Here is a 56,675-nt window from a genome sequence, read left to right on the forward strand (position 1 = left end):
CCCCGCTGGCAGGCGATGCCGAGGTCGTCGGGACCGTCCGGCGGGACACGGCCGACTGGCTGCCGCCCGTCGTCCCGCCCGTGTTCTACGCGGTCGGCCTGAACTACCCCCGGCACATCGCGCACGCCGCCCGGCTCGGCAATCCGGCCGCCGTCACGCCGGACCGCCCGGAGGTCGGCTACCGCGCCAACAACGCCCTCACCGGCCACCGTTCACCCATCGTGAAGCCGGCCGGGGCCGAGGGACGGTTCGAGGCCGAACCCGAACTGGTCGCCGTCATCGGCCGTACGGTCCGGCACGCCTCCTACGAGGAGGCCCGCGGATCCGTCTTCGGCTGGACCATCGGCAACGACGTCAGCGCCCGCACCTGGCAGCACCAGGACCGCACCCTGTGGCGCAGCAAGAACAGCGACACCTTCAAGCCGATGGGCCCGTGGATCGAGACCGACGTCGACGCCCTGGCGCAGACCACCACCTTGCGGGTCAACGGCGCGGAGCGGGCCTCGTTCCCCACCGGAGACATGGTCTTCGACCCCTTCGACTACATCGTCGAGATCACCCGGCACATCACCATGCGGCCCGGGGACGTGCTGTGGATGGGCGCCGAGTCGACCTGCGCGATCGAGCCCGGGGACACCGTGGAGATCGAGATCAGCGGTATCGGTGTGCTGTCCAACCCCGTTCACCTCGAAGGGAACCACCAGTCATGAGCGCGGAACCCCGCTACATCCACCACGTCAACTTCCCCACCACCGACCCCGACCGCACCGCCGCCTGGTACACGAAGGTCTTCGGCATGAAGCGGATCATGCCCAAGTCCAACACCCGGGTCGTGCTGATGACCCGCGGCAACTTCGACCTGCACTTCACCCCGGTCGAGGAGATGGAGCGCATGGCGCCCTATCACTTCGCCGTCGAGGTCGACGACTGGGACGACTTCCTGGCGCACCTCGGCGAGCTGGGCATCCGGCACACCCGGCCCATCCAACGCCCGGAGAACCAGTCGAAGTTCTGCTACATCCACGACCCCGACCACACCATGATCGAGATCGTGTACCACGCTAAGCGCCCCAGCTGATCACGCGCCCGACCGATCAACCCCGTTGAGGAGCTCCCTCCCATGCCTCTCGCCGACTCCGACGGCACCTCCCTCTACTACGAGCGCCACGGCAGCGGTCCGGCGATCCTGTTCGTGCACGGCAGCGGCGGCCACCACGCCGCCTGGTGGCAGCAGGTCGCCGCGCTGCGCGACGAGTTCACCGTGGTCACCCTCGACCTGCGCGGCTTCGGCAAGTCCGACTCGACCATGGCGGAGTTCGACGGCCAGGACTTTCCCGGTGACGTCGTCGCCGTCCTCGACCAGGAGGACCTGACCGACGTCATGCTGGTGGGGCAGTCCATCGGCTCCGTCGCCGCCCTGCGGGCCGGCCTGCTGCGCCCCGAACGCGTCTCCTGTGTCGTCCTCGGCCACTCGCTGGGCGGCATCAGCCATCCCGAACTGAAGGAACTGGCCGCCGCCGACCGCGCCGAGGCCGTCAGACTCCCCGTCATCGACCGGCTGCTGACCAAGACCTTCCAGCGCGAGCGGGCCGACCTCACCTTCCTGTTCCAGCAGATGGGCACCTTCAACGTCGCCAGGATGCAGGACCTGCGCAACCTCGACACCGACGGCCCCTCCCTGGAGGAGATCGAGGCCTCGGGCGTCCGGGTCGCCTTCCTCGCGGGCGAGAAGGACGCCGTACTGAGCGTCGAGACGGTGACCCGCGCCCACGAACTGCTGGCCGGCTCGCACCTGGAGATCGTCCCGGGCGCCCCGCACTCCATGTACTGGGAGACGCCCCAGGCCTACAACGAGGCCGTCGCCCGTCTGCGCCGCACCCTCACCGCACCGAAGGAAGCAGCATGAGCAGCCTGACCCTGGCCGCCGCCGAGGAGATCATCGAGGCCGCCACCCGGCGGGCCCGGGCCGTGGGAAAGGCGGTGAGCGTCGCCGTCGTGGACGCCGGCGGCTTCCCCATCGCCATCCGCCGCCCCGACGGGGCCCGCCCCCTCACCCCCGACATCGCCCGCGCCAAGGCGTACACAGCGGCCGTCATGCAGCGGCCCGGCGCGATGCTGAAGAAGTGGCAGGAGAGCCAGCCCGTCTTCTTCGCCCAGCTCTCCCAACTCCCCGGCGCGGCCATGCCGATCATGGCCACCGAGGGCAGCGTCACCATCAAGAAGGACGGCGAGATCATCGGCGGCCTCGGCATCGCCGGCGGCACCGCGGACGAGGACCAGACCATCGCCGACGAGGTGCTCGCCTCCCTCGGCTACGAGCTGGAGTTCGCCGCCTGGGGTGTCGCGGGCGGCCCCGCCGGGCCCGGAAAGGACGCGTGACCCATGGCGGACACGTTCAACTACCGCATCGACCACCACGGCAGCCTGGTCCGTCCCGCCGAACTGGTCGCCGCCCGCGCGGCCGGCGACCCGGAGGCCCGGGCGGCCGCCGAGCGGCGGGCGGTCGAGGATGCGGTCGTCCTCCAGCGCAGGCTCCGCTCGACCGTCGTCACCGACGGCGACTTCCCCCGCGAGGACTTCCGCGGCGCCGTCCTCGACGCCGTGACCGGTTTCCGCCGCACCGACGAGGTCGGTCCGGACGGCCTGGTCGGCTGGGTCGCCGAGTCCCTGCCCAAGGCGAACGGCCCGCTGCTCGCCGACTGGGCGGACCGGCTCACCGCGCTGACGGTGATCGCGCCCAAGGTCTCGCTGCCCTCCCCGGCCTACCTCGCCGCGACCACCTACCGCCCCGGCCTCGGGGTGGCCTCCGCACGCGAACTGGGCGAGGCCCTCGCGGAGATCGTCCAGGCGGAGATCGAGCTGCTGGTGTCGAGGGGAGTACGGCTGATCCAGCTCAACAACCCCTTGCTGCTGGGCCAGTTGGCGGTGGAGCCGGCCGACCCCGGGGCTCTGTCCTTCGAGGACGCGCTGGCCGTCGAGGCCCTCGCCGTACGCCTCGACGAACGCCCCGAGGGGGTACGGATCGGGGTTGCCCCCGGCCATGCCGCCCCCGCGGCGGTGGACCGGGCACGCGCCGAGCGGCTGTACGGCGCGGTACCCGCCGACCGCTGGATCCTGCCCCTCGACCAGGGCACCGGGGCCGAGCTGGACCTCGTCAGGGCGCTGCCGGAGGACCGGGACGTCTGCCTGGGCGTGGTCGACGCCACCGTGCCCCAACTCGAGGACATCGACACGGTGATGGCCCGCATCGACGCCGTCGGTGAGTTCAAGGACCTCGAGGACGCGGCCGTGTCGCCGTCCCGGGGCTTCGCCGACGTGGCGAGCCGTCCGCTGCTGACGGCGGAGGAACAGCGCAGGAAGATCGTGCTGGTCGAGACGGTCGCCCGCTACGTCTGGGGCAACGAGTTCTGACGGCGGAGGACCGGGGCCGGGCGACTCGCGCGAGTCGCCCGGCCCCGGTCTCACGGCGCACCGTCCGGTGGCGCCCGTTCCACGGTGTCCCGTCCCGGGACGCCTGTCCCACCGTGCCCGGCCGGGCGGCACCCGCCCCGCGCACCCTGGCGCTACAGCGCCTCGGCGAAGGTGACCGTCCGCTCCGTCAGCAGCGGCCACACGGTCGCCACGATCAGCTTCTCGAAGTGCTCGGCCGCCTTGTGCGCCTCGAACCCGGCCCGGTCGGCGTACCGCTCGTAGAGCAGGAAGCCGCCGGGCTGCCCCTCGACCGCGTGCACCTCGTACCCCTCGTTCGCCGGCTCGGCGCGGGTGTGCTCACGCACCTGGAGCAGCGCGGCGCGGACGGTGCTCTCGTCGGCGGGGGCGCAGCGGTAGTGGGCGACGACGGCGTAGGACATGTCCGGTTCTCCTCGGCGGGTCGGCGAAGGCCGCTGTCAGGCCTGCGGCCCGCCGATTCCAGCATGGATCAGGCCCGCGCCCACCCGCGCGCGGCGCAACCAATGCCTGCTGCCGCGGAGCTGGTGGCACCGCCCTGACGTGGTGTGTTGTCACAGTCCGCACCCTGGCCGACAAAGGAAGTGACCCGACATGCGTACCCTGGAGACCCTCGTGGGCGGGGAGTGGGTGGCGAGCGGCGACTGGATCGACGTCCTCGACCCCGCCGACGTCCGTACCCCCGTCGCCCGTGTCCCGGCCCTCACGGCCAAGGACGTGACCCGTGCCTACGACCACGCCGAGCGCGGGTTCGCGCTCTGGAAGCGCACCAGCCCCTTCGAGCGGGCCCGGATCTTCACCGACGCGGCCCGGCTGATCCGCGAACGGGTCGAGGAGATCGCCGCCGACGTGACGGCGGAGAACGGCAAGACCCTGACGGAGGCGACCGGCGAGACCCTCAAGGCCGCCGACTTCCTGGACTACTACGCCGGTCTCGCCCGCCAGGGCTACGGCACCCTCCTGCACGACGTACGGCCCCGGCACCGCACCCACACCCAGCGTGAGCCGATCGGCGTGATCCTGGTGATCAGCCCGTGGAACGACCCGCTGATCACGCCCGCCCGCAAGCTCGCCCCACTGCTCGCCACCGGCAACGCGGCCGTGTTCAAGCCGGCCACCGACACCCCGCTCTCCGGACTGCACCTCGCCCGCGCCCTGCACGACGCCGGACTGCCCGCGGGCGTGCTGAACGTGGTGACCGGCCGGACCGCCGAGATCGAGGAGGCGCTCCTCGACGACCCGCGGATCGTCGGCATCACCTTCACCGGCTCCAACGCCGTCGGCAACCGCATCCGACGCCGTCTCGCCGACCGCAACGTGCGCTTCCAGGGCGAGTTGGGCGGCAAGAACGCCTCGGTGGTGCTCGCGGACGCCGATCTCCCGGCCGCCGCGAAGGCCGTCGTCGCGGCCTCGTTCGGACAGGCCGGCCAGCGCTGCACGGCCACCAGCCGGGTGATCGTCGAGCGGCCGGTCCACGAGGAGTTCACCCGGCTGCTGATCGCCGAGGTCGAGCGGCTGACGGTCGGCCCGGGCAGCGACCCGGCGACCACGCTGTGCCCGCTGGCCGGCGTCAAGCAGCGCGACGGCGTCCTCGCCGACCTGGCCCGGGCCGTCGAGCAGGGCGCCACGGTCCTCACCGGAGGCGGGGCCGACACCGAGGGCGAGCGCGTCTTCGGCTGCTATGTGCGGCCGACCGTGCTCGGGGACGTCACCCCCGAGATGGCGATCTGGCGCGAGGAGGTCTTCGGGCCGGTCCTCGTCCTGCGCGTGGTCGACGGCTTCGACGCGGCCGTCGAGGCGGTCAACGACTCCGGCTTCGGTCTCGCCGCCGCAGTCTTCACCCGTGACCTGGCCCATGCCCTGCGCTTCGCCGACGAGGCCGAGTGCGGACAGGTCGCGGTCAACTCCACCACCACGGGCTGGGACGTCCATCTGCCCTTCGGCGGATTCCACGACTCCGGTACCGCCTACAAGGAGCAGGGCGAGGAAGTCCTGCGTTTCTCGACGCGCGTCAAGACTGTCGCTGTGCACTTCGGCGGCTGACGATCGGGAGCACTGACAACGAGAGAGAGGAGGTGTGCGATGGCTGACGAGACGATCGGCGTCGTCGGCGCCGGCATCGTGGGTCTGGCCACGGCCCGCGAGATCGCCCTGAGCCGGCCCGGCACCCGGGTGGTGGTCCTCGAGAAGGAGCGGGAGGTCTCGCTCCACCAGACCGGCCACAACTCGGGCGTCGTGCACGCGGGTATCTACTACGCGCCCGGCAGCCTCAAGGCCGAGCTGACGGTACGGGGTGTGGACCTGCTGCGTGCCTACTGCCAGGACCGCGGGCTGCCGTACCGCGAGATCGGCAAACTCGTCGTGGCGGTCCGCGAGGACGAGCTCGGCCGGATGAACGCCCTCTACGACCGGGCCAGGAACAACCATGTGCCCGACCTGCGGAAGGTCTCCCGCGAGGAGATCCGGGAGATCGAGCCGAACGCCGGTGGGGTCGCCGCCCTGTACTCCCCGCGCACCGCGATCACCGACTACCCGGCGATCGCCCGTGCCTTCGCCGACGACGTGATCGGCTCCGGGGGAGAGGTGCGCACGGGCTTCCCCGTCACCGGCATCACGCAGGTGCCCGGCGGCATCGAGGTGGCGTCCGGAGCGGAGCGGGTGCGGGTGGACCGGCTGATCCTGTGCGCGGGGCTGCACTCCGACGCCGTGGCGGGTCTCGCGCAGGACCGGCGCGAACCGCGGATCGTGCCGTTCCGGGGCGAGTACATGCTGCTCAGGCCGGAGAAGAGCGACCTGGTGCGGGGCCTGATCTACCCGGTGCCCGACCCCCGCTACCCGTTCCTGGGCGTCCACTTCACGCCCCGCGTCGACGGTTCGGTGGAGGTCGGCCCCAACGCGGTCCTGGCCCTGGCCAGGGAGGGGTACACCCGCACCCGGATCTCCCCGAGGGACCTGTTCGGGCTCGCCGCCTACCCCGGCGTCTGGAGGATGGCGGCCCAGCACTGGCGCACGGGCGTCAAGGAGTACCGCGGGTCGTTCTCGGCGAAGGCGTTCATGAAGGACGCCGCGCTGTACGTCCCGGGGGTCGGCGTCCAGGACGTCGTGCGCGGCGGGGCGGGCGTGCGGGCCCAGGCCCTGGACCGGGACGGCACCCTGGTGGACGACTTCCGCATCCACCGGGTGGGCCGGGTCACCGCCGTCCGCAACGCGCCCTCGCCGGCCGCCACGGCCTCCATGGCGATCGCCGAGCACATCGTCGAAGCCGTTTTCGACGGCGCTTCCGGCGCCGGCTGAGAAGCCCGGCGGGAAACGGGCCGCCGAAGCGGGCTGCCCCGACCGGTCGCCGGAACGGGTTCCCGGAGCAGGTGCGGAAACCGTTCTCGGCGACCGCTCGCGCAACCTGAAAGTGCCCTGCGAACAGCCCGCTTTCCCGCAACAACAGCTTGCGCTCCCAGGGGCTCCGCAAGGCCTTTCCGGCCCCCTAGCGTTCCCTCCGCAACGCCTCACCACGTGCCCCACCGAGAGAAAGAAGTACGGGACATGTTCGTCGTCGACACGCAGATCCACATCTGGCTGGAAGAGACCCCGGACCGCCCCTGGGTCCCCGGCGCCCGGGAGCGGATCCGCCTCAACGGCCACCGCGAGGACCCCTTCTCGTACGAGGAGGCCCTCGAGCTGATGGACGAGGCCGGCGTGAACCGGGCGCTGATCCTGCCGCCGTCCTGGGAGGGCGACCGCATCGACTACGCCCTGGAAGCCTGCGAGGCGCACCCGGACCGCTTCGGCATCATGGCCCGCATCCCGCAGAACAAGCCCGAAGAGGGCAAGGCCATGCTGAAGGACTTCGCGCAGAACCCGTACATCAAGGGCACGCGACTGACCTTCCACCGGCCGCAGGACCGCAACTGGATGATCGACGGCACCAACGACTGGTACTGGCCGGTCGCCGCCGAGCTCGGCATCCCCACCATGGTGCACGCCCCGATCTGGAAGCGTGAGCTGGGCGAGATCGCCGCCAAGCACCCCGAGCTGAAGATCATCATCGACCACATGGGCATCATGGCCCGCTGTGTCGACGACGCGATCGGCTACTGGGTCGCGGAGACCGCAGACCTCGCCGCCCACCCGAACATCTACGTCAAGGTGTCCGCGCTGCCCGGCTACTCGACGCAGCCGTTCCCGAACAACAACATCCAGAAGTACGTGCGCGAGATGGTCGACAAGATGGGCCCGCAACGCTGCTTCTACGGCACCGACATCACCCGGCTGCTGGGCCACGGCATCACCTACACCGACACCATCGAACAGTTCACCAAGCACTGGGACTTCACGCCCGAGGAGCTGGAGTGGATCATGGGCCGCGGTATCTCCGAGGTCCTGAACTGGCCGATCGAGGGCTGAGGAAGCACGAGAGATGACCGACCCCACCACCGCACCGGGCGCCGACGGCGGAGACGCTCTCGTCACCGCGTTCAACGCCGTCGGCGCCGACTACCTGTTCTGCTCCTCCGGGTCCGAGTGGGCCCCGGTATGGGAGTCCCTCGCCCGGCGCCACCGCGACGGACTGCCCTGCCCGCGGTATCTGGACCTCACCCACGAGACCGTCGCCGTGGGCATGGCCACCGGCTACGGCCTGGTCAGCCGACGGCCGCAGGGTGTGCTGCTGCACGCCGCCCCGGGCCTGCTCCAGGGCTCGATGGCCGTCCACGGGGCGCTGCTCGCCGGCGTCCCGATGGTGGTCAGCTCCTCGGAGTCGACCACCTACGGCGACGGCCCCGGACAGGATCCGGGCGGCCAGTGGTACCGGAACCTGTCCATCGTGGGCGGCCCGCACGGCGTCGCGGGCCCGTTCACCAAGTGGGCCACCGAGGCCGCCAGCGTCCACACCCTGCCCACCATGGTCACCCGGGCCGCCGAACTGGCCTGGCGGGCCCCGGCGGGCCCGGCCTACCTCAACGTCCCGCTGGAGATCCTCCTGGAGGACTGGGACGGCCGCGAGGCCAAGCCCGTCGTGCCGCCGGGCTCCACGCACAGCTCGCCCGACGAGGTCGACCGGGTCGCGCGGCTGATCCGCGAGGCGAGGAACCCGGTCGTCGTCACCGAGACGGCCGGCCGTGAGGCGGGCGGCTTCGAGGCCCTCGTCGCCTTCGCCGAAGCCTGGAACATCCCGGTCGTCGAGCCGGACTCGGCGGTGTGCGGCAACTTCCCGCGCACCCACCCGCTGCACGCGGGCAGCGACATCGGCCCGTGGATGGACGAGGCCGACCTCATCCTCCTCGTCAACTGCCGTGCCCCGTTCTACCCGCCGTCGCGCCGCCCCTCGACGGCACGGATCGTCGTCATCGACGAGGTGCCGCAGCGCCCGCACGTCGTCTACCAGGTGCTCTTCGCGGACCAGTACCTGGAGGGCAACGTCGCCAACACCCTGCGCCAGCTCGCCAAGCGGGCGAAGGACCTCGACGAGACCGCCGTCGCCGTACGGCGCACCGCGCAGGACGAGCGGTACGCCGCCGAGCGGGCCGCCGCCGCCGACGCCGAGACCCGGGCCGAGGCGCGGCAGCAGCGGGAGGGGGTCGACCCGGTGCTGGTCGCCGCCACGCTGCGCGAGGTGCTGGACGGTACGGAAGCGATCGTCGTCGACGAGACCATCACCCACAGCCGCGTCGTCAAGCGGCATCTGCGCACGGCAGGTCCCGACTCGTACTTCTACGTGCAGGGCGGCCTCGGGCAGGGCATCGCGGTCGCGCTCGGCGTGAAACTCGCCGCGCGGGAACGGCCGGTGGTCCTCACCATCGGCGACGGCGCGTTCACCTACAACCCGGTCGTCCCGTCGTACGACGCCAGCAGCTCCTACGAACTCCCGCTGCTCATCGTGGTGTTCAACAACCGTGTCTACAAGTCGATGAACCTCAACCACCGCAGGTTCTATCCCGACGGCGCGGCCGCCGAGACCGGCGAATGGCTCGGCACCGATCTGCACCGGCTGCCCCGACTGGCCGCCTTCGCCGAGCCGTTCGGCATGCACACCGAGACCGTCGACACCGCCCAGGCGCTCGGGCCCGCGCTCGAACGCGCCCTCAAGGCCGTGGAAGAGGGCACCACCGCCGTCGTCGACGTCCTCGTCACCCGCTGAACCAGGAGGCACCACCACCATGTCCACCCCACCCACGAAGATCCTGGTGCCCGCGGACGACCTGCGCGCCTTCTCCGCCGCCCTGCTGGAGAAGGGCGGCCTGAGCGCCGAACACGCCCGCACCACCGCCGACGTGTTCGTCTGGGCCGCGCTGCGCGGCGTCGACTCGCACGGCATCGCCCGCGTCCCCGCCTACCTGGATCTGCTGGAGAAGGGCGTCGCCAACGCCGACGCGCGGATCACGCTCGAGTCCGGCACGCCGGCCGCGGCGGTCCTGGACGCCGACCGGGCACCCGGCCCGGTGGCCCTCAGCGCGGCGGCCGACGAGGCCGTGACCAGGGCCAGGACGACCGGCATCGCCGCGGTGGGCGTCCGCCGCACGGTGCACACCGGCGCGATCGGCTACTACGTGTCGAGGATCGCCGAACAGGGCCTGGTCGGCATCGGCTTCGTCGCCGGGATGCCGAACATGGGTTACACCGGCGTCAAGGGGGCCGCGGTCGCCACCAGCCCGCTCGCCATCGCCGTCCCCACCGACGTGTCGTCGGCGCACGCGCCCCTCCTGCTGGACATGGCGACCGCCACCGTCGCCCTCGGCAGGATCCGGCAGGCGAAGGCGAGCGGCACCCCGCTGCCCGAGGGCGCCGCCGCCACCGAGGACGGCACCCCGACCACCGACCCGGCGAAGGCGGTCATGCCGCTGCCGCTCGGCGGGGCGAAGGGCTCCGGCATGTCCCTCGCCTTCGAGTTGCTGACCAGCGTGCTGGTGGGGGCGCCGATCTTCGCGGAGTTCCACTCGGACGACCCGGCCGGCCGCAAGCACCGTCAGAACGCCCTGCTCATCGCCGTCGACCCGGCCGCGTTCGGGGGCACGGACGCGTTCACGGCGTCCGTGGACGCCACGCTGGACACGCTCAAGGGCCTGCCGGCCGCGGACGGCGCACCGGGCGTGTTCTACCCCGGCGAGCGCAGTGCGGCCGTGGCCGCCGACCGCGCGGAAAAGGGCGTGCCGGTGGCGCCCAAGGTGTGGCGCGACCTGACGGAACGCGCCGGGAAGCTGGGCGTCGCCCTGCCGGAAGCCGCCGGCTAGGGACCGGCGGCCGTCCCGGGCGACGCCCGGGCAGGGGCGGGTGGCCGGGTCGCGCCGGTGCGGCGGCAGACCCCGTCGGCCACCCGCGCGGCGTCCGATGCGGCGGACGCCGCCCTCCCCCCGGTCCCTCGCCCCGACCCAAGCGGCACTCACGGACCCCCGGCCCCCTGCCCCGCACACCGGCCCGCGCCTGCCGGGCCCGCGCCTGCCGGGCCCGCGCACCGGCCCGCATCTCGGCCCACGCACCGGCCCGGGCGCACCGCCCCGCGCCTGCCGGGCCGCGCTCACCGGCCATCGCCCACCGGCCCGCCTCCAGCGGGCCGTTACTCGCGGCGGGCCACTATGCGGTAGGCGTTGGAGACGCGGAGGCGGTGGGAGAGCGGGCGTATCGCGAAGCGGTCGAGCAGGGTGCTCGCGATCAGTGCCGGGATCCCGGCGAGGAGCAGGGCCGCGCGCAGGGTGCGGCGGAGCGTGCCCGGCCGTTCGGGCAGCCATGGGGCGTCGTCGCGGGGCGCCGCGTGGTCCAGCGCGAGCCATACGGCGGCCAGCAGGTCGACCGGGTCGTGCGGCTCGGCGTGCTGCTCCGCCACCACCGTGAAGCCCAGCCGGGTGAGCCGCTCCCGCAGATTGGCCACCGGCACGAAGTGCAGATGCTGCGGCTGGAGCCAGGGCAGCCACCAGCGGCCCAGCAACCGCGCCCAGCGGCTCTCGGGGTCAGGCACCTCGATGAGGAGGTGACCACCGGGGCGGACCGTCTCGTGCGCGGCGCGCAGTTCACGGTCCGGGTCGGTGCTGTGCTCCAGGTAGTGGAACATGCTCACCACGTCGTACCGCCCGGCGAGCCCGGGCGCCAGCTCGGGGAACGCGCCCCGGTAGCCGCGCTCCACCCGGCCCTCGCGCGCGGCGAGTTCGACGCCGTCGGTGAAGTCCAGCCCGTCGAACGTCGTCGCGGGCAGCACCTCCCGCGCGACCGCGCAGAAGTGACCGTGCCCGGTGCCGACGTCCAGCCAGGTCTTCGGCGCCGGATCGTGCGGCAGCATCGACCCGGCCCGCCCCCGGTACATCCCGGTCCGGCCCCCGAAGGTGTCCCCGAGCTTCTTCTCACCGAGCCCGTCGTAGAAGTCCCGGTAGTAGAACTCCAGGCCCTCGGCGCTCAGCCGCGGGTTCTGGAAGATGTGCCCGCAGCCCCCGCAGCGGTCCAGGACGAAGCGGCCCGGCTTGTGCTGGAGCAGATCGGTGGTGCGCAGCCGGGTGGTCAGCTCCGCCGCGCCGCACCACGGGCAGGTGGTGCGGCGCGGCTCGAAGAACCGGTCCAGGCCCGCGGCGATGTCCGCCCGGTACGCGGGGCGCGCCGCTGCGATGCGCTCGGCCTGCGGTCTGCTCTCTTCGCTCATCCGAACTCCCCGGCCAGGTCCTCGAGATGGGCCGCGGCGGCGGACGGGCCGCCCGCGGCGCGGAACGCCGTACCGATCCTCGCGGCGGCGGCGCGGTGGCCGGGTCCGTCCAGCACGGCGTCGACCGCCGCGCCCAGCTGCCGCGGGGTGACCCGGCCGAACCGCACCCGCACCCCGGCGCCCGCGTCGGTGACCTGTCCGGCCACCACCGGCTGGTCGTCGCGGATCGGGGCCACGACCAGGGGAACCCCGTGCCAGAGGGCCTCGCACACGCTGTTGTGCCCGGCATGGCAGACCACCGCGCCGGATCCCCCCGCCAGCCTCTCCAGCAGGGCGAGTTGCGGCACCGACGGCAGGACCAGTACGTCCTTGTCGTGCCCCGGTGACCCCAGGGTGCCGCCCGGGTCGACGAGCACGCCCTGGACCCGGTCGGCCCGCTCCCGCAGCACCTCCCGGCAGACCCCGAGGAACCGTCCGCCGACATCGGTGTTCGCGGTGCCGAGCGTGACCAGCACGGTCGCCCGGCCGGCGTCCAGCCACTCCCAGGGGAAGCCGGCGGTGGACGGCCGGGCCGTGACCGACGGGCCCACCCAGCGGACCCCGGCGTGTCCGCCGCCCGCCAACTCCGGGGTGCTGAAGGCCAGGACGAGATGCGGCGAGAAGCGCGGGTCGGCGTCACCGGCCGGGTCGCCGATCGCGGCCCGCAGCCCGGCCAGCCGCCGGTCCAGCCACTCCCTGACCTTGGGCAGCCCGGCGAGCGGGTCGGTGAACTCGGCCGAGGTGGTGGCCGAGGTCGCCCACGGCAGGCCCAGCCGCTCCGCGACCAGCGCCCCGGCGAAGGCCTGCTGGTCGGCGACGACGACGTCCGGCCGGAACTCCTCGACGGCCGCCCGCACACCCGGCGCCATCGCCTCGGCGAGCGGCAGCAGGTACCACTCCCACAGGAACTTCAGCGCCTCCGGCCCGCGCAGGTCCGCGGGCCGCTCACCGGGCGGCGCCCCGCCGCAGGCGAACACCGGCCCGGCGCCGGGGCCCGTGAGCCTGCCGACCAGCTCCGGATCGGGGCACACCCAGGCCACCCCGTGGCCCCGTGCGGTGAGTTCGGCGGCGACACCGACGGACGGGTTGAGGTGACCCACCAACGGCGGTACGACGAACAGGAACCGGCTCACCCCGCCGCCTCCGCGGCCACCCGTCCGGCCTCCTCGACGAGGGACAGGATGTGCCCGCCGACCGTCCCGGAGGCCTCCACGAGGACCGAGTGCTCGTGCCCCGGGATCACCACCGTGCGGCAGTCCGGCAGCACCGACCGGAGCCAGGGCGCGAGCGCGGCCAGGTCGGAGTCGGCGCCGTACAGCCCGAGCACAGGACAGCGCACCGCGGCGAGCTGTCCCTCCGTCAGCACCCGGCTGGCCGGGATGTCCCGCCCGAGGGACGTCTCCCGCGCGAGCCGGGCCGCGCCCCTGGCCAGCCGGGCGGTGTTGCGGCCGCGGTGCGCGGTGATCCAGGCGATCGCGTCGGGCTCGTTGTGGGCGAGTTGGTTCACGACCCGGTCCAGGATCCCGCCGAGCTTCACCGCCCAGGCGGCGGTGGCCGGTTCGGACTCGACGAGGCTCACGCTCGCCGCCCGCCCGGGGTGCCGGGCCGCGTAGCCGAACGCGACCGTGCCGCCGTAGGAGTTGCCGACCAGATGCACCGGACCGGTCACCGCCAGCCTGTCCAGCAGCGCCTCCAGGTCGTCGATGTTGTCGTCCAGCGTGTAGCCCCCGGCCGGGCGCCCGCTGCGGCCGTGACCGCGCAGGTCGTACATGACGACGTCGAGGCCCGCGGCCGCGAACGCCGGGGCGACGGTGAAGTAGTAGCTGGCCAGGCTGTCGGTGAGCAGACCGTGCACCAGCACCACGGTGGCGGTGGCCGGTCGGCCCTGCCGGGGGCCGATCCGCTGTACGTGCAACCGGACGGAACCGGTGTCGACCATCGTCATGGCTCAGCTCGCCTCCGCGGCCTGCAGACTCGTCACGACGTACTCGACGAGCCGTCCGACGGTCAGCCCGATGATCTCGTCGAACTCCATGTCGGCCAGGAACTCCGCGAAGTTGACGCGCTCGCCGTACCGCTCCTGGAGCAGCCCGGCCAAGGTGACCAGGTCGATGCTCTCCAGCTCCAGGTCGCGGTTGAAGGTGGTCGCCATGCCGATCTCGACGTCGTCGAGGCCGTACTCGTCCCGGAGGAGCCGGGTGAGCATGCCGGTGAGATCGGCCAGCACGGACCACTCGTCGGCGGTGACGGGGGTGCGGGGGGTGGGGGGTGTCATCGGGCGTCGTACTCCTCAGCGGTCGGGTGGCCGGTCGTCCAGGCCACCACGTACGAACGGTCGGGCAGCCGGGGCGGGTTGGCGGCCGGCGCGCAGTACACGGTGTGAGCGCGCTCCAGGCGGCCGGCGACGGTCAGCCGGTCGCCGGCCGGGGCCGCGTCGAGCACCGTGAAGTCCCGCGGCCTGCCGTCGAATCCGGTGCCCTCCGCCTTGGCGACGGCCTCCTTCGCCGTCCAGAAGCGGGTGAACCACAGGGCCTCGGAGTCCGCGGCGCCCGCCGACAGGCGGCGCAGCAGCCGCAGCTCGTCCTCGGCCAGGGCGGCCGCGAAGGTCTGCGGGGTGCGGTCGGTCACCTCCTCGATGTCGATGCCCGGGCCGGGGCCCGGCGTGTGCGGCCGGACGATAGCGACGGCCGCCTCCGCGCAGTGCGCCAGCGAGACGTCCAGCGCGGGCAGCACACGGCCGTGCACGCCCGTGACGAGGGGCCGCCCGGCCTCGTCGTTGCGCACCCTCAGCTCGGCCGGGAAGACCGGGCCCTCGCCCTGGTCCCACAGCCACTGCCGTACCGCGTCCTTCACCGCGATCCGGCCCAGCAGCCACTGCCGGCGCCCGCGCGGCGCGTGCTCCGCGTACTGCGAACGCTCCGCGCAGCCCAGGGAGTTGCGCATGATGAGCTCGCGGGAGGCCAGGTCCGGCCACCGCTCGTGCAGCAGCTGCCAGCCGCCCGGACGGGTCTCGGACAGCGTGTGGCGGTCCGGGAAGCGCTCCACCGGCCGGGTCTTCGGGTCGTTGTCGAACCGGCGGTCCTGCCAGCCGTACAGCTCCGCCCGCACCGTGCCCCCGGCCGTCAGCTGGACGTCGGCCTCCAGGAAGGCGTCGGTGAGCGAGGTGATCCGCACCAGACAGCCCACCTCGGTCCCCGGCGCCGGATGCGGTCCGTGGAAGCGCATCTCCCGCATCCCCACCGGGAACACCACGGTCCGCTCGGTACGGGTCGCCATGATCCAGTAGCCGAGGATCTGGCCGACGTTGTCCAGCAGCGCGCCGGGTGCGGGCGGGGTGGTGATCACCCCGCGGATGTGCCGGTCGCCGATCGCGGTGAGTTCGGTGACGCCCTGGAACGCCGGGCCGTGGAACATCCAGCGTTCGTCGTAGAGCTGGGCGGCGGTGTGGTCCGGGGTGCGTTCGGCGCCGGGGCCGGTGGGCCAGGGGGCGGGCGGCGGCGGGTGGGCGGCGGCCAGTTCGACGGTGGCGCGGGCCCGGGGGCCGAAGGAGACGGCCAGCCGGCCCGGGCCCTCAGGTGTCACGGTCACCGGCACGTCGACGGCCGGGGTGGCGGTCAGCCATTCCTCGAACCGGGCGCCGTGCACGGCGACCGGCACCGTGCCCGGAGCCGCCTCCCGGGACGCGTCCACCGCCGCGTCCAGGATGTGCCGCACGATCGTCGTCGCGGGGACGACCGGCCACCGGTCGGCGACCTCGGGCCAGCCGGGCCGCTGCGGGAAGAAGCAGTGGTCCAGCAGGTAGGGCATGGTGTCGGGGGAGACATGGACGCTGGTGTGCCACGGGCCGGTGCGCGGCGCGGTCGCGGGCGCGCCGGCCCTCGCGGTCAGCAGCGCGGTCGCGGTGTCCGCCGTCTCGTGCAGCAGGGCGGACAGTTCGGCGGCCATCGGCGAACCCTCGGCGAGCGCGTCCAGCGGTGACGGCCCGCCAGGGCCTGCCGCGCGGGCGGGGGCGCGCAGCTCGGCCCGCAGCGCGGTCAGCCGCTGCGGCGCGAGGGACACCAGGGCGCCGCCCAGATCCAGCCGAACCGGCGGCCGTGCCGCCGCCCGCGGGGCCGCGGCCGTACCCCGGGAGGGCGCGGGCGTGAGGGCGGGCGCCACGGCGGCTCCCGCCGTCCACAGGGCGGTGGCCACCCGGCGGAGCTGGGCGAGGCCCGTGCGGTGGGGCGAGTTGGCGGCGACCACGAGGTGGTCCCGGGTGCCCAGGGTGTCCCCGACGAGCGAGCCGAGCCGGCCCGGGCCGACCTGGACGTACACCCGGTGTCCGGCCGCGTGCAGCGCCTCGGTCAGCTGCCGGAAACGGACGGGTTCCAGCAGATGGCGGACGAACAGGGACCGTATCCCCGCCTCGTCCCCGGGGAAGGGCGCGGCGGTCGTCCCGGACCAGACGGGGGTGTGCGGCGGACACAGCCGGAACCGGTCGGCGGCCTCCTTGATCGGGCCGAGGTGCGGTTCCAGCATCGGTGTGTGGAAGCCCGACCGGAACGGCAGCACCTGACCGAGGACGCCGCGGGCGCGGAAGGCCCGGACGAACTCCTCCACCGCCGCCTCGGGACCGCAGACCATCGACTGGCCGGGCGCGTTGTCGTGGGAGAGCACCAGGCCCGCCGCGGCCCCGCCCCCGTCCCGCAGGGCGGCCAGGACCCGTTCGGCGGACGCGCCGATCGCACCGAAGGCCAGCCCCGCGACCGACACCGTGTCCGGGTCGAAGTCCGCCATGAACGCGTCGACCTCGTCCCCGGAGTACAGCCCGGCCGTCGCCATCGCCGTCCACTCGCCCACGCTGTGCCCGGCGACCGCGTCGGGCACGATCCCGCAGCGCCGCAGCGCGGCGTCGAGCAGCCGGCCGACGGCGACCACCCCGAAACCGTGCCGGCCCACGTCACCGGTCCCGTCCCCGGCGACCGGCGGGGCGGGCAGGCCGAAGTGGGCGGCCACGTCGTCGACCCGCGGAGCGAAGTCGCCCTCCAGACCGGGGAACAGGAACGCGGTCCCGCCCCCGCCGGCGCCCAGCAGGGGACCGGGCCGGAACCAGACGTCACCACGGCCGTGCCAGGCACGCTCCTTGGCGACCGCGCGGCGGGCCAGCGCGAGCCGCTTCGCGGTCGGGTCGACGATGCCGAGACGGGCCGGTCCCGCGTCCGGGTGCGGATGCGAGGGGGCGAGCCCGGCGGCCCGTACGGTGTCGTCGGCGGCGTCCAGGAGGGCGGCGAGGCGCGCGGGCGAACCGGCGGCGAGCAGCAGCACCCGCTCGGGTTCGGTGACCGCCACGACCGGACGGGACGGCGCGCCCGCGCGTGACCCGTGGGCTCCCGGGGCCTCCTCCAGCACCACGTGCGCGTTGATCCCGCCGAACCCGAAGGCGTTCACGGCGGCCCGGCGCACGGGCTGCCGTTCGGTGCTCTCCCAGTCGGCGGCCTTCTCCAGGGTGCGGAACCGGGTGCGGGCCAGGGCGGGGTGCGGGTCGTCGCAGTGCAGCGTCGGGAGCAGTGTGCCGTGGTGGAGGGCGAGCGCGGCCTTGACCATGCCCGCCACCCCGGCGGCGGGCATGGTGTGCCCGATCATCGACTTGACCGAACCGAGCACGGCTTCACCGTCGCCGGGGCCGAACACCTCCGCGAGAGTGGCCAGTTCGGCCTCGTCGCCCGCCGGGGTGGCGGTGCCGTGCGCCTCCAGCAGACCGAGCGAACCGGGCTCGGCCGGGTCGAGCCCGGCGGCCCGCCACGCCTGCCGGACGGCCTGTGCCTGACCGCCCGGATCGGGGTTGACGAGCCCGGCGGCCCGGCCGTCACTGGCGACCCCGGTGCCCCTGATCACCGCGTAGATGCGGTCGCCGTCGCGCTCGGCGTCGGCCAGCCGCTTCAGGACGACGACGCCGGTGCCCTCGCCGATCAGGATGCCGTCGGCGTCCCGGTGGAAGGGACGGCTGCGCTGGCTGGGGGAGAGCGCGCGGAGCTGGGAGAAGACGCTCCACAGCGTGATGTCGTGGCAGTGGTGGACGCCTCCCGCGAGCATCAGGTCGCAGCGCCCTGAGCCGAGTTCGCCCACCGCCTGGTCCACGGCGACCAGCGAGGACGCGCAGGCCGCGTCCACGGTGTACGCGGGACCGCGCAGGTCCAGCCGGTTGGCGATCCGGGAGGCGGCGAGGTTGGGCACCAGGCCGATCGCCGACTCGGGGCTGTCCGGACCGAGCCGCTCGGTGAACGCCGCACGCACCCGGCCCAGTTGGTCGGCGTTCAGGTCGGGCAGCAACTCGCCCAGTGTGCGCACCAGTTGCCCGGCCGTCCGGACCCGCTGGTCGAGCCGGACCAGCCCGGGACCGAGGTAGCCGCCCCGGCCGAGGACGACACCGACCCGCCCTCGGTCGGGCAGGCGGTCCGGGCCGCCCGCGTCGTCCAGCGCGGCCGAGGCCACATGCAGCGCGATCAGCTGGTCCGGCTCGGTCCCGGCCACCGAGTGGGGCATGATCCCGAACCGGGTCACCTCCACCTCCGCCAGCGCGTCCACGAACCCGCCCCGGCGCGCGTACACCCGGTCCGCGACGGCCGGTCCGGACGCGGTGCCGGGCCGGTAGAACTCGGCGTCCCAGCGCCCCTCGGGCACCTCGCCGATCGCGTCCACGCCGTCCCGCAGGTTCCGCCAGTACGCGTCCAGGTCACCGGCGCCCGGCAGCAGGACCGCCATGCCGACGACGGCGACGGGCCGCTGACGTGCCGCCACGGTGGCCGTCACCAGCCCGGGGCGGTGTGGACGACGGCCGTGGCGGACTCCTCGCCCCAGGCCAGCTCCCGCAGCAGCGCCGCCGTCCCCTCCTCGGGATCGATCAGCCGGATGCCGCGCCGGGCGTACTCCCGGGCCAGCTCCACCCCCACCATGCCGGCGTGGCCGGCCGCGGGCGCCCACGGCCCCCAGTGCACGGTCAGCGCGCGGTGCCCGGTGCGGGCGGCGAAGGCGGCGCCGAGGGTCTCCAGCGCGTCGTTGGCGGCCGCGTAGTCCACCTGGCCCCGGTTGCCCAGGACGGCCGACACCGAGCCGAACAGCACGGTGAACACCGGTGCGGCGGAGAGCTCCTCCAGCGCGGTGAGCAGGGCGTCCGCGCCGGTCGCCTTGGTGCCGTAGACCCGCTGGAAGGACTCGGCGGTCTTCTCCGCGACGAGCCGGTCCTCGATCACCCCGGCCGCGTGCACCACGCCGTCCAGCCGGCCGTGCTCGGCGTGGATCTCCTTCACCGCCTGGAGCACCGCCCCGGGGTCCCGGAAGTCGACGCAGCGGTAGCGGGCCCGGCTGCCGAGCGCCGTGAGTTCGGCGAGCGTGGCGGCGATCTCCCGCTGGGCCAGCAGGAGTTCGGCGGCCCGGTTGATCTCCGCGGGCGTCGCCCCGCCGCGCGCGGCGAGCGCGGCCCGCAGCTCCGCCGGGGTGCGGGCGGCCGCGGTGTCCGGGGCCTCGGGGCCGTCCGGGGCGGGGGTCCGGCCGAGCAGCTCCAGCCGGCAACGGGCGGCACGGGCGAGCGCGGCGGCGCACTGCGCGGTGATACCCCGTCCCCCGCCCGCGAGCAGCACCACCGAGTCCCGGTCCAGGCCGAGCGCGGCCGCCTCGGCGGCGCCGTCCCCGGCCGGTCCGGCGCCGGTGCTGCCGAGCGCGCCGAGCGGCGCCTCCACCAGCTCGAAACCGTGCCGGCCGGCCGCCGTCCGCCACACCACCGGGGTGCGGTCCGGCGCGACGGCCTCCGCGACCACGGCGTCCGCGACGGCGGACGGCGAGGCGTCCCAGAGGTCCACGACCCGGGCGATCAGTTCCGGATACTCGCGGGCCACCGTCCGGAACAGACCGCGCAGTCCGGCGGTCCTGGCGTCGGGTGTCCCGCCGTCGGCGGACCGTACGGCCAGCAGCCGGCGCGGGCCGCGCGCCAGGGCCGCCTTCAGGACGGGAAACGCGTCCGGCAGGACGGCGCTGTCGTCGGGGCGGTCGAGGGCGCCGAGGTACAGCACGCCGTCCACCGGCCCGTCCGCCTCGGTCAGGAGGTGGTCCCGGGCCCGTACGGTGACCTCGGCGCCGTGGGACGCCAGCCGGGCGGCCACCTCGGGGGCCTCGCCCAGGAGGGTCCAGCGGGTGCCGGAGAGCGTGGTGGAGGGGGCGGCGGAAGCGTCGGTCCCGGCGTCGAGCAGGACCGGCCGCAGCACATGCCGCCGGGGCGGCTCGCCGGTCACCTCCCGCGCGGCCCGCACGGACGCCCCGGGCTGCGCGGCCCCCACCGTCGCGTCGGGCCCGGCGGTGGGAGCCGGGATCGGAGCGGGCTCGGTGGTGGCGGCGGGCTCGGTGATGGCGGCGGGCGGGGCGGGCGGGGTGGCCGACGATCCTCCCAGCCGGGCGGTCAGCCAGTCGGTGACCGCTGCGGCCGTACGCGCCTTCGCCAGTTCCTCCAGTTCGTCGTCGTCCATCGACGTGAGGTCCGCGCCGGCGCCGGAGCCCAGGCGCGCGGCCAGCTCGCCCGCGATCTCGGCCCGCTTGATGGAGTCGATGCTGAGGTCGGCCTCCAGGTCGAGGTCGGGCTCGATCATGTCGACGGGGTAGCCGGTGCGCTCACTGATGATCTCCAGGACGACCTGCCCCACGTCGACGGGCCCGGTCGCCCGCGACGCGCCGGGAGCCTCGGCGGGCTCCGCCGTGACGGCGGCCACCACCGGTTGCTCCGCGGGGAGTCGGGGCACCGCCGGGATCACCTGCGGCACCGCCGCCACGGGCGGAGCGGGCGATGCGCCGGGGGCGGCTCCGAAGTAGGTGAGCAGGACGTCCCGTTGGGCGGCGATCATCTCCCGGCTGGTGCGCAGGAACTCGGAGACGAGCGCGTCCCGGTCGGACGGGCTGCCGTGCGGGGGGTTCGTCGCCACAGTCGGCACAGTCCTCTCGAATGGTTCCACGACGCGTCGGGCCGGTGCGAGCGCACCGGGAAGGAGGGCGCCCGCGGCCGTGCGGACCAGCTGTCCGTCGACCGTCCAGCCGGGCCGCTTCGGGACGGGGGTCCGTACCGCGTCGACCGCGTCCCGGCCGCGCAGCAGCCACCCGGCACGCACCGGCAGGCCCGCGACGGCGAGTTGGGCCAGCGCGTCGAGCCAGTCGCCCAGACCACCGCCCGGGCGTGGCTCGCAGGCCACCGCGCGGTGCGGACGGTCACCGAGGATCTGCCCGACCAGCCGGGTCAGCACCGACCCGGGACCGGCCTCGACGAAGACCCGCGCGCCCGCCGCGTACATCGCCTCGATCTGCTCGGTGAAGGCGACCGGCGCGCCGATCTGGGCGGCGAGCCCGTCCCGTACCCCGTCCGCGTCGGCGGGGTAGGGCGCGGCCGTGCGGTTGGACCACACGGGGAACTCGGGCGCGTGCACCGGGCGGGCCGCGAGCGCCTCGGCGAACCGGTCGGCGGCACCGGCGACCAGCGGGCTGTGGAAGGCGCAGGCCACGGGGATCCGCTTGGCCCCGAGCCCGGCCCCGCGCAGCAGACGGACGGTCTCGGCGACGGCGTCCGAGGGTCCCGAGAGCACCGTCTGCTCGGGCGAGTTGCGGTTGGCGACGACCACGGAACCCGGCGCCCCCACCGCCGTGAGAACCCGCGCCACCTTCTCGGCCCCGGCCGAGACGGCCGCCATGGACCCGGGATCGGCACCCGCGGACGCGGGATCGGCACCGGCGGACGCGGCGGCCCCGGTGGAGTCGGCCGCGTCGGCCGTCGCGGCTCCCGCGCCCCCGGTCGGTCCCGCCGCACCTGCCGCCTCGAGGATCGCCGCCGCCCGTTCCGCGCTCAGGTCCAGCAGGGTCTCGGGGCTCAGCGCGCCGGCCGCGCAGAGGGCGACCAGCTCGCCGTAGCTGTGTCCGGCGGCCATGTCCGGCCGCACGCCGGCCGCGGTGAGCACGGCGTGCGCGGCGAGCCCGGCGACGCCGAGGGCGGGCTGCGCCACCCGGGTGTCGGTCAGCGCGGCCTGCTGACGGTCGCGTACCGCGTCGTCGAAGGCGGCCGGCGGGTACAGGGCGTCGGCGTGGGCGCGGCCGAGCTCCAGGTAGGGCCGCAGCTCGGGAAAGGTGACGAACAGGTCGGCGAGCATGCCGGTGCGCTGGCTGCCCTGGCCGGGAAAGAGGAACGCGGTCTTGGAGTCCCCGGGGCCGTCCTGCGGGACCTCCGGTCCGGCCCGGTGGATCCCGCGCGCCGGATCCTGCGCGGCCGGATCGGCCGACACCCGCCGCAACTTGCCGACCAGGTCGTCCACGTCCGTCGCGACGACCGCGACCTGCGCCGGATCACCGCTCGCGTCCGACCGCCGCGCGGCGCCGAGGGCCAGGTCCCGCAACCGCCAGGGCCGGCCCTCGGCCTCCGCGGCCGCGAGGAGTTCGTCCACCGCACGGCCGGCCGCGGCGGCGTCCCGGCCACGGAAGACGAACAGTTCGGCCGGCCAGGCGTCGGTGCCCCGCACCGGCGGCACACCGCGGGCGTGGGCGCGCAGCACCACATGGAAGTTGGTGCCGCCGAAGCCGAACGCGCTGACCCCGGCGACGCGTTCCCCGGCGGGCGCCGCCCAGGGCCGGGCCCGTGCGTGGAAGGCGAAGGGGCTGCTCGCCGGGTCCCAGGCCGCGTTGGGGGCCTCGACGTGCAGCGTGGGCGGCCGCACGCCCGTGTGCAGGGCCAGCAGTGTCTTGATCAGTCCCGCGAGTCCGGCGGCGCACTTGGTGTGCCCGATCTGCGACTTCACCGAGCCGATCGCACAGCCGCCCGGTGCCGCCCCGGCCTCGGTGAACACCTCGCTGAGGATGCGCAGTTCGGTGCGGTCGCCGACCACCGTCCCGGTGCCGTGCGCCTCCACGAGCCCGACCTCGGCCGGGGACACGCCCGCGTTGCGGTAGGCCCGTTCCAGGGCCGAGCGCTGACCCTCGGGCCTGGGGGCCGTCAGACCGAGCGAGCGGCCGTCGCTGGAGGAGCCGAGGCCCTTGATCACGCCGTAGATCCGGTCCCCGTCGCGCTCGGCGTCCGCCAGCCGTTTGAGGACGACGCAGGCCACGCCCTCGCCGAGCGCGATGCCGTCCGCCGAACCGTCGAAGGCGCGGGAGCGGCCGGTCGGGGACAGGGCGTGCACGGAGGAGAAGAGGACGTAGTCGTTGATGCCGTTGTGCAGGTCGGCGCCGCCGCAGAGCACCACGTCCGAGGTGCCGCCGACGAGTTCCTTGCAGGCGACGTCCACCGCCGCCAGCGAGGAGGCGCAGGCCGCGTCGACGGTGTAGTTGGCGCCGCCGAGGTCGAGCCGGTTGGCGATCCGCCCGGAGATGACGTTGGCGAGCATGCCGGGGAAGGAGTCCTCGGTGAGCCGCGGGAGCTGGTCGTCCAGTCCCGCCGGGACGCTGCCGTAGTACGAGGGGAGCACCGCCCTCAGCGTCGCCGCGTTCGACAGGTCGCTGCCGGCCTCCGCGCCGAACACCACCGAGGTGCGGGAGCGGTCGAACTCCCGCTCCCCCTCGCCGTATCCGGCGTCCTCCAGGGCCCGCCGGGCCGCCTCCAGGGACAGCAGCTGGACCGGCTCGACGCTGCCCAGCGAGGTGGGCGGGATGCCGTACCGCAGCGGGTCGAAGGGGATGCGGGGCAGGAAGCCGCCCCATTTCGAGGGCGTCGACCCGCCGTGGTGCACGGCCGGGTCCCAGCGGTCGGCCGGCACCTCGCCGACCGCGTCCACGCCCCCGACCACGTTCGCCCAGAAGGTGGGCAGGTCGGGCGCCTGCGGGAACATGCACGCCATGCCGACGACGGCGATGTCGAGCGGGGCCGGGGCGACCGGTTCCGGGACCTTGTCCTCCTGGCTCAACTCGGCCGCGCGCAGGGCGAGATGCTCGATCGCACCGGTCGTCACCGACGCGTGCAGCGCCGCGATCGTGGTGGTCGCCGAGCGCAGCACCGCCACCTCCCCGGCCATGAACATCCCCTCGGCGAGCTGGCGTTGCTCGTCGACGGGAGTGAGGGAGCCGTCGGTGTCCCGGGTCACGCCCTTGCTCGCGAGGCGCAGCCGGCCGACGTTGAGCCGTTCCAGGGCCTCCCAGATGTGCCGGTCCCCCGCACCCTCGGCCCGCAGCCGGGCCTCCTCGTCGCGGTAGCCGGCGGCGAACGGGCTCGGCACACAGCGGGTGGCGTGTCCCGGAGCCGACTCCAGGAGCGTGGTGCGCTCGGCGGCCATGACCTGCCGCTGGAAGAGCGGCCGGATGGCGCCGCGGGACACGGCCTCCTCGGTGAACAGGTACGCGGTGCCCATCAGCACGCCGACGGCCGCTCCGCGCGCGGTCAGCGGCGCGGCGAGGGCGGCGACCATCGCCGCCGACCGCTCGTCGTGCACTCCACCCGCGAAGAACACCTCCACGTCCTCGGCCCCGTGCACCGCCGACCAGTCCTCCAGGACGGCGAGTTGGCCCTCCCACAGCGGGAAGCTGCCACGCGGTCCGACGTGCCCGCCGCACTCCGAGCCCTCGAACACGAACCGGCGCGCCCCGGCCTCCAGGAACTGCCGCAGCAGCCCCGGCGACGGCACGTGCAGGAAGGTCCGGATGCCGTCCCGCTCCAGCGCCCGCGCCTGGGACGGCCGGCCGCCCGCGATGATCGCGTGCGTCGGCCGCAGCTCCCGTACCGCCTCCAGCTGCGCCGCGCGCACGTCCTCCGGTGCGAAGCCGAGCACGCCCACGCCCCAGGGCCGGCCGGCCACCGCGTCCCGGGTCTCGGCGAGCATCGTCCGGGCCCGCGCGCCGTCCGCCAACGCCAGGGCGAGGAAGGGCAGCGCGCCCTCGGCCGCCACCGCCGCGGCGAACGCGGGCCCGTCGCTCACCCTGGTCATCGGCCCCTGGGCGAGCGGGAGCCGGGTGCCCAGCGCCCGGCTCATGGGCGACCCGGCCCCGAGCGCCCGCACGGCCGTGTCGTCGCGCACGGCGTCCAGGACCGCGTCCCGCAGCGCCCGCAGGGTCCTGCGCACATCACCCCGGCGCTCGGCGAACCGCGCGGCGAGGAAGCCGTCCTGGCCCACCGGGAGCAGCCGGCCTCGGGGATCCCGTGCGCCCAGCAGCGCCGCCACCGTGTGCGGCTCCGCGCCCTCCACGAGCCGCGGGGCGTCCGGGCCCCGCCGCGGCAGGACCCGGTGGCCGGCCAGGACCACGGTCTCCGAGCCGTCCAGGGTGCGTAGTTGCGCGGCGGCGGGTTCGGGCAGCGCCGACTCGGCGAGCAGCGCGAGCTGGCTGTCCAGGACGACGCCCGCCGCGCCGCCGGCCACCGCGGCGGCGGCCGTGCGCGGGCCGATGCCGCCGCACGCCCACACCGGCGCGCTCACCTCGGGTGCGGCGAGGAGCTGCTGGAGCAGGACGAAGGTGCTCAGTTCGCCGATCCGGCCGCCGCTCTCGGCGCCGCGGGCGATCAGGCCGTGCGCCCCGGCGCGTAACGCGTCCCGCGCGCCCGCCAGGTCGGTGACCTCGACCAGCACGCGATAGCGCGCGGCGAGACCGGCGACGGACCAGGGCGTCTCGTCGCCCGCCGGGACCTTCGCGGTCCCGAGCGCCTCGGTGGTGAGGACGACGGTGTGCGGGCCGTCGGGCCCCAGCTCGGCAGGGGCGAGCCGGCAGTGTGGGCCGACCCGGACCCCGAAGCCGCCCGGCGCGTCGCGGCGCAGCCGGGACAGGGCCTCGCGGGCTCTTCGGTCACCGGATCCCAGGTCGAGGACGCCGAGCCCGCCGGCCCGGTCGATCGCCAGGGCGAGCCCGGCATCGGGTTCGCCGAAGGGAGTGATGCCGATGATCATGTCCTCGGAACGCACAGCAGACGTCATGATTCTCCGAATCAAGGGTGAGACTGCACGGTGGGGGGTTCGGGACAGCAATGGCGGCTCACCGGATTCCCGCGGGCAGAGATCCACCGCGGAACGCCGTTCTCTAGCGCGTGCTCGAAACGCGTTGAAAGGTAGTGCGGTTGTTACTCACTGGTCAACGTTCGAACGATCGGCCGGTAAACAGCCGCAGCGATTCGGTCAGTCGCGCGTGACGGGCCAGGGCGTAGGAAATCGGATGAATTCCTTTCGGTTCCGGCCCGGTTCACCCTCCACTCACACCCCGGAAACACGGCCGACCGCAGGAAATGGGTTCCTCTGGACCGCTTGTCCGAATCGCCACACGCATTCCCGGCGTCGGCCGGACGGCGGGGAAAATTCTGTGTGTCGGTCCTGGAGTGACGGGAAAGGTTTGTGCTTCCGACGGTGCGGGAGTCGTCCTGTGAGACGGTCTTGACGCCCGGGCGGCCGCCCGCGAAGACTGGCACGACCGCGGAGTCGAGCCGGTCCTCGGGAGGTCGTCGACCGGCTTGACTGCGTGGTCCTTCTCCTCCCGCAGGGGAGGCCGGGGCCGCTACACGCTGTAGCCCCCGTCCACGCCCAGGGCCTGCCCCGTGATGAAGCCGGCCCGGTCCGAGGCGAGGAAGGACACCGCCTCCGCGATGTCCGCCGCCTCCCCGAACCGGCGCAGCGGGATGTTCCGCCGGGTGACCGCGAGCGCCCCCTCGTCCAGTTCGCCCGACTCGATCAGCCGGCCCGCGATGCCGTCCGTGAGCATGCCGGGCGCGACACAGTTGACGCGGACCCCGTAGCGCCCCTCCTCGGCGGCCAGCGCGCGGGCGACCGCCTCGACCGCTCCCTTCGCCCCCGAGGACAGTCCGTCGCGCACCGGGAAGCGCCGGGTGGCGACGGTGGTGACCGCCACGATGCTGCCCCGGCTCCGGCGCAGGACGGGCAGCGCGGGATGCGCCAGATTGAAGAACGCCACCGCGTCCGCCTCGAGTTGGGCCCGGTACTCGCCCGGTGTCACCCGGCTCAGATGCCGCATCGGCACATGCGGACCGGCCGCGTACACGAGCGTGTGGATGCTTCCGTACGCCTCGGCCGTCGCGGTCACGGCCCGGGCCGTCGCCGCCTCGTCGGTCAGGTCCAGCCGGAGCGGTACGAGTCCCGCCGTGCCGTCGGCGAGCGCCTCGGCCGCCTCCCGCCGGGCCCGGTAGGTGAACACCACCGCGCTGCCGCGTGCCGCCAGTGTCCGTACGACCGCCGCGCCGATGCCGCCCGTTCCGCCCGCGACGAACGCCACCCCCCGCCGGCCGGAGAAGTCCTCCATGTCCCACCGTCCTCCCTGCCCCGGCGCCGTGGCGCCCCGGCCCGGCCGCACCGTCCCGGCCATGACGACGACACCTTCCTCGGGTACTCCAGCATGTAGCCGCATCCGCCGAAGAGTTGAAGACGTCTCGGTGCCCAGGATCCTGGCGGTGGCGGTGGCGGTGGCGGTGGCGGTGGCGGTGGCGGTGGCCCCGGCGCCGGGGCCGGGTCCGGTCCCGTGGCAGGGTGGCGGGGCGGCGGGACGGTCGGCGACGGGTCCGGGGGGAGGGGGCCCGGGGAGGGGGCCGGGGGAGCGAGCCGGGGAGCCGGAAGGCGCACGGGCGGGCGGAGCGGCGGAGACCTGCGGTGCCGAGGGCCGTTCGGGTCCGGAGGGACGGCGGCCGGAGTGTTGCCCCCGTCGCCGGTGTGAAGATCAGCCCATAGTGCCCATATGACCCGTACCCGTACGGCGCTGCTGTGCGCCGCCGCCCTCCTCGCCTCCACCGTCCAGACGGCGGCCGCGGCCACGGCCGACCCCGGTCACCACGACCGGGCCTGCGCCGCCACCCGGAACCCGCAGGGCCGGGCGCGCCAGGTCCTCGACCTCGTCCGCAAGGCCCGCGAGGAACTCGATCTCAAGGCCGCCCTGGTCAAGGTCACGATCGACGGGCACGAACTCGTCACCGGCGCGGTCGGCGAGTCCATGACCGACGTGCCCGCGACGCCCGCCATGCACTTCCGGACCGGCTCGGTCGGCATCGCCTTCATGGGCACCGTGCTGCTCCAACTCGTCGAGGAGGGCAAGGCGAAGCTCGACGACCCGGTCTCCCGCTGGCTGCCCGACCTGCCGCACGGCGACAGGATCACCCTGCGGATGCTCGGCGACTCGACCTCGGGCCTGCACGACTACGTCACCGACCCGGTCTTCCTGAAGAAGCTCTACGCCGACCCCTGGCAGCACTGGACCCCCGAGGAGGTCGTCGGGATCTCCCTCAGTCACCCCCTCTGGTACGAGCCGGGCACCAACTGGAGCTACTCGCACGCCAACTTCGTCCTCCTCGGGCGCGCCTTGGAGAAGATCTCCGGCACCCCCCTGGAACACCTCCTGCGGCAGCGTGTCATCAAGCCGCTCGACCTGCGCAACACCCGCAGCAACGACACCGCGGTCATCCCGCGGCCGGTGCTGCACGCGTACGACGAGGAGCGCGGCACCTACGAGGAGTCCACCTACTTCAACCCCTCCTGGACCACCGCGCCCGGGGCCGTCCTGACCCAGGACATCTGTGACCTGGCCCGCTCCGGACAGGGGATCGGCTCGGGTGAACTGCTCTCCAAGCGCTCCTTCCGCACCCAGCTGAACCCGGGCACGGTCGGTCTCGGACACGCCACGGCCACCTGTCCCGCCACGGTCTGCCTGCCGATGACCGAGGACTTCCACTTCGGTGTCGGCGTGGTCGTGGTGAACGGCTGGGTGGTGCAGAACCCGTCCTTCTTCGGCTACGCGGCCGTGATGGCGTACGAGCCGCACAAGCGGCTGTCCATCGCGGTGTCCACCACCGTGGGCGAGGACGCCCCGGCCGGCAACAACTCCCAGACGATCACCGAGCGGATCGCGAAGCTGCTCGACCCGGAGCACCCGCTGGCCCGCTGACCCGCCCGGTCACCGCCCGGCGCGCACCCCGTCCAGCGCGATGGCCAGGACGCGGTCGCGCTGGGCGTCGTCGGTGAAGGCCGTCGCGGTGATCCCGGCGACCAGGCGCAGCAGATCGCCGAACTCCATGTCGGTCCGGGCCGCCCCGGCCCGCTGGGCCCGCTCGAACAGCGGGCCGCCCGCCGCGTACAGCGAGTCACGGCAGGCCTGGAAGATCTCCGACTCGCCCTCCAGAGCCTCGCGCACCGCCCGCTTGGTGACCATGTAGCCGGCGAACCGTTCGAGCCAGGCGGTGACCGCCTCCCACGGGTCCAGGCCGGCGAACTCCACGGCCGACCGGCACAGCGCGTTGACCTCGTCCGCGTACACGCTCTCGAACAGTGACCGGCGCGTCGGGAAGTTCCGGTACAGCGTGCCGATGCCGACGCCCGCGCGCCGGGCGATGTCCTCCAGCGACGCCTCGGAGCCGTGCTCGGCGAAGGCCTCGCGCGCGGCGGTCAGCAGCGCGTCGTAGTTGCGGGCCGCGTCCTTACGGGCGGGGCGCTGGGCCGCGACGATCTCGCTGATGGGGAACTGCTGAGCCGGCACTGCTGCCTCCTGGGCGGGACTCGGTTGAACCGGAGGGGTACCTCCGCTACAGTGGAGGGGTGCCTCCACTTTAGCAGTCCGAGGCGTCTTCTCCTCTTTCCGGGTCTTTCCGAGAGGCTTGTCATGCCCCGCAAGTCCACCCGCCTCACCTTCGCGGTCCTCGCGACCGGTGCCGGCGTGTTCTCCATGCTCCAGTCGCTGATAGCGCCGGCCCTGCCGACCGTGCAGCACGCGCTGCACACCTCGCAGTCCACCGCGACCTGGGTGATGACCGCGTATCTGCTGTCCGCGTCCGTCTTCACGCCGATCCTCGGCCGGGTCGGCGACCTGATCGGCAAGAAGCGCACCCTCGTCGGGGTCCTGCTCGCCGTCCTGGCCGGCTGTCTGCTCGCCGCGCTCGCGCCGAACATCGGCGTCCTGATCCTCGCCCGGGTCGTCCAGGGCGTCGGCGGCGCCCTGTTCCCGCTCTCCTTCGGCATCATCAGGGACGAGTTCGACCCGTCCCGGGTGCCCGGCAGCATCAGCAACCTGTCCGCCGTGATCGCCGCAGGCGGTGGCGTCGGCATGGTCGCCGCCGGACCGATCGTCTCCGCGCTCGACTACCGCTGGCTGTTCTGGATCCCCGTCGCCATCGTCGCGGCCGCCACGCTGATCGCGCTGCGCTATGTGCCCGAGTCGCCCCACCGGGCGGCGGGCAGGGTCAGCTGGCTCGGGGCCGTGCTGCTGTCCGGCTGGCTGGTCGCCCTGCTGCTGCCGCTCAGCCAGGCCTCCGGCTGGGGCTGGGGCTCCGCCCGGGTGATCGGCCTGTTCGCCCTGGCCGTGGCGCTGTTCGCGCTGTGGCTGTTCACCGAGGCCCGCTCCCGCAGCCCGCTGATCGACCTGCGCATCATGCGGCTCCCGGCCGTCTGGACCACCAACCTCGCCGCCCTGCTGTTCGGCGCGGGCATGTACGCCATCTGGTCCTTCCTGCCCGGGTTCGTCCAGACCCCGGCCACGGCCGGGTACGGCTTCGGCGCGAGCGTCACCGCCTCCGGGCTCCTCATGCTGCCGATGCTGCTCGCGATGTTCGTCTCCGGTGTGCTCAGCGGCCGTCTCGAGCCCCGCGTGGGAGCCAAGGCGCTGCTCACGGCCGGTGCCGCGCTCGGTTCCCTCGCCCTGGGCTTCCTCGCCCTCTGGCACGACGAGCAGTGGCAGGTCGCTTTCGTGGCAGGCGTGTTCGGCCTCGGTATCGGCCTGGCCTTCGCCTCCATGGCCAACCTGATCGTCGGCAGCGTGCCCCCCGGGCAGACCGGCGCCGCCACCGGGATGAACGCCAACATCCGCACCATCGGCGGATCCATCGGGGCCGCCGTCACCAGTGTCCTGGTCACCGGCCGCCTCCAGCCGTCGGGCCTGCCCCACGAGTCCGGCTACACCCACGGATTCACCCTGCTCGCGGTGCTCTGCCTCGGCGCCGCCCTCGCCGCTCTGCTGGTCCCGGTCCGCCGCGCGAGCCGGCTGCCGCAGACGGCCGCCCACCAGGCGCCGACCGCCGCCCCCACCCCCGTACGGTAGGCTCTGTCCGCGCGTTCCCGCAGCTCACCGCCGCGGCAACGCCTCGGGACGTGGCGCAGCTTGGTAGCGCACTTGACTGGGGGTCAAGGGGTCGCAGGTTCAAATCCTGTCGTCCCGACTGCACGGAACCGGCAGGGCCGGAGGCCGTACCCGACGTCCGGGTACGGCCTCCGGCCCTGCTGTTCGCTGTCGGCCTCAGGACGCGAGGATCCTGCGCTTCTGCTCCTCGAACTCGGTCTCGGTGAGGACGCCCTGGGCCTTCAGCTCACCGAGTTGCTTCAACTGGTCGATCTTGCTGCTCATGTCGGCCGGCTGGGTGGGCGGGGGAGCGGCGGCCGGCGCCGGCGGTGCGGCCTGCTGATAGTCCTGCTGGGCCCAGCGCCCCTGCTGGCGGCGCGACACGCGGTTCGACACGGCGGTCGCGGTACCGGCCACTACGGCTGTGCGGGCGACCCCGCGGAGGAGACCTGGCACGGCGGTTTCCTTTCTCGCACCGGATACGTCCATTGGACCACCGTCGGATTTCTCTCGCATGTCGGTCGGACCCCGCGCTGAACTGCGTGAATATCGGTGTTCTGCCGGTTCGTGCTTCCCGTGGCAAGCTGAAATCCGGGCGATCGAACGGCCATCCGGCCGTGCCGAGATGCCTGTGCGAGATGTCTGTGCGAGACGCCTTGCGAGACGTCCGTGCGAGATCTATGTGGGAGGAGTCCCAGATGACCGCTACCGGTGTGCACCACGGACACGGAAGGGCGAGCGGCGGCGGAGCGTGGGTGACCGGCTGGACCGGCTTCGCCGGGGTCATGATGATTTTCGGCGGCCTGATGGCGATATTCCAGGGAATCGCCGCCATCGCCGAGGACGACGTCTTCGTCGTGACCCGCAATTACGCGTACAACTTCAACCTGACGAGCTGGGGCTGGATCCATCTCGTCCTCGGCGTTCTGGTCGCGCTCGCGGGCGCCGCTCTCTTCGGTGGCGCGGTGTGGGCGCGGGTCGTCGGTATCGCCGTCGCCGGTCTGTCGATGATCGCCAACTTCATGTGGCTGCCGTACCAGCCGGTCTGGGCCATCGTGATCATCGCCGTGGACGCCTTCGTCATCTGGGCGCTGTGCGTCGGAACGGGCCGGGAACCCCGCGCCGACTAGCCCCTTCGCGGCCCGTCCGGCCACCACTCCCGCCGGCCGCCCCGCGACCGGCGCCCCGACCCGGCGCACCCGTGCGACCGGCCCACCCATGCGACCGGCCCGCCTTGCGGCCGCGCCGTCCGACCGGCCCGCGCCTTCCGCGCGGGTCGGTCGGCGGTATTGGGCCGTTCGGCGTGGACGGGCACCCCGGGCGGCTGACAGGGGACGTGCCGCCGTGCCGTACCGGTCCCCGCGTGTTTTCGTTGTCGGGCGGATTCCTCTGCATATCCGCCGAATGTCCGCGCCGGTACGCACAGGGAGAGTCGAGTGGAAACCAGCGCCAGCGGCAGTGACGGTCACCGGCCTCTCGCCCCGCCGCTCCTCACCGGGCAGAAGGCGTTGGTGACGGGCGCGAATTCCGGCATCGGAAAGGCCACGGCGATCGGCCTGGGGCGGGCGGGCGCCGATGTGGTCGTGAACTACGTGGCGGGGCGGGAAGCCGCGCAGGACGTGGTGCGCGAGATCGAGGGATTCGGCGTCCGCGCCTACGCGCACGAGGCCGATGTGTCGCAGGAGGACCAGGTCGCCGACATGGTCTCCCGCATGGTCGAGGAGTTCGGGACCATCGACGTGATGGTCGCCAACGCGGGCCTCCAGCGCGACGCCCCCGTCACCGACATGACCATGGACCAGTGGCGCAAGGTACTGGACGTGAACCTGACCGGGCAGTTCCTGTGCGCACGCGAAGCCACCAAGGAGTTCCTGCGGCGCGGGGTCGTCCCGGAGGTCTCCCGGTCCGCCGGGAAGATCATCTGCATGAGTTCGGTCCACCAGATCATCCCCTGGGCGGGCCATGTGAACTACGCGTCGTCCAAGGGCGGGGTGCAGATGCTCATGGAGACCCTCGCGCAGGAACTCGCGCCGCACCGGATCCGGGTCAACGCCGTCGCCCCGGGCGCGATCCGCACGCCCATCAACCGCGACGCCTGGGACACCCCCGAGGCCGAGGCCGACCTGCTCCGGCTCATCCCCTACGACCGCGTCGGCGACCCGGACGACATCGCGAACGTGGTGGCCGCGCTGGCCTCCGACCTCTTCGACTACGTGGTGGGGACCACGCTCTACGTCGACGGCGGCATGACGCTGTTCCCCGGCTTCGCCACGGGCGGCTGAGACCCCGCACGGCTGAGCCCCCCACCCCCTCGAGCCATCCGGGACGAGCCACCGAGGACGATGTGAACAGCGCGATCGACCATCTGCTGGCGGACGCCCCCGCCCAACTGCTGCCGGCCCGGGAACTGATGGCCTTCACCCTGGCCTCCCACATCCTGCTCGTGCCCTTCGGCGTGGCCCTGCCCGCCATCACCCTCCTGATGCACTACCGCGGCCTGCGCAAGGGCGACGCCGTCGCGCTGCTGCTCGCACGGCGCTGGTCGGCGGTCATGGCCGTCCAGTTCGCCATCGGCATCGTGACCGGCACCGTCCTCTCCTTCGAACTGGGCCTGCTGTGGCCCGGGATGATGGGCCGGTGGGGCGATGTCTTCGGCCTCGGCTTCGGCGTCGAGGCCTGGGCGTTCTTCCTCGAGGCGATCCTCATCGCCCTCTACCTGTACGGCTGGCGCCGGCTCAGGCCGTGGACGCACTTCTGGCTCGGACTGCCGCTGCCGCTGGCCGCCCTGATGGGGGCCTTCGGCATCGTGGCCGCCAACTCCTGGATGAACACCCCGCGCGGCTTCACCCTCGACGCCTCCGGCAGCCCCGTGGACGTCGACGTGCGCAGGGCGATCTTCACGCCGATGTTCGGCCCGGAGTACTGGCACTTCGTGACCGGAGTGGTGCTGACCGCCGGCTACGTCGTCGCCGGGGTGTACGCGGTCGGCTGGCTGCGCGGCCGCCGGGACCGCTACCACCGGCTCGGCTTCACCGTGCCGTTCTCCGTCGCCGCGATCCTGACCCCCGTGCAGTTCGTGCTCGGTGACTCGATCGCGCGGTCCGTCTTCCACGAGCAGCCGGTGAAGTTCGCGGCCACCGAGATCGTCTGGAAGACCGACACCCATGTGCCGGAGTACGTCTTCGGGCGGCTGCATCCCGACGGGACGATCTCCGGCGGGATCAGGATCCCCCAACTGGACTCGATCCTCGCCGGTTTCAGCCCGGACACCAAGGTGACGGGCCTGTCCTCGGTCCCGGCGGGCGACCGCCCGACGGCGACCCAGGCGACCATCGCGCACTGGGCGTTCGACATCATGGTGACCATCGGCAGCCTGCTCGTCCTGCTCGCCCTCTGGTACGGCTGGTGCTGGCTCCGCCGCCGTGACCTGCCGAGGTCACCGTGGTTCTTCCGGTGCGCGGCGGTGGCCGGCGGCGCCTGTCTGCTGACCGTGGAGTGCGGCTGGATCACCACCGAGGTGGGCCGGCAGCCCTGGATCGTCTACCAGAACATGCGGGTCGCGGAGGCCGTGACGGACACCCGGGCCTCGACCCTGTGGACGATGCTCGGCATCGTGGTGGTCCTCTACGTCCTGGTGTTCGCCGCGTTCCTGACCGTCCTGCGGAGGATGAGCGCACGGTGGCGGCTCGCCGACGAGAGCGCTCCGACGGCGGCCGGCACCGCGGACGCAGCGGCCGCCGGGGACGTCGAGGGCGACACCCCCTACGGGCCCCGGCCGTTGTCCCCGACCGGCGGCGGGGACGGGGGACCGGCATGACCGAGGACGTCGTCGCCTGGGTGCTGCTGGCCGTGGTGGCCGCCTACGCCTGTGCCGGCGGCACGGACTACGGCGCCGGGTTCTGGGACCTGCTCGCCGGCGGCACCGAGCGGGGCAAGCGCCCCAGGTGGCTCATCGACCACGCCATGGCACCGGTGTGGGAGACCAACAACGTCTGGCTCATCTTCATCCTGGTCATCATGTGGACCGGCTTCCCGGTCCTGTTCCAGACGGTCTTCACGGCCATGTGGCTGCCGCTGGCGCTGGCGGCCGTGGGACTCGTCCTGCGCGGCGCCGGGTTCGCCCTGCGCAAGCCCACCCAGCGCCTCGCCGGACGCAGGGTCTACGGCGCCGCCTTCGCCGTCTCCTCGCTGCTGACGCCCTTCTTCCTCGGAGCGGCCGTCGGCGGGCTGGCCACGGGCCGGGTGGCTCCCGGCACGAAGGCGTCGGCCGACGCCTGGTCCAACGGCACCTCCGTGATCGCCGGGCTGCTGACCGTCGCCGCGACCGCCTTCCTCGGGGCGGTGTTCCTGACCGCCGACGCCCGCCGCTTCGACGCCGCCGACCTGGTCGGGTACTTCCGGCTGCGGGCCTGGTGCAGCCTGGGCGCCCTCGCCGTCCTGGCGGTCGTCGGCCTCGCCGTGACCGGCGACGACGCGCGCTACGTCCACGACCGGCTGACCGGCGGGATCGGTCTCACCCTCGTCCTGCTCGCGGTCGTCGGCGCGCTGGCCACCGCCGGGCTGCTGTACCGCACCGCCACGGGCTGGGCGAGGATCACCGCCGTCGGCAGCGTGGCCCTCGTCGTCGTGGCATGGGGGCTGGCCCAGCGGCCCTACCTCATCCCCACCTCGCTGACCGTCTCCGAGGCGGCCGGCGCGACGACGACACTGCGCTGGCTGCTGCTGGTCACGGCCATCGCCGTGGTGCTCGTCGGGCCGCCCCTCGTCCTGCTCTACCGGCTCGACACCGCCGGGGCCCTCCAGCCCCTCGCCGAGGCGGACCTGCGGCGGACGGCGGCCGGCCGGGAGCCCGAGAACACGTGACCGGTGGCGGGGAGACGGCCCCCGGAGAGCCGGTCCCGGTGGCCGGGCAGGGGCCGGCGGTCGTGCTGGTCCTCGGCGTGTCCGGTTCCGGGAAGACCACCGTCGGCACGGCGGTCGCCGAGCGGCTCGGCGTGACGTTCGTCGACGGCGACGACTTCCACAGCGCCGCGAACATCGCCAAGATGACCGCCGGCCACGCGCTGGACGACGCGGACCGCGCGCCCTGGCTGCGTGCCGTCGCCGACCGCATCCGGCACTCCGCCGAGGCCGGGGAGGGGCTGGTCGTCGCCTGCTCGGCCCTCAGACGGGCCTACCGCGACGCACTCCGTCCGGCCGCGGCAGGCAGGCTCTGGTGCCTCTTCCTCGCCCTGGACCGGGACACCGCACGGGACCGGGTGTCCCGGCGCACCGGTCACTTCATGCCCGCCCGGCTGGTCGACTCGCAGTTCGCGACGCTGGAGCCGCTGGCGCCGGACGAGCCGGGCCTGACCCTGGACGCCACGGCCGACCTTCCGGCCGCTCTGGCCCGGGTCCCGGCCGCCGTCGCCGCCTTCGAGCGGTCGACCGGCCGCTGACGGGCCGAGCGGTCCCCTGGCCGCCGACGGACCGACCCGTTCATTGGTCGCCGACGGACCGACCCGTTCATTGGTCGCCGACGGACCGACCCGTTCACCGGCCGCTGACGGGCCGAGCGGTCCCCTGGCCGCCGACGGACCGACCCGTTCACCGGCCGCTGACGGGCCGAGCGGTTCACCGGCCGCCGACGGGTCAGGCGCTCAGGAGTACCGCGATGTCTCCCGGCCGCGGCGCCGGACCGGCGGTACGGGTGACGGGAAGGAGCCGCCCGTCTCCCCGCACCAGGAACAGCAGCCGGTGTCCGGCCGGAACGCCGCCGTCGAGGCGGTACGTCACGACCCGTGCGCCCCCGGCGTGACGGCGCGCCAGTTCAGGGCCGGTCAGGTCCGGATCGAAGAGCACCTCGCCGCCCCCGTAGGGCGTGATGACGCCCTGGCTCCCGGCGGGCGGCCGCAGCCGGTGGACCGTGCCCTCGACGCTGCCCTCTAGGTGGGTGGCCGCCAGGGCGTTGAAGTCGTCCTCGCCGGTGAGGAGCAGGACCCCGGTGAGGCCCTCGAGTTCGGCGCCCTCGCCGGTGGCCGCGGCGAACAGCTCCCCGGGGGCGAGTTCGATCCCGGCCGCCCTGATGCTGTCCCGCTCCGTCTCGCGCCCCGCCCACATCACCACGTCCAGCCCGGCCGACCGCAGGGCCCGCCCCAGATCGACCACCCATGGATCGCCGCCCACGAGCAACGGCCGGGACCGCGCCGAGCGCACCACACCCAGCCGCCGGGCCACCGGTGCCGCGCTCAGTCCGTACAGGGTGACGGTGGCGACGATCACCACGAACGTGGCCGGCAGGATCTTCGCGGCGCCGCCGACGCCCTGCTCGACCAGCGTGGCCGAGAACGTCGAGGCGGTGGCCGCGGCCACGATCCCGCGCGGCGCCATCCAGCCGAGAAAACCGCGTTCCCCCGCCTTCAGATCGGTTCCCCATGCCGACACGGCCGCCACCAGGGGCCGGGCCACCAGCACCAGGAACGCCGCGAGCCCCAGCGCCGGCAGCAGCACGCCCCGCAGGGACTGGGGGCTGACCGTGGCCGAGATGGAGATGAACAGCAGCCCGATGACCAGATTCACCAGCGTCTCGAAGAACGGTCGCCGGGCGGCGGCGCCCCCACCGGGCAGGTTCGCCACCGCCAGCCCCATCAGGACGGCGGCGATGAGCCCCGTGTCGTCCCGGACGACATCGCAGGCGGCGGCCACCCCGACCACCGCGGCGAGCTGCACCGTGGTGGCGAGCACCTCCCCGAGCCGCAGTGTGCGCAGCGCCACGGTCAGCACGGCCGCTCCGACGAGGCCTCCCGCCACCCCGACCGCCGTGCTGACGGCGAAGGCACCGACCCTGCTGCCGAAACCGTCGGGCCCGCCGGCCGTGACGGTGTGGAAGACCAGCGCGCCGAGGATGCCGCCCACGGGGTCGATCAGCGACCCCTCCCAGACCAGGATCCGCCGCAGTCGCTCCGTGGGGCGGACGAAGGCGAGCAGCGGGCCGACGACCGTGGGCCCGGACACGACGAGGATCGCCCCGAGCATGACCGCCGCGCCGTGTGACATGCCGAGCAGCGGCATGGCCACCAACGCCGCCGACGCGCCGGTGAACAGCGCGCCGAACCAGATCAGCCGCACCACGACCCGGCGCGTGTGGGCCCGGAAACTCCGCAGGTCCAGACCGAGTCCGGCGTCGTAGAGGATCACCGCGACGGCCAGCGAGACCAGCGGGGAGAAGGTGCTGCCGAGGAGCCGCTCGGGGTCGATGTCGTCGGTCAGCGCGCCCGCGGTGAATCCGACGGGCAGCAGCACGATCAGTGCGGGGACGCGCAGCCGGTAGGCCAGTACCTGGGAGCCGACAGCCAGCACGACGATCAGGCCGAGGCCCAGGAACACCTGGTCTTCTGTCACCGCGGCCGCATCGCTACGTCGTCGGCGGCCGCACGTCGTCCGTCTCGTCCAGCGCCGCCAGCACGGCCGGTACCGGGATCCGACCGGAGGCGACCAGCTGCGCGCCGCCGCGGCGCAGGGAGGTGGCGAAGGGCGCGGCCCACAGGTTCTCGTAGACGAGGATCGCCGCGGAGTTGCCGGGGCTCAGCGCGCTGCCGGCCTCCTCGATGTCGTCCTGGCCCAGCAGGCCGGAGGAGGCACCCTCGAAGACGGCCAGGTCCAGCACGCCGTCGCCGGTGAGGTCGGCGATCTCCAGGCCGACCACGGAGCCGTCCGCCTCCTTGCGGACGAACAGCAGATCGAGGATGCGCACGACGCCGCGGTCCACCAGGTCGACCAGCAGCGGAAAGCCCTCGCCGGTCATGCGGCTGCCGGGAAACTCCACGACGATGTAGTCGATCGGTCCCATTTCGACGAAATCTTCGCTCACGGCTTCACCCCTGGGTGGTCATGGCATTCGGCATCGCCCTGTCCTCGGGTCTCATTGCAGCATCGGACGGTGGCGGCCGCACTTCGGTGCGCCGCTCACCCGCGCCGCTCCCGCCCGGTCCGTCCGCGGGCCCGGCGACCCGGCGTGCGCGGGCCCGGGTCCTGCCGGAGGGTGAGGGCATGGGGACGACCGGCGAGCTGAGCGAGGCCGACTTCCGGCGCCTGTACCGGCGTCTGCGCGACACGTCCCCCGGCGGCACCGCCCGCCGGGGCGCCCTGGACACGATCACCGCGGACCACGTGCGCGCCGCCGTACGCGAGGTGCGGTCGGGGCGCACGGTGTCGCTCGCCGCCCCCGTGAACACCCGCACCGGGCCCGACGACGCCGAACCGGCCGAACACCGGCTCACCGCCCCCGCCGGCGGCCGACCCCGGCCGAGCGGCCTGGAGTTCGCCCGGGACCGCTTCGCGATGAACGTCCACGGCGATGTGGACAGCCACCTCGACGCCCTGTGCCACGTCGTCTACGACGGCACCCTGCACGGCGGTGTCCCGGCGGGTGAGGTGCTGTCGCCGGAGGGGGCGGCCGCCCTGTCCGTCGACCTCGCCCGCGACGGCATCGTCGGACGCGGCGTCCTCCTCGACATCCCCCGGCTGCACGGCGTGCGCTGGCTCGAACCCGGCGCGCGGGTGGGGGCCGACGAACTCGCCGCCGCCGAGGCCCGGCAGGGGGTCCGGGTCGGCCGCGGCGACATCCTGTTCGTACGGGTCGGCCACCGCCTGCGCCGCGAGGAACTCGGCCCCTGGGACGTGGCCGGCGCACGTGCCGGGCTCCATCCGACGGCAATGGAGTTCCTGGCCGAGCGGGAGGTGGCCGTCCTCGGCGGTGACGGCAACAACGACAGTGCGCCCAGCGCCGTCCGGGAGGTCGCGTTCCCGGTCCATGTGCTGGGCATCCACGGCATGGGTCTGCACCTGCTGGACTATCTGCGCTTCGAGGACCTCGTGCCGGTCTGCGCGGCGGAGGGCCGCTGGTCGTTCCTCTGTGTCGTCGCCCCGCTCCGGTTGCCCGCGGCCACCGGCTCTCCCGTCAACCCGCTGGCGATCCTGTGACACCGGCCGACCGGCCGACCGCTCGCGCCCAGGTAGGGGGCGGCGCCGTGTCCCGGCGCCCCGGTTCACCCGGCCGGCCCGACTCGCCGGGGCCATCGCCCGGAGATACGTTGGTGATCGGGCCGGGCGGCCCTTCCCCCGGCAGGACCGGCACAGGCTCCGAGGACGGTGTCCGGCATGACCGACGCGCAGTACTACGACGTCATCATCATCGGGACCGGTGCGGGCGGTGGCACCCTCGCCCATCGGCTGGCACCCACCGGCAAACGGATTCTCCTGCTGGAACGCGGCGGCTATCTCCCCCGTGAACGGGACAACTGGGACTCCACCGCGGTCTTCGTCAAGGGGAAGTACCGTGCACCGGAGTTCTGGTACGACAAGGACGGGAAGGAGTTCCCGCCCGAGGTCAACTACTACGTCGGAGGCAACACCAAGTTCTACGGCGCCGCGCTGTTCCGGCTGCGTCCCGAGGACTTCGGCGAACTCCGCCACCACGACGGCGTGTCCCCGGCCTGGCCGCTGAGCTACGAGGAACTCGAGCCCTACTACACGCGGGCCGAACACCTCTATCTCGTCCACGGCCGGCACGGCGAGGACCCCACCGAGGGCCCCACCAGCGCCCCGTACGCCCACCCGCCGGTCCGGCACGAGCCGCGTATCCAGCGGCTCAGCGACGACCTGGAGAAGCAGGGGCTGCATCCCTTCCACCTGCCGATCGGGGTGAACCTCACCCAGGACGACCGGGGCCGGGCCACCCACACCAGCGCCTGCATCCGCTGCGACCGCGTCGACGGATTCCCCTGTCCGGTCGGGGCCAAGTCCGACGCGCAGGTCATCTGTGTCGACCCGGCGCTCGAACACGCCAACGTCGAGATGGTCACCCACGCGGACGTACGGCGGCTGGAGACGGACGCGACCGGCCGCAGTGTCACCTCGGTCGTCGCCAGGGTGGGGGAGCCGGGCGACGGGGAGGCCGCGACCGTGGAGTTCCGCGCCGACATCGTGGTGGTCGCCTGTGGCGCCGTCAACTCCGCCGTCCTGCTCCTGCGTTCGGCCAACGACCGGCATCCGCGGGGCCTGGCCAACAGCTCGGACGTGGTGGGCCGGTACTACATGCGGCACAACAACCTGGCCCTGATGGCGGTGTCCAGGGAACCGAACGACACGAAGTTCCAGAAGACCCTGGCGCTGCACGACTGGTACCTGGGGTCCGACGACTGGGACTACCCCCTCGGCGGCATCCAGATGCTCGGCAAGTCGGACGCCGCGCAGATCCACGGCGAAGCGCCCCGCTGGGCCGGGGCGGTGGCCCCCGACATGCCGTTCGAGGTGCTCGCCCATCACGCGGTCGACTTCTGGCTGTGCGGCGAGGACCTGCCCGCCCCCGGCAACCGCGTCACCCTGGACCGGGACGGCGGCATCCACCTGGCCCTCGACGAGAAGAACAACGTCGCCGGACTGAACCGCCTGCGGCACCGGCTCCAGGGCATGCTCGGGAAGCTGGGCATGGAGGAACACCACCTCCTGTCGCACAGCATCTATCTGCACAAGGGCATGCCCATCGGCGCCACGGCGCACCAGGCGGGCACGGTCCGCTTCGGCGACGACCCCGCCGCCTCCGCTCTCGACGTCCACTGCAAGGCCCACGACCTGGACAATCTCTACGTCGTCGACACGAGCTTCTTCCCGAGCATCGGGGCGGTCAACCCGTCCCTGACGGCCATCGCCAACGCGCTGCGCGTCGGCGACCACCTCGCGGAGCGGCTGACCTGACACCGGCCGGTCCGGCCGGTGTCAGGTCAGTTCGGCCAGTTCTGCCGCCGACGGGGGTCTCGCGGTGGGCGGCACGGCGGCCGGCCGTCACCGGAACTCGTGGACCACCACGATCTCGCCGACGACATGGGCGTTGAACTCGTCCAGCTCCTCGGCCGGCACCCACAGTTCGAGGATCGTCCGGCCGCCCGCCTGCCGGACGGGGTACCTGCGCAGGAACGCGGAATCGACCTCGAACCGGGTGACGTAGCCGACGCCGTCGTGCTTGACGTTCCAGTCCCGCGCGATCCTGATGGCGTAGTCCTCGTCGAGGACCGGGTAGAAGATCGGCTGCTCGGGCAGCCGGGGCGGCCAGGCGCGGCTGCCGAGCGCACGCACCAGCTCCAGCTCCACGGGGCCGGTGGGGCGCCACAGGGTCGTGGTGGCTCGGGGGTGTCGCCTGGTCATGGATGCGCTCTCCGGGTACGGGGACCGCCGTCGCGGTCGGTTGCGGGCACCGACGCTATCGGCGGGACCGCGGCGCCGGCCACGGACTTTCGGGCCGCGTCCGCCGCCCTCGCACCCATTCCCGCCGCGTCCCTCCCCGGCCCCCGGGCCCCCCGGGACGTCCGCCGCGCCCCGCACGCGGACGTCCGTCAGGGCTCCCGTCGTCCGGCGCGAGCGACGACCTCGGTGAGGTAGCAGCGCAGCATCGCCTTCGCCTCGTCGAGCAGGTCGGTGTCGCCCCCCGGCGCCCGCCGGAAGGCCTCCTGGGCGAGGGCGTCGGCGGCGAGGATCGCGGCGTGGCAGGCCCTCGCGAGTGCCGCGTCGTCCGGGGCGACGCCCAGCGCGAGCAGCACCCGGCGGGTCCCGTCGGCCATGCGCCGCTTGTGCTCACGGTCCGCGGCCCGGGTCCGCTCGGTCAGCCCGCTGCCGAACCACAGGGCACGGAAGCCGTGTTCGGTGCGGTAGACGCCGGCGAACGTGTCGATGAGCACGCCCACCGGATCCTCCCACCGCTCCCGCGCCGCGGTGCCGGCCAGCTCGTCCATGACCTCTTCGAGACGGGCGAAGTAGCCCGCGGCGAGGGCGTCGATGATCGCGTCACGGTCGGGGAGGTACTGGTACAGCGAGCCGACCGACACCTTCGCCTCGGCCGCGACCCGCGTCGTGGTGAGCGCCTCGACGCCCTCGCCGACCAGGATGCGCTCGGCGGCCTCCAGCAGCAGGGCCAGCCGTGCCCTGCTGCGCGCCTGCCGCGGCGTGCGGCGCAGGGGGGTGCCGCCGTCGGGACCCGTGGTCGCGTGGACCAAGGAACTGCCTCCAAACCTGAACGTGACTTTGTTTCATGTTTACGCTACCTTCGCGCCCATGACCGCCTCAAGCTCGGCGCTGGGCCAGGAGCGGGCCGCCATCGCGGACGCGTGCCGGCGCCTGGGGGCCGAAGGCCTCCTCATCGGCACGGCCGGCAACGTGAGCGTACGCGTCGAGGACCGGGTCGCGATCACCGCGACCGGAGCGGTCCTCGCCGAACTCACCCCGGACCAGGTGACCGTGGTCGACCTCGCGGGTGAGGTCGTGGCGGGCGGCCTGCGGCCGACCTCGGAACTGGAGCTGCACCTCGGCGTCTACCGTCGCTACGGAAGCGGCGCGGTCGTCCACACCCATGCCCCGATGGCCACCGCGGTGTCCTGCGTGCTCGACGAACTGCCGTGCGTCCACTACCAGTTGCTCGCCCTCGGCGGCACGGTACGGGTCGCCCCCTACGCCACCTTCGGCACTCCCGAGCTGGCCGAGTCCGTGCTGACCGCGCTCGCCGGGCGCAGCGCCGCCCTGCTGGCGAACCACGGTGCGCTCACCCATGGGACGACCCTCGACAAGGCCGTCGAGAACGCCCTGCTCCTCGAATGGGCCTGCGGCGTCTACCAGCGCGCCGCCGCCATGGGCCGGCCCCGCGCTCTCGACGAACAGCAGCAACTCGCCGTGATCGAGGCGGCGATCGCCCGCGACTACGGCACCACCCACCCCGTGACACCCGCACAGGAACAGAGCCGATGACATCGCGCAAGCCGATGGAGCCGCGGAAGCCGATGAAGGGGGAAAGCCGATGAAGGTCTTCACCATGGGCGTGCACGTCCTGGACGTACTGGTGCGGCCGGTCCAGGAGATACCCGAGGGCCAGGGCGCGACGCTGGTCGACGACATCCGGATGACCGCCGCCGGGACCGCGGGCGGCACCGCCCTCACCCTCGCCAAGCTGGGCGCGCGGGTGCGCAGTGCCGGTGCCATCGGCTCCGACCCGACCGGCGATCTGCTCGTCCGGCTGCTGGAACGGGCGGGCATCGACACCGAGTTCCTCGCCCGCCGCACGGACACCGCCACCTCGGCGAGCGTGCTGCCGATCCGGCCCAACGGCGACCGCCCCTCACTGCACCTGCTGGGCGCCAACATCACCTACGGCCTCGACGACGTCCCCTGGGACGCCCTCGCCGAGGCCGAACATCTGCACCTGGGCGGCCCGGAGCTGATCGGCGTGGAGACCGCCACCCGCATCCTGTCGTTCGCCAGGGAACACGGCGTCGTCACCTCCGTGGACCTGCTCGCCCCCGGTGTGCTCGGCGGCTTCGAGCAGATCGAGGCGGCCCTGCCGTACATCGACCATCTGCTGCCCAACGAGGACCAGGTCCTCGGCTTCACCGGCGAGAGCGACCTGCTGACGGGTGCCCGCAAGCTTCTCGGCGCCGGCGCCGGGGTCGTCGCGGTCACGCGCGGCGGCGACGGCGCGCTCGTGGTGACCGCGGACGGCGCGGAACCGGTGCCCGCCTTCGTGGTCGACGTCGTCGACACCACCGGCTGCGGCGACGCGTTCTCGGCCGGCTATCTGCGGGGCGTGAGCCTGGGCCGTACGCCGGGTGACGCCGCCGTCCTCGGCAGCGCCGCCGCGGCCCTCGTGGCGCAGGGCCTCGGCAGCGACCACGGCGACTTCGACCTCGCGGCCGCCGACGCCTTCGCCGCGACGGCCAGGTCCCGCACCTGAGCGGAGGTCTCCCCGGCCGACCGGCCCGAGAGGCCGGCGGACCTCGCTTCCATGTTCACCCCACGGGTGATACGCCACGGGCACACGCGCGCGCCCGCGGGTACGGGCGCCGCCGACGGCGAAGGGGACTGGGCGATGAGTGAGGCTTCGGACACCGCGCTGCTGCTCGTGCGGGGCGTGCTCGGCGCGGTGATGCTGGCGCACGGCTGGAACCACTGGCGCGGCGGGGGCGGCATCTCCGGCACCGCCGACTGGTTCGGCGGGCTCGGACTCACCCGCCCGAGACTCCAGGCATGGCTCAGTGTCCTCACCGAACTCGGCGCCGGTGTACTGCTGCTGGCGGGCTTCCTCACCTCGCTGGCCTGCGCGGCGGTGCTGTCGGTGATGCTGGTGGCGGGCCTGCTCGCCCATCGCCGCAACGGCTTCTTCGTGTTCAAGGAGGGCTACGAGTACGTTCTCGTCCTGGGCGTCCTCGTGGTGGCGCTGGGGGCCTGGGGGCCGGGGGAGTACGCGGTGGACGAGGCCGCGGACATCGCGGTGACCGGCTGGACGGGCGCCGGTGTGGTGCTCGGGGTGGGCGTCGTCGCGACGGCCGGTCTGCTGGCCGTGTTCTGGCGCCCCGGGAGGGAGAGCTGAGGCGCTCGTCCCCGCACCGCACACCCGTCCCGGCACGCTCCGGGGTCACGTCGGTACTCACCTGGTGGACGCCCTCTTGACGGGGGCCCGGGGCGGATCGACACTCGATCCGGGAATCCTAGTGAACGGGTAGGGAAACGATGGGGCGACGGGAGCCGGCCACCGGCCGAGCGAGCCGCACGGTGTGGTCGTCACCTCTTCTCACCTCCCGCCGTCACATCGACCTGAAGCGCGTGTGCAGCGCCATCAGGTCCCAGGACTGAGCCGGGCCCCCGACCCGCGCCGAACCGCACCGGCGGTGTCCCACGGACGCGGCCGCACCCGGCACGCGCGGACGAGGTCCGCACCGCCCTCTTCGACGTCGCATCCGCCGCGCGCACGTCCCGTGTGCGTCCCGCCCCCGGGGAGAGTCATGTCCGTCACACCACTGGCCGCCCACCTGTCCACCCGCCCCGCCCCCGCCTTCCGGGGCCGCATCGGCCGCGACGCGCGCAGCGGCCACTACGCGGTGCCGCGCCGCTACCGCCTGCACCTGGACGCGGCCGACCCCGACTGTCTGCGCATCGCCGTCACCCACAGCCTGCTCGGCCTGGACAGGGCCTGCCCCGTCACGTTCCTGCCCCCGGTCCCGGACTGCCCCGACGGCGGCCACTCCGCGCTGCGTCCGCTGTACGACGCCAGCGCGCACCGGTACACCGGCCCCGCCCTGGCGCCGGTGCTCAGCGACGACTGGTCGGGCCGCATCGTCAGCAGCCACGGCCCCGACATCGCCCGCGACCTCGCCCGGCACTTCGGCGGCGGCCGGCCCGCCCTCTACCCGTGCGGCGCGGAGTCGCAGATCGAGGCCGTCGAGCGGATGTGCGCCCAGGGCATCGAGGAGGCCGCCCAGCGTGCCGGAGCGGCCGACGCCGAGCCGGCGGAGCGCACCGCAGCCCTCGAGACGCTGCTCGGCACGCTCGGGGTGCTGGAGCGGGGGCTCGGTGCCCACGAGTACCTGATCAGCGATCAGATCACGGCGGCGGACGTCGAGTTGTGGGTCGCACTGGTCCAACTCGACACCGTGCACCGCCATCACCTCGACGCGGCGGCCGTGCACCGCATCGCCGAGCATCCCGCGCTGTGGGCCTACGCCCGTCGCCTCGCCGCCCGTCCGGCCTTCGGCGCCCACCTCGACCTGGACGCCATCGCCCGTCGCCACCACGCCCGTTGCCAGGGCCTGGAGGCCGCGGGCGCCGCTGTCCAGATCCTGGACTGGGAGACCCACACGGCGGACTGTGCGACCGTCCGACCGCAGGTCAACCGGCCCTGACCCCGGTCCACCCATCGGACCACCGTTGACATTCGTTCGGACGACTGCCTAACTTACGGCCCAGAACGGTCATGAGCGTCAGCGACAAGCCCTGGCTGGCTGACCGGCAACCCTCGCTCCGCGGTGGGGTGCCCCAGGTGACGACCGGACCGACGTTTCGGCAATGACGTATCGGTAAGCGCGAGGGCCCCGCGGGGGCCGGAACAGAGACGGTGACGGACATGTACGCAGCTCTTCGGACGGCGACCCGCCGCCCCGCGGGCTGCGTACGGCCGTACCTCGACATCCTCGTCGCCAACCGCGCCGTCGACCTCCTGCGTGTGAACAGCGCACTGTGTACCGCACCGGGCCGCGCCCGCTGTCGGGGCTGAACGAACCCCTCACCCCGCAGTACCGCCTCCGCGTTCCTGACGAACACCGCCCGAGCGGTGTGCCGTTGTCCGCCCCACCCCGGTCTCCCGTACGCATCCGTGTGCCATGTCCTGTCCGCGCAGCGGTTCCCGCCGCCCCGCCGGAGCACGTCAGGCCACGCACGCCGTCCGCCGTGACCCGGGGTGTCCGACTCCCGCCGGAGCCCCTCATGAGTGAACCCCCAGGTGCCGTGACCCTCGTCGCGGACGCACCCGCCCTAGACGTCCCGCCCGAGAAGCTCACCGCTCAGCGCGTCCAGCCGCTGCGCAGGCCCGGCCGCTGGATCGCCACCGCCGTGGTCCTGGTCCTGGTGGCGCAGTTCACCCACGGGCTGATCTCCAACCCCTTCTACCAGTGGGACCGCTTCGGCTACTGGTTCCTGCGGCCGGTGATCCTCGACGGACTGCTGATCACCCTCGAAGTCGCCGCCTGGAGCGCGGTGTTGGGCCTGCTCGGCGGCATCCTGCTCGCCGTCGCCCGGCTCTCGAAGAGCCCGGTGCTGCGCGCGGTGAGCTGGACCTACGTATGGGCACTGCGCTCCATCCCGCTGATCGTGGTGCTGCTCTTCCTCTACAACTTCAGCGCCCTGTACCAGACCCTGAGCGTGGGCGTCCCGTTCGGTCCGGCGTTCTTCCGCTTCGACGAGTCCCGGCTGGCCACCGACATGGTGATCGCCGTCATCGGCCTCAGCCTCAACGAGGCGGCCTACGCCGCCGAAGTGGTCCGCGGCGGCATCCTCTCCGTCGACCAGGGCCAGCACGAGGCGGCCGCCGCGCTCGGCCTGCCCAAGCGCTACCAGTTCTGGAAGATCGTCTTCCCGCAGGCCCTGCGGTCGATCACGCCGAACTACGTCAACCAGCTGATCGGCCTGGTGAAGTCCACCTCGCTGGTGTTCTACGTGTCGCTGCTCGACCTGTTCGGCACCGCGCAGACCATGGGGGCCACCTACCCCGGCGACATCGTGCCGCTGCTGCTGGTCGTCACCGTCTGGTACCTGATCCTGACCAGCCTCGTCTCGGTCGTCCAGTTCTACGTCGAGCGGTACTACGCCCGGGGCGCCACGCGTTCCCTGCCGCCGACGCCGCTCCAGAAACTGCGGACCGGTCTCACCGACCTGCGGGCCCGCATCCGCCGGGAGGCCGCCGTATGACCACCGAGTCCGTACAGAGCGCCGGCACCGCCGACACCGCCGCGATCGTGCCCGCCGCCGTCGAGGTGCACGACGTGCACAAGTGGTACGGCGCGCACCGGGTCCTGGACGGGGTGAGCCTCACCGTGCGGCCCGGCGAGGTCACCGTGATCCTCGGCCCGTCCGGCTCCGGCAAGTCCACCCTGCTGCGGGTCATCAACCACCTGGAGAAGCCCGAGATCGGCTACGTCAGCGTCAACGGCGAGCCGATCGGCGTCCGCCGGCACGGCGACCGGCTGCGCGAGCTGAGCGAACGGGCCATCCTGACCCAGCGCGGCCGGATCGGCTTCGTCTTCCAGAACTTCAACCTCTTCCCGCACCTGACCGTGCTGGACAACGTCGCCGCCGCGCCCGTCGCCACCGGCAGACTCGCCAAGCCCGCCGCGCTGGAACTGGCCCGCGAACTCCTGGACCGGGTGGGCCTCGCCGACAAGGCCGGCGCCTACCCCCGGCAGCTGTCCGGCGGCCAGCAGCAGCGCGTCGCCATCGCCCGCGCCCTCGCGCTGCGTCCCGGCGTCATCCTCTTCGACGAACCCACCTCGGCCCTCGACCCCGAGCTCGTCGGCGAGGTGCTCGCCGTCATCAAGGACCTGGCGACCAGCGGCACCACGCTCGTCATCGTCACCCACGAGGTCGGCTTCGCCCGTGAGGTCGCCGACCGGGTCGTCTTCATCGACGGCGGGAAGATCGTCGAACAGGGCCCGCCCGGCGAGGTCCTGGACTCACCGCGGCACGAGCGCACGCGGGACTTCCTCAGCAAGGTGCTCTGACACCGAAGCGCCCACACGACTTCCCCCCACCCCCCCCACGCCACCCCCCCACGCCACACCCCCCCACGCCACACCCTCACCACCCCCTGAATCCCGAAGGAACGGCCATGCCTGCCCACTTCACCCGACGCAGCCTGATCCGCGGCATCACCGCGGCGACCGCGGTCGCCACTCTCGCCACCGGGCTCGCCGCCTGCGGTGGTGACAGCGAGGCCGCCACCACGACCGACAGCGCCGCCGCCGGCAGCGTGACGATCGGCCGGGTGTCCAACGGCGCCGCCGAGGAGACCGCCCTGAAGGTCTCCGAGGTCAAGTCCATCAGCGCCGAACTGCCCGCCGCGATCCGCAAGAGCGGCACGCTGAACATCGGGATCGGCGCCCTGCCCTCCGGCTTCGCCCCGCTGGCGTACGTCGGCGACGACCAGAAGACCCTCACGGGTGCCGAGCCCGACCTCGGCCGCCTGGTGGCCGCGGTCCTCGGCCTGAAGCCGGAGACGAAGAACTTCACCTGGGAGAACCTCTTCGTCGGCATCGACAGCGGCAAGGTCGACATCGGCTTCTCGAACATCACCGACACCGAGGAGCGCAAGAAGAAGTACGAGTTCGCCTCCTACCGCCAGGACAACCTCGGCTGGGAGGTCAAGAAGTCCAGCAAGTGGAACTTCGACGGCAACTACGAGAACCTCGCCGGACTGACCGTCAGCGTCGGATCGGGCACCAACCAGGAGAAGATCCTCCTGGAGTGGAAGAAGAAGCTGGAGTCCGAGGGCAAGAAGCTCACCGTCAAGTACTACCCGGACCGCAACGGCATCTACCTGGCGCTCGCCGGTGGCAAGATCGACGCGTACTTCGGCCCCAACCCCGGCATCGCCTACAACGTCTCCCAGACCGCGGGCACCGCCAACGCCACCCGCAACGCGGGCACCTTCTCCGGTGCCGGTGAGACGCTCCAGGGGCTGATCGCCGCCACCGCCAAGAAGGACAGCGGCCTCGCCGAGCCGGTCGCGGACGCGATCAACCACCTCATCGAGACCGGGGTGTACGCCAAGTGGCTGGCGGCCTACAACCTCTCCAACGAGGCCGTCGCCAAGTCCGAGATCAACCCGCCCGGACTTCCCCTGGACAACTCCTGATCCATCGTCACCACCGGTGTGACCCGCGCGGATTGAATCCGGCGCGACCGGCGCGACCGGCATGAAAGGCACGACCGGCGCGACCGGCATGACAGGCCCGACAGGAAGGGACTCCGCCTCCGTGACCACCCCGATCGACCTCCGCGGAGGCGGAGTACCGACCGTCACCCACCCGCACCCCCTCGACAACGCCGTCTGGGCCGCGCTCGACGGTCCGCACGCCCACCTCGCCGACCGCGTCGGACGCGCCGCCCGCTACCCGGCCGACATCTACGACTTCGCCGCCCTCGCCGACCCCGGGGACCCCGCGGCCTGGGCCGACCTGCTCACCCTCGTCGGCCCCGGAACGACCGTACGGGTCAAGCCCGTTCGACAGGTTCCCGACGGCTGGGAGCTCGTCGGCGGGGGAGAGGGCGTCCAGCTCGCCGCCACCGAGGCGTTCCGCACCGCACCCGACCCCGAGGCCGTACGCCTCGGCCCCGACGACGTGCCGGAGATCCTCGACCTGGTCGCCCGCACCCGCCCCGGTCCCTTCCTCCGGCGGACCATCGCCCTCGGCACCTACCTCGGCATCCGCCGCCGGGGCCGCCTGGTCGCGATGGCGGGCGAACGGCTGCGACCGCCCGGCTGGACCGAGATCAGCGCCGTCTGCACCGACCCCGACCAGCGCGGCCAGGGCCTTGCCACCCGGCTGATCCGAGCGGTGGGCGCCGGCATCCGCGAGCGCGGCGACACCCCGTTCCTGCACGCCGCCGCGCACAACGCCCCCGCGATCCGCCTGTACGAGTCCCTCGGCTTCACCCTGCGCCGCCGCTCGACCATCGTCTCGGTGCGCACACCGGGAACATCCGTCGAGGCCGGGGCGTTCTGAGTCATGACGAGATGTGTGAGGCGCCGTCCGGCGCCCGGAAAGAGGGAGGTACGGACGTGATCCACGTACGCCACGCCGTGCACCTCCACTCCCGGCCCCACATCGACCTTCAGCGCGTGGCCGGCGCGCTCTGTTGCTCCTGACCCTCCCCCAGCCGTCGGCCGGGGGGGGACCCCCGTCGCGCCGCGCCCGCACCCCGCCGTGTGCCCGCGCAGGCCCCGCGCGTGGGCCGGCGCATCCGTACGGACCTCCAGGAAGGCACCCTCTTGTCCGCGAGCCCCTCCTCCCCGCTGCACCTCGCCGTCGCTCTGGACGGCACCGGCTGGCATCCCGCCTCCTGGCGTGAGCCCGTCGCCCGACCCCGTGAGCTGTTCACCGCCGGATACTGGGCCGACCTGGTCGCCGAGGCCGAGCGCGGACTGCTCGACTTCGTGACGATCGAGGACGGCCTCGGCCCGCAGTCCTCCCACTTCCTCGACCCGGACGACCGCACCGACCAGGTGCGCGGCCGGCTCGACGCGGTCCTCGTCGCCTCCCGCGTCGCCCCGCTCACCCACCACATAGGCCTGGTGCCGACCGTGGTGGCCACGCACACCGAGCCGTTCCACCTCTCCAAGGCGATCGCCACCCTCGACTACGTGAGCACCGGCCGCGCCGGACTGCGTGTGCAGGTCACCGCCCGCCCCAGCGAGGCCGCCCACTTCGGCCGGCGCACGATCCCCCGGATCGAGGACTACCACGCCCCCGCCACCCAGGAGCTGGTGACCGAGCTGTTCGACGAGGCCGCCGACTACGTCGAGGTCGTGCGCCGCCTCTGGGACAGCTGGGAGGACGACGCGGAGATCCGGGACGTGGCGACGGGCCGTTTCGTCGACCGCGACAAGCTCCACTACATCGACTTCGAGGGCCGCCACTTCAGCGTCAAGGGGCCCTCCATCACCCCGCGCCCGCCGCAGGGCCAGCCCCTGGTCACCGCCCTCGCCCACGACACCGTCCCCTACCGCCTGCTGGCCCGCTCCACCGACGTCGGATACGTCACCCCGCACGACACCGGCCAGGCCCGTGCGATCATCGCCGAGGTCCGCGCCGAACAGGAGCGGGCCGGACGGGCCGCCGAGCCGCTGCATCTCTTCGCGGACCTGGTGGTCTTCCTGGACGACGAACCGGCCGAGGCCGCCGCCCGGCGCGACCGCCTCGACGCCCTGGCCGGCGAGGAGTACCGCAGCGACGCCCGCGTCTTCGCCGGCTCGCCCGCCCAACTCGCCGATCTGCTCCAGGACTTCCAGGCGTCCGGGCTGACCGGGTTCCGGCTGCGCCCCGCCGTCGCCGGCCACGACCTGCCCGCCATCACCCGCGGCCTCGTCCCCGAACTCCAGCGCCGCGGCGCCTTCCGCCGCGCCTACGAGGCCGACACCCTGCGCGGGCTGCTCGGCCTGCCCCGCCCCGCCAACCGCTACGCCGCCGTCTGAGCGGGAGGGAGACCCCACCATGAGCAAGCCCCAGAAGCAGATACACCTCGCCGCGCACTTCCCCGGCGTCAACAACACCACCGTGTGGAGCGACCCGCGGGCCGGCAGCCATATCGAGTTCAGCTCCTTCGCCCACTTCGCGCGGACCGCCGAACGCGCGAAGTTCGACTTCCTCTTCCTCGCCGAGGGGCTGCGCCTGCGCGAACAGGGCGGCAAGATCTACGACCTGGACGTGGTCGGCCGTCCCGACACCTTCACGATCCTCGCCGCCCTCGCCGCCGTCACCGAGCGACTCGGGCTGACCGGCACCATCAACTCCACCTTCAACGAGCCCTACGAGGTGGCCCGCCAGTTCGCCAGCCTCGACCACCTCTCCGACGGCCGCTCCGCGTGGAACGTCGTCACCTCCTGGGACGCCTTCACCGGCGAGAACTTCCGCCGTGGCGGCTACCTCCCGCAGGAGGAGCGCTACGCGCGCGCCAAGGAGTTCCTCGCCACCACCGGCGAGCTCTTCGACTCCTGGCAGGGCGACGAGATCGTCGCCGACCGGAGCACCGGCACCTTCCTCCAGGACGCCAAGGCCGGTGCCTTCGTCCACGAGGGCCGCCAGTTCGACATCCAGGGCCGGTTCAACGTCCCGCGCAGTCCCCAGGGCCGTCCGGTGATCTTCCAGGCCGGGGACTCCGACGAGGGCCGTGAGTTCGCGGCCTCGTCCGCCGACGCGATCTTCAGCCGGTACGCGGCCCTCGAATCCGGCCAGGCCTTCTACACCGACGTCAAGTCACGCCTCGCCAAGTACGGCCGACGCGCCGACCAGCTGCTGATCCTGCCGGCCGCGAGCTTCGTCCTGGGCGACACCGACGCCGAGGCCGCGGAGATCGCCAAGGAGGTGCGCCGCAGCCAGGTCAGCGGCGCCACCGCCCTCAAGCACCTGGAGTTCGTCTGGAACCGGGACCTGTCCGGCTACGACCCGGAAGGCCCCCTGCCCGACATCGACCCCGATCTCGGCGAGAACCACATCGCGCGCGGCCGCGCCCAGGTCCGCATGTACCGCGACCCGCTGGCCACGGCCCGCGAGTGGCGCGCGCTCGCGGAGGCCAACAACTGGTCGATCCGGGACCTGGTCATCGAGACCGGCAACCGGCAGAACTTCATCGGCTCCCCCGAGACCGTCGCCAACACGATCAACGAGTACGTGCAGGCCGACGCCGCCGACGGCTTCATCCTCGTCCCGCACATCACCCCCGGCGGCCTCGACGCGTTCGCCGACCAGGTCGTCCCGCTCCTTCAGGAACAGGGCGTCTTCCGCACCGAGTACGAGGGCACCACCCTCAGGGACCACCTCGGCCTCGCCCACCCGGACGAGACGGGCGGCACCGAGCGGGTCGCCTCGTGAAGTTCCTCGCCATCACCCTGATCGTGCACCGACCGGACCCGGTCACCGGCGTCCTCAAGCCGACCCGGGACCGCTTCCGCGAGGTGCTCGACAACGCCCTGCTCGCCGAGGAACTCGGCTTCGACGGCTTCGGCGTGGGGGAGCGGCACGAGCGGCCGTTCATCTCCTCCTCGCCACCGGTCGTGCTCAGCCACATCGCCGCCCTCACCCGCCGGATCCGCCTCTTCACCGCGGTGACGACGCTCAGCCTCCTCGACCCGGTCCGCGCCTACGAGGACTACGCCACCCTCGACCACCTCTCGGACGGCCGCCTGGAGCTGATCATCGGCAAGGGCAACGGCGCCGCCCAGCGCGAGCTGTTCCGGGTCACGCCCGACGACCAGTGGGAGCGCAACGCCGAGAGCTACGAGGTGTTCCGACAGATCTGGCGCCGGGACAAGGTCACCGCGGCCACCCGTTTCCGGCCGGAGCTGACGGACGCGGAGGTCTGGCCCCGGCCGTACCAGCGGCCCGTCCGGGTCTGGCACGGCAGCGCCACCAGCAAGGAGTCCGTCGACCTGGCCGCCCGCTACGGCGACCCGTTGTTCTCGGCGAACGTCACCCACCCCGTCGAGCCCTATGCCGAGCTGGTCCGGTACTACCGGGAGCGCTGGGAGCACTACGGTCACGACCCGGGCGCCCTGGCGGTGGGCGCCGGTTCGGCGGGACTGTACGTGGCGCGCACCTCCCAGGAGGCCGTCGAGGTCTACCGGCCGGTCTTCGAGAGCACGCTCGCGTTCCAGAGACAGGCCGGGCTGCCCGTCGTCTTCGAGACGCTGGAGGACTTCGTCGAACGCAGCTCCGCCCTGGTCGGCAGCCCGCAGCAGGTCATCGACAAGGTGCACCGCTACCACGAGCGGTTCGGCCACACCGTGCTGCACGTGCAGGCCGACGCGAGCGGCCTCACCGAGACCCGGCACCGCGACTCGCTGGAGCTGTTCCAGTCGGAGGTGGCGTCCGTGCTGCGCAAGGACCTGCCGGACCCCCCGTTCGCCTGGGGACCGGTGCTTCCCGCACCCGCTGCCTCCGAGGAGCCGGCCCATGTCTGACATCCCCCTCGGCGTGCTCGACCTGGTCCCGGTCTCCTCGGGTTCCACGGCCGCCGACGCCCTGCGCAACTCCATCGATCTGGCCCGGCACACCGAACGCCTCGGCTACGCCCGCTACTGGTTCGCCGAACACCATCTCAACCCCGGTGTCGCGGGCACCTCCCCGGCCGTCGTCCTGGCCCTGACCGCGGCCGCCACCTCCACCATCCGGCTGGGCTCCGGCGCCGTACAGCTCGGACACCGCACCGCCCTGTCCACGGTGGAGGAGTTCGGTCTGATCGACGCGCTGCACCCCGGCCGTCTCGACCTGGGCCTCGGGCGCTCGGGCGGGCGTCCGTCGGGGAACCGGACGGGCCCGCCGCCCACGACCGCCCCGGTCGTCGACGGCCGTGCCCCGAACGGTCTGCTGATCCCGCGCCCCTTCTCCTTCGAACGCCTCCTCGGCTCACCGCGGATCGCCCTCCAGCGCGGACTCCTCCTGCTGCCGGGCGCCACCTCGCAGGACTACGCCGAGCAGATCGACGACGTCCTTGCTCTGCTGGCCGGTACCTACCGCTCCCCGGAGGGCGTCGAGGCACATGTCGTGCCGGGCGAGGGCGCCGCCGTCGACGTGTGGATCCTGGGCAGCAGCGGCGGCCAGAGCGCCGAGGTCGCGGGCGCCCGGGGCCTGCGCTTCGCCGCGAACTACCACGTCAGCCCGGCGACCGTGCTGGAGGCGGTGGCCGGCTACCGCGCCGCCTTCAAGCCCTCCGCCTCCCTCGACGCGCCCTATGTCAGCGTCTCCGCCGACGTCGTCGTCGCCGAGGACGACGCCCGTGCCCGCGAACTCGCCACCGGCTACGGACCGTGGGTGCGCAGCATCCGCACCGCCGAGGGCGCGATCCCGTTCCCGACCCCGGACGAAGCACGCGCCCACGTCTGGACCGACGAGGACCGGGCGCTCGTCCAGGACCGGATCGACACCCAGTTCGTCGGTTCCCCGGCCCGCGTCGCCGACCACCTCGAACAGCTCCAGGAGGCCACCGGGGCCGACGAGCTGCTCGTCACCACCATCACCCACGACCACACGGACCGCGTCCGCTCCTACGAACTCCTCGCCGAGGAGTGGCGCCGCAGAGGCCACACCGGCCGGGTGAACTGACCCAGCGAAGTCTCCCCGGCGGACCACCCGTCCGAGCTCGCCCCGGCGCGGCCGACCCCACGGCCGCGCCGACGGCGGCGCCTCCGTCGCCTACCGCCGGGTGCCCACCCGGGCTCCTCGCCGCTCCACCCCGACGGCGTGGGCCACGACGTCCAGCAGTCGTGCGCCGTCGTCCCCGGCGAACCACTCGGCGTGCCCCACGCAGTACTCGTACGCCAGCCGGGTGTTCTCCGCGGACCGGGTGACACCGTGGAAGTAGCCCAGCTCGGACAGTGCGAACTCGGCGTGCACCAGCGGCAGCAGCTCGGGCAGCGCGGCCGATTCGGCGGGCGTCAGCGGGCGTACGGACCGGTAGCCGTCGATGAGCGCGGTCACGTCCTCCGCCCTGACCGGCCGGCCGG

General features: G+C 73.4%; 48 protein-coding genes, 1 tRNA gene and 1 riboswitch (2 of these 50 cut by a window edge). Of the genes, 34 read left to right on the top strand and 15 right to left on the bottom strand.

Features of this window, described 5'->3' with window-relative positions:
- The 5 genes in view from AOQ37_RS08625 to AOQ37_RS08645 are tightly spaced (at most 42 nt apart) and all read left to right on the top strand, a layout consistent with a single transcriptional unit that may run on beyond the window.
- Positions 1-710, top strand: partial view of a fumarylacetoacetate hydrolase family protein gene (locus AOQ37_RS08625; protein ID WP_062642896.1) — the 3' portion only. 82 nt of this gene lie to the left of the window's left edge; only the last 710 of its 792 coding nucleotides appear in the window; its start codon lies beyond the left edge, outside the window; the stop codon is at positions 708-710.
- Entirely contained in the window at positions 707-1,078 is a 372-nt protein-coding gene (locus tag AOQ37_RS08630; protein WP_062642898.1) for a VOC family protein, read from the top strand. Before AOQ37_RS08625 ends, AOQ37_RS08630 begins: the two co-directional genes overlap by 4 nt.
- 42 nt (positions 1,079-1,120) lie before the next feature.
- Positions 1,121-1,906: an alpha/beta fold hydrolase gene (locus AOQ37_RS08635; RefSeq protein ID WP_062642900.1), complete on the top strand. Its 786-nt coding sequence runs from the start codon at positions 1,121-1,123 to the stop codon at positions 1,904-1,906.
- Positions 1,903-2,379: a GlcG/HbpS family heme-binding protein gene (locus tag AOQ37_RS08640; protein ID WP_062642902.1), complete on the top strand. Its 477-nt coding sequence runs from the start codon at positions 1,903-1,905 to the stop codon at positions 2,377-2,379. The genes AOQ37_RS08635 and AOQ37_RS08640 overlap by 4 nt, the downstream gene beginning before the upstream one ends.
- 3 nt (positions 2,380-2,382) lie before the next feature.
- Complete coding sequence (locus AOQ37_RS08645; RefSeq protein WP_062642904.1) at positions 2,383-3,411, top strand: uroporphyrinogen decarboxylase/cobalamine-independent methonine synthase family protein; 1,029 nt, start codon at positions 2,383-2,385, stop codon at positions 3,409-3,411.
- 152 nt (positions 3,412-3,563) lie between these two features.
- Here the strand turns inward: AOQ37_RS08645 and AOQ37_RS08650 are convergent, their stop codons facing one another.
- Complete coding sequence (locus AOQ37_RS08650; RefSeq protein ID WP_062642907.1) at positions 3,564-3,851, bottom strand: putative quinol monooxygenase; 288 nt, start codon at positions 3,849-3,851, stop codon at positions 3,564-3,566.
- A gap of 190 nt (positions 3,852-4,041) precedes the next feature.
- On the opposite strand from AOQ37_RS08650, the gene AOQ37_RS08655 reads away from it, so the two are divergent.
- From AOQ37_RS08655 to AOQ37_RS08675, 5 genes are all read left to right on the top strand, one after another.
- Entirely contained in the window at positions 4,042-5,490 is a 1,449-nt protein-coding gene (locus AOQ37_RS08655) for an aldehyde dehydrogenase family protein (RefSeq protein WP_062642910.1), read from the top strand.
- A 39-nt stretch (positions 5,491-5,529) separates the two neighbouring features.
- Entirely contained in the window at positions 5,530-6,741 is a 1,212-nt protein-coding gene (gene lhgD / locus AOQ37_RS08660) for an L-2-hydroxyglutarate dehydrogenase (protein WP_062642911.1), read from the top strand.
- 246 nt (positions 6,742-6,987) lie between these two features.
- The gene (locus AOQ37_RS08665) at positions 6,988-7,848 is read left to right on the top strand and encodes an amidohydrolase family protein (RefSeq protein WP_062642913.1); all 861 of its coding nucleotides are present in this window, start codon (positions 6,988-6,990) and stop codon (positions 7,846-7,848) included.
- A gap of 13 nt (positions 7,849-7,861) precedes the next feature.
- A complete protein-coding gene (locus AOQ37_RS08670; RefSeq protein WP_062642915.1) occupies positions 7,862-9,580 on the top strand; it encodes a thiamine pyrophosphate-dependent enzyme in 1,719 nt (572 codons plus the stop codon).
- A gap of 19 nt (positions 9,581-9,599) precedes the next feature.
- A complete protein-coding gene (locus AOQ37_RS08675; RefSeq protein WP_062642917.1) occupies positions 9,600-10,670 on the top strand; it encodes an Ldh family oxidoreductase in 1,071 nt (356 codons plus the stop codon).
- 323 nt (positions 10,671-10,993) lie between these two features.
- Here the strand turns inward: AOQ37_RS08675 and AOQ37_RS08680 are convergent, their stop codons facing one another.
- The 7 genes from AOQ37_RS08680 to AOQ37_RS08710 all read right to left on the bottom strand — a co-directional run bounded on the left by AOQ37_RS08680 (position 10,994) and on the right by AOQ37_RS08710 (position 27,322).
- Positions 10,994-12,064, bottom strand: coding sequence for a class I SAM-dependent methyltransferase (locus AOQ37_RS08680; RefSeq protein ID WP_199824962.1), 1,071 nt, complete (start codon positions 12,062-12,064; stop codon positions 10,994-10,996).
- Entirely contained in the window at positions 12,061-13,236 is a 1,176-nt protein-coding gene (locus AOQ37_RS08685) for a glycosyltransferase (RefSeq protein ID WP_062642919.1), read from the bottom strand. Before AOQ37_RS08685 ends, AOQ37_RS08680 begins: the two co-directional genes overlap by 4 nt.
- Entirely contained in the window at positions 13,233-14,048 is an 816-nt protein-coding gene (locus tag AOQ37_RS08690) for an alpha/beta fold hydrolase (RefSeq protein WP_062642922.1), read from the bottom strand. Before AOQ37_RS08690 ends, AOQ37_RS08685 begins: the two co-directional genes overlap by 4 nt.
- A gap of 3 nt (positions 14,049-14,051) precedes the next feature.
- Positions 14,052-14,378, bottom strand: coding sequence for an acyl carrier protein (locus tag AOQ37_RS08695; RefSeq protein ID WP_062642924.1), 327 nt, complete (start codon positions 14,376-14,378; stop codon positions 14,052-14,054).
- A complete protein-coding gene (locus AOQ37_RS08700) occupies positions 14,375-18,844 on the bottom strand; it encodes a type I polyketide synthase (RefSeq protein WP_062643564.1) in 4,470 nt (1,489 codons plus the stop codon). The genes AOQ37_RS08695 and AOQ37_RS08700 overlap by 4 nt, the downstream gene beginning before the upstream one ends.
- 44 nt (positions 18,845-18,888) lie before the next feature.
- Entirely contained in the window at positions 18,889-25,992 is a 7,104-nt protein-coding gene (locus tag AOQ37_RS08705) for a type I polyketide synthase (protein WP_062642926.1), read from the bottom strand.
- A 571-nt stretch (positions 25,993-26,563) separates the two neighbouring features.
- Entirely contained in the window at positions 26,564-27,322 is a 759-nt protein-coding gene (locus tag AOQ37_RS08710) for an SDR family NAD(P)-dependent oxidoreductase (protein ID WP_062642929.1), read from the bottom strand.
- A 429-nt stretch (positions 27,323-27,751) separates the two neighbouring features.
- Here AOQ37_RS08710 and AOQ37_RS08715 point away from each other — a divergent pair, with 429 nt between their 5' ends.
- On the top strand, positions 27,752-28,951 hold the full coding sequence (locus AOQ37_RS08715) for a serine hydrolase domain-containing protein (RefSeq protein ID WP_062642932.1): 1,200 nt from the start codon (positions 27,752-27,754) through the stop codon (positions 28,949-28,951).
- Between the two features lie 9 nt (positions 28,952-28,960).
- On the opposite strand, the gene AOQ37_RS08720 is transcribed toward AOQ37_RS08715, so the two are convergent.
- Positions 28,961-29,539, bottom strand: a complete 579-nt coding sequence (locus tag AOQ37_RS08720) for a TetR/AcrR family transcriptional regulator (RefSeq protein WP_062642934.1) — start codon at positions 29,537-29,539, stop codon at positions 28,961-28,963.
- A 123-nt stretch (positions 29,540-29,662) separates the two neighbouring features.
- Between AOQ37_RS08720 and AOQ37_RS08725 the strand changes: the two genes are divergently transcribed.
- A complete protein-coding gene (locus AOQ37_RS08725) occupies positions 29,663-31,093 on the top strand; it encodes an MFS transporter (RefSeq protein WP_062642936.1) in 1,431 nt (476 codons plus the stop codon).
- A gap of 44 nt (positions 31,094-31,137) precedes the next feature.
- Positions 31,138-31,211, top strand: a tRNA-Pro gene (locus tag AOQ37_RS08730).
- A gap of 77 nt (positions 31,212-31,288) precedes the next feature.
- Here the strand turns inward: AOQ37_RS08730 and AOQ37_RS08735 are convergent.
- Positions 31,289-31,567 carry an SHOCT domain-containing protein gene (locus tag AOQ37_RS08735; RefSeq protein WP_062642938.1) on the bottom strand — a complete coding sequence of 93 codons (279 nt, stop codon included), beginning with the start codon at positions 31,565-31,567 and terminating at the stop codon, positions 31,289-31,291.
- Between the two features lie 242 nt (positions 31,568-31,809).
- Between AOQ37_RS08735 and AOQ37_RS08740 the strand changes: the two genes are divergently transcribed.
- The 5 genes from AOQ37_RS08740 to AOQ37_RS08760 all read left to right on the top strand — a co-directional run bounded on the left by AOQ37_RS08740 (position 31,810) and on the right by AOQ37_RS08760 (position 36,549).
- Positions 31,810-32,241 (top strand): DUF7144 family membrane protein, encoded by a 432-nt coding sequence (locus tag AOQ37_RS08740; protein ID WP_062642940.1) that lies wholly within the window; start codon positions 31,810-31,812, stop codon positions 32,239-32,241.
- Positions 32,242-32,547: 306 nt separating this feature from the next.
- Positions 32,548-33,393 (top strand): SDR family oxidoreductase, encoded by an 846-nt coding sequence (locus AOQ37_RS08745; protein ID WP_062642942.1) that lies wholly within the window; start codon positions 32,548-32,550, stop codon positions 33,391-33,393.
- A gap of 128 nt (positions 33,394-33,521) precedes the next feature.
- The gene (locus AOQ37_RS08750) at positions 33,522-34,928 is read left to right on the top strand and encodes a cytochrome ubiquinol oxidase subunit I (protein ID WP_234436857.1); all 1,407 of its coding nucleotides are present in this window, start codon (positions 33,522-33,524) and stop codon (positions 34,926-34,928) included.
- Positions 34,925-35,974 carry a cytochrome d ubiquinol oxidase subunit II gene (locus AOQ37_RS08755; RefSeq protein WP_062642945.1) on the top strand — a complete coding sequence of 350 codons (1,050 nt, stop codon included), beginning with the start codon at positions 34,925-34,927 and terminating at the stop codon, positions 35,972-35,974. Before AOQ37_RS08750 ends, AOQ37_RS08755 begins: the two co-directional genes overlap by 4 nt.
- Complete coding sequence (locus AOQ37_RS08760; protein WP_062642948.1) at positions 35,971-36,549, top strand: gluconokinase; 579 nt, start codon at positions 35,971-35,973, stop codon at positions 36,547-36,549. Before AOQ37_RS08755 ends, AOQ37_RS08760 begins: the two co-directional genes overlap by 4 nt.
- Before the next feature lie 193 nt (positions 36,550-36,742).
- On the opposite strand, the gene AOQ37_RS08765 is transcribed toward AOQ37_RS08760, so the two are convergent.
- Entirely contained in the window at positions 36,743-38,491 is a 1,749-nt protein-coding gene (locus AOQ37_RS08765) for a cation:proton antiporter (RefSeq protein ID WP_062642950.1), read from the bottom strand.
- 13 nt (positions 38,492-38,504) lie between these two features.
- Entirely contained in the window at positions 38,505-38,939 is a 435-nt protein-coding gene (locus AOQ37_RS08770; protein WP_062642952.1) for a DUF6325 family protein, read from the bottom strand.
- A gap of 200 nt (positions 38,940-39,139) precedes the next feature.
- Between AOQ37_RS08770 and AOQ37_RS08775 the strand changes: the two genes are divergently transcribed.
- Positions 39,140-40,072, top strand: a complete 933-nt coding sequence (locus AOQ37_RS08775; protein WP_199824963.1) for a cyclase family protein — start codon at positions 39,140-39,142, stop codon at positions 40,070-40,072.
- A gap of 177 nt (positions 40,073-40,249) precedes the next feature.
- Positions 40,250-41,845, top strand: coding sequence for a GMC oxidoreductase (locus AOQ37_RS08780; protein WP_062642953.1), 1,596 nt, complete (start codon positions 40,250-40,252; stop codon positions 41,843-41,845).
- Positions 41,846-41,932: 87 nt separating this feature from the next.
- Here the strand turns inward: AOQ37_RS08780 and AOQ37_RS08785 are convergent, their stop codons facing one another.
- Positions 41,933-42,292: a hypothetical protein gene (locus AOQ37_RS08785; protein ID WP_062642955.1), complete on the bottom strand. Its 360-nt coding sequence runs from the start codon at positions 42,290-42,292 to the stop codon at positions 41,933-41,935.
- A 188-nt stretch (positions 42,293-42,480) separates the two neighbouring features.
- Positions 42,481-43,137: a TetR family transcriptional regulator gene (locus tag AOQ37_RS08790; protein ID WP_062642957.1), complete on the bottom strand. Its 657-nt coding sequence runs from the start codon at positions 43,135-43,137 to the stop codon at positions 42,481-42,483.
- A gap of 58 nt (positions 43,138-43,195) precedes the next feature.
- On the opposite strand from AOQ37_RS08790, the gene AOQ37_RS08795 reads away from it, so the two are divergent.
- The 14 genes from AOQ37_RS08795 to AOQ37_RS08850 all read left to right on the top strand — a co-directional run bounded on the left by AOQ37_RS08795 (position 43,196) and on the right by AOQ37_RS08850 (position 56,274).
- Positions 43,196-43,882 (top strand): class II aldolase/adducin family protein, encoded by a 687-nt coding sequence (locus tag AOQ37_RS08795; protein ID WP_062642960.1) that lies wholly within the window; start codon positions 43,196-43,198, stop codon positions 43,880-43,882.
- A 49-nt stretch (positions 43,883-43,931) separates the two neighbouring features.
- Entirely contained in the window at positions 43,932-44,861 is a 930-nt protein-coding gene (locus AOQ37_RS08800) for a carbohydrate kinase family protein (protein ID WP_062642961.1), read from the top strand.
- Positions 44,862-44,996: 135 nt separating this feature from the next.
- Positions 44,997-45,497 carry a DoxX family protein gene (locus AOQ37_RS08805; RefSeq protein WP_062643567.1) on the top strand — a complete coding sequence of 167 codons (501 nt, stop codon included), beginning with the start codon at positions 44,997-44,999 and terminating at the stop codon, positions 45,495-45,497.
- A gap of 412 nt (positions 45,498-45,909) precedes the next feature.
- Positions 45,910-46,806 carry a glutathione S-transferase C-terminal domain-containing protein gene (locus AOQ37_RS08810; RefSeq protein ID WP_062642963.1) on the top strand — a complete coding sequence of 299 codons (897 nt, stop codon included), beginning with the start codon at positions 45,910-45,912 and terminating at the stop codon, positions 46,804-46,806.
- Between the two features lie 67 nt (positions 46,807-46,873).
- A riboswitch (SAM riboswitch) is annotated at positions 46,874-46,993 on the top strand.
- A gap of 34 nt (positions 46,994-47,027) precedes the next feature.
- Positions 47,028-47,177, top strand: a complete 150-nt coding sequence (locus tag AOQ37_RS40380; RefSeq protein ID WP_159401324.1) for a hypothetical protein — start codon at positions 47,028-47,030, stop codon at positions 47,175-47,177.
- 209 nt (positions 47,178-47,386) lie between these two features.
- Positions 47,387-48,367, top strand: a complete 981-nt coding sequence (locus AOQ37_RS08815; RefSeq protein ID WP_062642965.1) for an amino acid ABC transporter permease — start codon at positions 47,387-47,389, stop codon at positions 48,365-48,367.
- Complete coding sequence (locus AOQ37_RS08820) at positions 48,364-49,176, top strand: amino acid ABC transporter ATP-binding protein (protein WP_062642966.1); 813 nt, start codon at positions 48,364-48,366, stop codon at positions 49,174-49,176. Before AOQ37_RS08815 ends, AOQ37_RS08820 begins: the two co-directional genes overlap by 4 nt.
- 107 nt (positions 49,177-49,283) lie before the next feature.
- Positions 49,284-50,309: an ABC transporter substrate-binding protein gene (locus AOQ37_RS08825; RefSeq protein WP_062642968.1), complete on the top strand. Its 1,026-nt coding sequence runs from the start codon at positions 49,284-49,286 to the stop codon at positions 50,307-50,309.
- 121 nt (positions 50,310-50,430) lie between these two features.
- Complete coding sequence (locus AOQ37_RS08830; protein WP_234436845.1) at positions 50,431-51,180, top strand: GNAT family N-acetyltransferase; 750 nt, start codon at positions 50,431-50,433, stop codon at positions 51,178-51,180.
- Between the two features lie 11 nt (positions 51,181-51,191).
- Entirely contained in the window at positions 51,192-51,323 is a 132-nt protein-coding gene (locus tag AOQ37_RS42120) for a putative leader peptide (protein ID WP_374701487.1), read from the top strand.
- A gap of 123 nt (positions 51,324-51,446) precedes the next feature.
- Complete coding sequence (locus AOQ37_RS08835; protein WP_062643571.1) at positions 51,447-52,649, top strand: LLM class flavin-dependent oxidoreductase; 1,203 nt, start codon at positions 51,447-51,449, stop codon at positions 52,647-52,649.
- A gap of 19 nt (positions 52,650-52,668) precedes the next feature.
- The gene (locus AOQ37_RS08840) at positions 52,669-54,045 is read left to right on the top strand and encodes an NtaA/DmoA family FMN-dependent monooxygenase (protein ID WP_062642970.1); all 1,377 of its coding nucleotides are present in this window, start codon (positions 52,669-52,671) and stop codon (positions 54,043-54,045) included.
- Positions 54,042-55,133, top strand: a complete 1,092-nt coding sequence (locus tag AOQ37_RS08845; RefSeq protein ID WP_062642972.1) for an LLM class flavin-dependent oxidoreductase — start codon at positions 54,042-54,044, stop codon at positions 55,131-55,133. Before AOQ37_RS08840 ends, AOQ37_RS08845 begins: the two co-directional genes overlap by 4 nt.
- Positions 55,126-56,274 carry an LLM class flavin-dependent oxidoreductase gene (locus AOQ37_RS08850; RefSeq protein ID WP_062642973.1) on the top strand — a complete coding sequence of 383 codons (1,149 nt, stop codon included), beginning with the start codon at positions 55,126-55,128 and terminating at the stop codon, positions 56,272-56,274. Before AOQ37_RS08845 ends, AOQ37_RS08850 begins: the two co-directional genes overlap by 8 nt.
- 90 nt (positions 56,275-56,364) lie before the next feature.
- Here AOQ37_RS08850 and AOQ37_RS08855 read toward each other — a convergent pair whose 3' ends face one another.
- Positions 56,365-56,675: the 3' portion of a phosphotransferase enzyme family protein gene (locus AOQ37_RS08855; protein ID WP_062642975.1), read on the bottom strand. It continues 802 nt past the right edge of the window; 311 of the gene's 1,113 nt are visible here — the last part of the coding sequence; the start codon falls outside the window, past its right edge — the gene reads right to left on this strand; the stop codon is at positions 56,365-56,367.

The sequence above is a fragment of the Streptomyces maremycinicus genome, assembly GCF_001184025.1.
GTDB classification, from domain to species: Bacteria; Actinomycetota; Actinomycetes; order Streptomycetales; family Streptomycetaceae; genus Streptomyces; species Streptomyces maremycinicus.

Excerpts from the sequence above, each read along its gene's own strand:
- AOQ37_RS08630 (WP_062642898.1), top strand. The coding sequence starts at position 707 with ATGAGCGCGGAACCCCGCTACATCCACCACGTCAACTTCCCCACCACC.
- AOQ37_RS08635 (WP_062642900.1), top strand. The coding sequence starts at position 1,121 with ATGCCTCTCGCCGACTCCGACGGCACCTCCCTCTACTACGAGCGCCAC.
- AOQ37_RS08640 (WP_062642902.1), top strand. The coding sequence starts at position 1,903 with ATGAGCAGCCTGACCCTGGCCGCCGCCGAGGAGATCATCGAGGCCGCC.
- AOQ37_RS08645 (WP_062642904.1), top strand. The coding sequence starts at position 2,383 with ATGGCGGACACGTTCAACTACCGCATCGACCACCACGGCAGCCTGGTC.
- AOQ37_RS08650 (WP_062642907.1), bottom strand. The coding sequence starts at position 3,851 with ATGTCCTACGCCGTCGTCGCCCACTACCGCTGCGCCCCCGCCGACGAG.
- AOQ37_RS08655 (WP_062642910.1), top strand. The coding sequence starts at position 4,042 with ATGCGTACCCTGGAGACCCTCGTGGGCGGGGAGTGGGTGGCGAGCGGC.
- lhgD (WP_062642911.1), top strand. The coding sequence starts at position 5,530 with ATGGCTGACGAGACGATCGGCGTCGTCGGCGCCGGCATCGTGGGTCTG.
- AOQ37_RS08665 (WP_062642913.1), top strand. The coding sequence starts at position 6,988 with ATGTTCGTCGTCGACACGCAGATCCACATCTGGCTGGAAGAGACCCCG.
- AOQ37_RS08670 (WP_062642915.1), top strand. The coding sequence starts at position 7,862 with ATGACCGACCCCACCACCGCACCGGGCGCCGACGGCGGAGACGCTCTC.
- AOQ37_RS08675 (WP_062642917.1), top strand. The coding sequence starts at position 9,600 with ATGTCCACCCCACCCACGAAGATCCTGGTGCCCGCGGACGACCTGCGC.
- AOQ37_RS08680 (WP_199824962.1), bottom strand. The coding sequence starts at position 12,064 with ATGAGCGAAGAGAGCAGACCGCAGGCCGAGCGCATCGCAGCGGCGCGC.
- AOQ37_RS08690 (WP_062642922.1), bottom strand. The coding sequence starts at position 14,048 with ATGACGATGGTCGACACCGGTTCCGTCCGGTTGCACGTACAGCGGATC.
- AOQ37_RS08695 (WP_062642924.1), bottom strand. The coding sequence starts at position 14,378 with ATGACACCCCCCACCCCCCGCACCCCCGTCACCGCCGACGAGTGGTCC.
- AOQ37_RS08700 (WP_062643564.1), bottom strand. The coding sequence starts at position 18,844 with ATGGCGGTCCTGCTGCCGGGCGCCGGTGACCTGGACGCGTACTGGCGG.
- AOQ37_RS08705 (WP_062642926.1), bottom strand. The coding sequence starts at position 25,992 with ATGACGTCTGCTGTGCGTTCCGAGGACATGATCATCGGCATCACTCCC.
- AOQ37_RS08710 (WP_062642929.1), bottom strand. The coding sequence starts at position 27,322 with ATGGAGGACTTCTCCGGCCGGCGGGGGGTGGCGTTCGTCGCGGGCGGA.
- AOQ37_RS08715 (WP_062642932.1), top strand. The coding sequence starts at position 27,752 with ATGACCCGTACCCGTACGGCGCTGCTGTGCGCCGCCGCCCTCCTCGCC.
- AOQ37_RS08725 (WP_062642936.1), top strand. The coding sequence starts at position 29,663 with ATGCCCCGCAAGTCCACCCGCCTCACCTTCGCGGTCCTCGCGACCGGT.
- AOQ37_RS08740 (WP_062642940.1), top strand. The coding sequence starts at position 31,810 with ATGACCGCTACCGGTGTGCACCACGGACACGGAAGGGCGAGCGGCGGC.
- AOQ37_RS08750 (WP_234436857.1), top strand. The coding sequence starts at position 33,522 with ATGGCCTTCACCCTGGCCTCCCACATCCTGCTCGTGCCCTTCGGCGTG.
- AOQ37_RS08755 (WP_062642945.1), top strand. The coding sequence starts at position 34,925 with ATGACCGAGGACGTCGTCGCCTGGGTGCTGCTGGCCGTGGTGGCCGCC.
- AOQ37_RS08770 (WP_062642952.1), bottom strand. The coding sequence starts at position 38,939 with ATGGGACCGATCGACTACATCGTCGTGGAGTTTCCCGGCAGCCGCATG.
- AOQ37_RS08775 (WP_199824963.1), top strand. The coding sequence starts at position 39,140 with ATGGGGACGACCGGCGAGCTGAGCGAGGCCGACTTCCGGCGCCTGTAC.
- AOQ37_RS08780 (WP_062642953.1), top strand. The coding sequence starts at position 40,250 with ATGACCGACGCGCAGTACTACGACGTCATCATCATCGGGACCGGTGCG.
- AOQ37_RS08785 (WP_062642955.1), bottom strand. The coding sequence starts at position 42,292 with ATGACCAGGCGACACCCCCGAGCCACCACGACCCTGTGGCGCCCCACC.
- AOQ37_RS08795 (WP_062642960.1), top strand. The coding sequence starts at position 43,196 with ATGACCGCCTCAAGCTCGGCGCTGGGCCAGGAGCGGGCCGCCATCGCG.
- AOQ37_RS08800 (WP_062642961.1), top strand. The coding sequence starts at position 43,932 with ATGAAGGTCTTCACCATGGGCGTGCACGTCCTGGACGTACTGGTGCGG.
- AOQ37_RS08805 (WP_062643567.1), top strand. The coding sequence starts at position 44,997 with ATGAGTGAGGCTTCGGACACCGCGCTGCTGCTCGTGCGGGGCGTGCTC.
- AOQ37_RS08810 (WP_062642963.1), top strand. The coding sequence starts at position 45,910 with ATGTCCGTCACACCACTGGCCGCCCACCTGTCCACCCGCCCCGCCCCC.
- AOQ37_RS40380 (WP_159401324.1), top strand. The coding sequence starts at position 47,028 with ATGTACGCAGCTCTTCGGACGGCGACCCGCCGCCCCGCGGGCTGCGTA.
- AOQ37_RS08815 (WP_062642965.1), top strand. The coding sequence starts at position 47,387 with ATGAGTGAACCCCCAGGTGCCGTGACCCTCGTCGCGGACGCACCCGCC.
- AOQ37_RS08820 (WP_062642966.1), top strand. The coding sequence starts at position 48,364 with ATGACCACCGAGTCCGTACAGAGCGCCGGCACCGCCGACACCGCCGCG.
- AOQ37_RS08825 (WP_062642968.1), top strand. The coding sequence starts at position 49,284 with ATGCCTGCCCACTTCACCCGACGCAGCCTGATCCGCGGCATCACCGCG.
- AOQ37_RS42120 (WP_374701487.1), top strand. The coding sequence starts at position 51,192 with ATGTGTGAGGCGCCGTCCGGCGCCCGGAAAGAGGGAGGTACGGACGTG.
- AOQ37_RS08840 (WP_062642970.1), top strand. The coding sequence starts at position 52,669 with ATGAGCAAGCCCCAGAAGCAGATACACCTCGCCGCGCACTTCCCCGGC.
- AOQ37_RS08850 (WP_062642973.1), top strand. The coding sequence starts at position 55,126 with ATGTCTGACATCCCCCTCGGCGTGCTCGACCTGGTCCCGGTCTCCTCG.